Raw genomic sequence first — 55596 nt, 5'->3', positions numbered from 1 at the left:
CATCGAGGACGCGATGAGCTCGGCGGCGACGAGGAAGAGCCACGCCTGAGCGAGCGCCAGGCGCAGCCCGGCGACCACCGACGGCGTCACCGCCGGCAGCTGCACCCGCGTCAGCAGGCGCACACCGGCGTCCTCGTCCTCGGCGTCAACCGCGCCACCCGGCTGCTCACCTACCTCGTCGGCGCGGACAAGGAGTACACCGCGACCGTCCGGCTCGGTCAGGCGACCATCACCGACGACGCCGAGGGGGACGTCACCGACGCGCCCGGCGCTGCCGCCGTCGACCCCGACGCCCTTGCCGCGGCCGTCGCCGCCCTGCGCGGGCCGATCGAGCAGGTCCCCAGCTCCGTCAGCGCCATCAAGGTCGACGGCAAGCGCTCCTACGCCCGCGTCCGCGGCGGGGAGGAGGTCGAGCTCGCGGCCCGCCCCGTCACCATCCACCGCCTCGACGTGCTCGCGCAGCGGACGACGACGGCGCAGGACGGCACCGCCGTCACCGACCTCGACGTCGTCGTCGGGTGCTCCTCGGGCACCTACGTCCGGGCCCTCGCCCGCGACCTCGGTGCCGCCCTCGCGACCGGCGGCCACCTCACCGCGCTGCGACGCACCTACGTCGGCCCCTTCGCCCTCGACGGCGCAGCCGACCTCGACACCCTCGGCGCCGCGCACGCGGAGGGCCGGCCCGTGCAGCTGCTCTCCATGACCGAGGCGTGCCGCGCGGCCTTCGACCTGCGCGAGCTCTCCGACAGTGAGACCACCGCCGTGCGCTACGGCCAGCGGGTCGACGCCACCGGCCGGACCGGCCCGGTCGCGGCGCTGGCCCCGGACGGACACGTCGTCGCCCTCCTCGAGGACCGCGGCGCCCAGGCGCGCCCGGTGCTCGTCCTCGACCCCGCCTGAGCCGCGCTCACCCGCAGCCTCTCCGCGCGGGGACGGCCTGGCTGTGCCACCCTGCCCGGACAGCGTGACACGACGGGAGGGGGAGCGGTGCTCCAGGTGCTGTGGGGACTGGGCGGCATGGTCGTCGTCCTGGTGATCGCATGGCTGCTGTCGGTCGACCGACGGCGGATCAGCTACCGCACCGTGTCCCTCGCCCTGCTCGTCCAGGTCGTCTTCGGCGTGCTCGTGCTCTACGTCCCGGCGGGCCAGCGCGTGCTCGAGTCGGTGACGTCCGGCGTCCAGTCGGTCATCAACTCCTCCGCGGAGGGCATCGCCTTCCTCTTCGGCCCGATCCTGCCCGACGAGGGCTCGGTCTTCGCCTTCCAGGTGCTGCCCGTCATCGTCTTCTTCGCCGCCCTCACCGCGGTGCTGTACCACGTGGGCCTCCTCCAGCTCGTCACGCGCTGGATCGGTGGAGGGCTCGCGAAGCTGCTGGGCACGACCGGGCCGGAGTCGATGAACGCCGCCGCCAACATCTTCGTCGGCCAGACCGAGGCGCCGCTCGTCATTCGGCCCTACATCAAGGACATGACGCCATCGGAGATCTTCGCCGTCATGGCCGGCGGCCTCACCACGGTCGCCGGCTCGGTCCTCGTCGGCTACTCGCTGCTCGGCGCCAACCTCGAGTACCTCATCGCCGCGAGCTTCATGGCAGCCCCCGCGGGCCTCCTCATGGCGAAGATGCTCGTCCCCGCAGGCGCCCTCGCGGACATCGGCCCCAACGCCGAGACGGCCACCGTCCCGGACGCGCCCGTCGTCGACACCGACGACGACGGCGGCACCTCCCGCCGCGGCGGCTCGCGGCTGGCAGCGGCCTTCCGTCGCGGCTCCCGCCGGGGCGGCACCCACGAGGGCCGCGACGAGCTCGTCCGCCGGGCGCGCGGCGAGGGCGCCCCGGAGGAGGACGAGGAGGAGCCACCGGTCAACGTCATCGACGCCGCCGCCCGCGGCGCGTCCGACGGCCTCACCCTCGCGCTCAACGTCGGCGCGATGCTCCTCGCGTTCATCTCCCTCATCGCGCTGGCCAACATCGTCGTCGGCGGCATCGGCGGGTGGTTCGGCAACGACGACCTCAGCGTCGAGGAGATCCTCGGCTACGTCTTCTCCCCGATCATGGCGGCCGTCGGCGTCCCGCTCCACGAGGCGGTCGACGCCGGCAGCTTTCTCGGCCAGAAGGTCATCCTCAACGAGTTCGTCGCCTTCTCCGACTTCGCGCCCAGGGCCGAGGACTTCAGCGAGAAGTCCCAGGCCGTCATCACCTTCGCGCTCACCGGCTTCGCGAACCTCGGCTCCCTCGCCATCCTCCTCGGCGGGCTGGGCGGCATCGCCCCCACCCAGCGCAGCGTCATCGCCACCCTCGGCCTGCGGGCGGTGCTCGCGGGCACGCTCGGCAACCTCCTGTCGGCGGCCATCGCCGGGATCCTCATCGGCTGAGCCGGGGTAGTCTCGGCTGCGGCCCGCAGCCAGCGACCGCCCACGACAGAAGGAGCCCCAGCGTGCAGGTGTGGCACGGCATCGAGCAGATCCCCGACGGTCTGAGCGGCAGTGTCGTCACCATCGGCAACTTCGACGGCGTCCACCGCGGGCACCGGGCCGTCCTCACGGCCACCGCGGAGCGGGCCCGCTCGCTCGGGGTCCCCGCCGTCGCCCTCACCTTCGACCCGCACCCCGCGCAGGTCCACCGGCCCGGCACGACGCCGCCGCTCCTCACCGGGCTCACCGACAGGCTCGCCCTCCTCGCCGAGGTCGGCATCGACGCCACGCTCGTCCTCCACTACACCCTCGACCTCGCCGCGCTCACCCCCGAGGAGTTCGTCACCGGGTACCTGCGTGACGCGCTGCGGGCCCGCGCCGTCGTCGTCGGCCACGACGCGCGCTTCGGCCGCGGCAACTCCGGTGACCAGCACACGATGGCGGCGCTGGGGCAGGAGCACGGCTTCGCCGTCGACGTCGTCGCGGACGTCGGAGCCGACCGGCGCTGGTCCTCCAGCTGGGCCCGCGAGCTCGTCGAGTCCGGTGACGTGGCCGCGGCCGAGACCATCCTCGGCCGCCCCCACCGGATGCGCGGCGTCGTCGTGCGCGGCCAGGCCCGCGGGCGTGACCTCGGGTTCCCGACGGCGAACCTCGCCCCGTCCGCGACCGGCACCATCCCGGCCGACGGCGTCTACGCCGGCTGGCTGCGCCGGCACGCGGGCGCGGGGGAGCGGCTGCCCGCCGCGATCTCCGTCGGCACCAACCCGACCTTCGGGGACATCGCCGAGCGCATCGTCGAGGCCCACGTCATCGGGCGCAGCGACCTGCACCTGTACGACGAGGAGGTCGTCGTCGAGTTCGTCGAGCGGCTCCGCGCGACCGTGCGCTACGAGGGCGTCGAGGCGCTCGTCGCGCAGATGCGCTTGGACGTCGCCGACGCGCTCGCCGTGCTGGGCGAGTCGGCCGTCTGATAGCATCATCTCTTGCCGTCAGATCGGCCGCGGATGCGTCATGCCCGGGTGGACATGCCCCGGTGCTCCGCGCAACAACCCCAAGGAGAACCTGTGCCCCTCGCTGCAGACGTCAAGCAGTCCATCATCGCCGAGTACGCCACCCACGAGGGCGACACCGGTTCGCCGGAGGTCCAGATCGCGATGCTCAGCCGTCGCATCCTCGACCTCACCGAGCACCTCAAGACGCACAAGCACGACCACCACAGCCGTCGTGGTCTGCTGCTGCTCGTCGGTCAGCGCCGCAACCTGCTCAAGTACCTGCAGCGTGTCGACATCGAGCGGTACCGCACCCTGATCGGGCGCCTCGGACTGCGTCGCTGACACTCGCGCCGGCTCGGACCCGTACGGGTCCGGGCCGGCCTTGCAATGTCCGCCGGTGACGGCGGACGACAACTCAACACACCACCACCGCGCCGGACGTACCGAGCCGGTTTTCGGTAGTGGCCCCCGGAAGACCGGTTCGCCGGTGGTCCGTGGGCCTCGATCGAAGGCCGCCGGGCGCCGCGCGACGACCACGAAGGAGGGCGCCCCATGGAGGGACCCGAGATCACGTCCGCCGAAGCCGTCATTGACAACGGCAAGTTCGGCACCCGCACCGTCCGCTTCGAGACCGGCCGCCTGGCCCGTCAGGCCGCCGGCTCCGCCGTCGCGTACCTCGACGAGGACACGATGCTGCTGTCGGCCACCACGTTCGGCAAGAACCCGAAGGACCACTTCGACTTCTTCCCGCTGACCGTGGACGTCGAGGAGCGCCAGTACGCCGCCGGCAAGATCCCCGGCTCGTTCTTCCGCCGCGAGGGCCGTCCCTCGACCGAGGCGATCCTCGCCTGCCGGCTCATCGACCGCCCGCTGCGCCCGTCCTTCGCCAAGGGCCTGCGCAACGAGGTCCAGGTCGTCGAGACCGTCCTCGCGATCCACCCCGACGACTCCTACGACGTCCTGGCGATCAACGCCGCGTCGATGTCGACCCAGATCTCCGGTCTGCCCTTCTCCGGGCCGATCGGCGGCACCCGCATCGCCCTCATCGACGACCAGTGGGTCGCCTTCCCGCGCTACTCCGAGCTCGAGCGGGCCGTCTTCTCGATGGTTGTCGCCGGCCGCGTCGTCACCGACGCGCAGGGCACCGAGGACGTCGCGGTCATGATGGTCGAGGCCGAGGCCACCGACAACGCCTGGACGCTCATCAAGGAGCAGGGCGCCACCGCCCCGACCGAGGAGGTCGTGGCCCAGGGCCTAGAGGCCGCCAAGCCGTTCATCCTCGCGCTGTGCCACGCGCAGAGCGAGCTCGCGGCGAACACCTCCAAGCCGACCACCGAGCTGCCCCGCTTCCTCGACTACTCCACCGAGGAGTACGAGGCCGTCGTCGCCCACGCCGGCACGGACCTCTCCGAGGCCATCGCCATCGCGGGCAAGCACGAGCGCGAGGGCCGTCTCGACGAGGTCAAGAAGGCCACCCTCGAGGCGCTCGCCGGGCAGTTCCCCGACGCCGAGAAGAACCTCTCCGCCGCCTTCCGCGCCGCCACCAAGCACTTCGTGCGCCGCCGCGTCCTCACCGACGGCGTGCGCATGGACGGTCGCGGCCTGCGCGACATCCGCACCCTGTCCGCCGAGGTCGACGTGCTCCCGCGCGTCCACGGCTCGGCGATCTTCGAGCGCGGCGAGACGCAGATCATGGGCGTGACCACGCTCAACATGCTGCGCATGGAGCAGCAGCTCGACACGCTCTCCCCGCAGACGCGCAAGCGCTACATGCACAACTACAACTTCCCGCCCTACTCCACCGGTGAGACCGGTCGCGTGGGCTCGCCCAAGCGTCGCGAGATCGGGCACGGCGCCCTCGCCGAGCGCGCCCTCATGCCCGTCCTGCCCTCCCGCGAGGAGTTCCCCTACGCGATCCGGCAGGTCTCCGAGGCCCTGGGCTCCAACGGCTCCACCTCGATGGGCTCGGTCTGCGCCTCGACCCTGTCCCTGTACAACGCCGGTGTGCCGCTGCGCGCCCCCGTGGCCGGTATCGCCATGGGCCTCATGACCGACGAGGTCGACGGTGAGACCCGCTACGCGGCGCTCACCGACATCCTCGGGGCCGAGGACGCCTTCGGCGACATGGACTTCAAGGTCGCCGGTACCCGCGAGTTCGTCACGGCCATCCAGCTGGACACCAAGCTCGACGGCATCCCGTCCTCCGTGCTCACCGGTGCCCTGTCGCAGGCCCGCGACGCGCGTCTGCACATCCTCGACGTTATGACCGAGGTCATCGACGCCCCCGACGAGATGGCCCCGACGGCGCCCCGCGTCATCACGGTCAAGGTCCCCGTCGACAAGATCGGTGAGGTCATCGGCCCGAAGGGCAAGATGATCAACCAGATCCAGGAGGACACCGGCGCGGACATCTCCATCGAGGACGACGGCACCGTCTACATCGGCGCGACCGACGGCCCCTCGGCCGAGGCCGCCCGCCAGGCGGTCAACGCCATCGCCAACCCGCAGATGCCCGAGATCGGCGAGCGCTTCGTCGGGACCGTCGTCAAGACGACGACCTTCGGCGCCTTCGTCTCCCTGTCCCCGGGCAAGGACGGCCTGCTGCACATCTCGCAGATCCGCCGGCTCGTCGGTGGCAAGCGCGTGGAGAACGTCGAGGACGTCCTCGGGGTGGGCCAGCAGGTCCAGGTCGAGCTCGCCGAGATCGACGCCCGCGGCAAGCTGTCCCTGCACGCCGTCGTCGACGACGAGGAGGGTGAGGCGGCCGAGACCGCAGCGCCCGAGGCCGCCGAGGCGACCGAGGCGACCGAGTCCGGCGAGGAGCAGGGCGAGCGCGAGGAGCGTCCGCGCCGCGAGGCCGGCCGTCGTCGCGAGCGTCGTACCCGTACCCGTGAGGACGGCGACAGCGCTGGTGCCTGAGGCACTTCCCCTGGGCCCGGCCGGTGAGCCGGGCACCGAGATCTCGCTGGAGCAGGACGGCAGCGTCATCCGACGCTCCGTCCTGCCCGGCGGGATCCGCGTGCTGAGCGAGGCCATGCCGGCCCAGCGCTCAGCCACGATCGGGGCCTGGGTGGCCGTCGGCTCGCGTGACGAGACCGACGGCCACCACGGCTCCACCCACTTCCTCGAGCACCTGCTCTTCAAGGGCACCCCTCGCCGGGACGCGATGGACATCGCCGTGGCCTTCGACGCCGTCGGCGGGGAGGCCAACGCCGCCACCGGCAAGGAGCACACCTGCTACTACGCGCGGGTGCTCGACGCCGACCTGCCGATGGCGGTCGACGTCATCACCGACATGGTGACCTCCGCCCTCCTCGACGCCGAGGAGTTCGAGACCGAGCGCGGCGTGATCCTCGAGGAGCTCGCGATGGCGGGGGACGACCCCGTCGACGTCGCGCACGAGCAGTTCGCGACGGCGGTCCTCGGCCCGCACCCCCTCGGACGCCCGATCGGTGGCACGCCGGCCACCATCCGCGGCGTCCCGCGCGAGGCCGTGCTCGAGCACTACCGGCGCACCTACGTGCCCAGCGAGCTCGTCGTCACCGCGGCAGGCGCCGTCGACCACGACGAGCTGTGCCGCCAGGTCCTCGAGGCCGTCCGCGCGGGCGGCTGGGAGCTCGACCCCGCCGGCGTGCCCGCCGCACGCCGCTCCGCCGGCGACGACGCCCTGCCCACCGAGGGCCGCACCCTCACGCTGCACCGCCCCACCGAGCAGGCCAACGTCATCCTCGGCTGCCAGGGCCTGCCCGCAGGCGACGACCGCCGCTGGGCGCTGTCGGTCCTCATGACCGCCCTCGGCGGCGGCATGAGCTCACGCCTCTTCCAGGAGATCCGCGAGCGGCGTGGCCTGGCCTACTCGACCTACGCCTTCGCCTCCTCCTACGCCGAGGCCGGCACCGTGGGCCTGTACGCCGGCTGCGCGCCGGAGAACACCGCGCAGGTCGTCGAGCTGCTCGGTGAGGAGCTCGACCGCATCGCGGCGGCCCCGCTGCCCGCCGACGAGCTCGAGCGGGCCATCGGCCAGCTGAGCGGCAACCTCGTCCTGGGCCTGGAGGACACCGGCTCACGCATGTCCCGGCTCGGGCGCGCGGAGATCGTCCACGGCGAGCTCACCACCGTCGCCGAGACGCTCGAGCGGGTCTCAGCCGTCACGGCCGAGCAGGTGCAGGCGCTGGCGGTCGAGCTGGCCGCCAAGCCCCGCTCGCTCGTCGTCGTCGGCCCCTTCGAGGACGACCTCGCCGGCCAGCTCCTCGCCAGCTCCGCCGCCGACAGCTGAGTTGTTCCCGGCCCCCAGTTCGCGCCGACAGCTGAGTTGTTCCTGACACCTGGGTTCGTGCCGACAGCTGAGTTGTTCCGGCATCCCCTGCCGCCGACAGCTGAGTTGTTCCTCGCGTTCCACGCCGTACGGCGCGTACCTGCGCTGTGAGCGGCACGAGCACTCAGTAACAACTGCGCTCTCGGCGCGGGTGGGGGTAACAACTCAGCGCTCGGCGGGGTGGGGTAACTACTCAGCGCTCGGCGGGGGTGGGGGTAACTACTCAGCGCTCGGTGGGGGTGGGGGTAACAACTCAGCGTTCGGCGGGTGGGCGGTACTGAGGGGCGGGGACCGCGCGGCTTATGCTCGCGGGCATGAGTGATCCCCTCAAGGTGGCCGTCCTCGGGGCCGACGGGCGCATGGGCGCCACCGTCTGCGACGCCGTCGAGAACGCACCCGACCTGCAGCTCGTCGCCCGTCTCGAGAAGGACGACGACGTCGCCTCCCTCGCCCGGCGGGCGGACGTCGCCGTGGACTTCACCGTCCCCTCCGTCACCGAGGCCAACGTCCACGCGCTCCTCGACGCCGGGGTCCACGCCGTCGTCGGCACGACCGGCTGGGACGACGCGGCCCTGGCCCGGGTGGAGGAGCACCTCGCCCGCACCGACGGGCTCGGCGTGGTCATCGCCCCGAACTTCGCCCTGTCCGCCGTGCTCGCCATGCAGTTCGCCGCCACCGCGGCCCGCTACTTCGAGTCCGCCGAGGTCGTCGAGCTCCACCACCCGAACAAGGTCGACGCACCGTCGGGGACGGCGCTGGCCACCGCCCGCGGCATCGCCGCCGCGCGCCGCGACGCCGGCCTGGGCGCGATGCCCGACGCGACCGAGACCCAGCTCGACGGCGCCCGCGGCGCGGTCGTCGACGGCGTCCACGTCCACGCCGTCCGCCTGCGCGGCCTGGTCGCCCACGAGGAGGTCGTCCTCGGCAACCCGGGGGAGCAGCTGACGATCCGCACCGACTCCTTCGACCGGGTGAGCTTCATGCCCGGCGTCCTCCTCGCCGTCCGCGAGGTCGGCGGCCGTCCGGGGCTCACCGTGGGCTTGGAGCACCTGCTCGACCTGGGCTAAGAGTCGGCGCGGGGCTCCCGAGAGGCGCCCCGTGGCCCGCCGTACCAGGATGGCGGGCGTGATTCGTCTCGCGGACAGGTACGAGCTGCGGCACGTCGTCGGGCGTGGCGGGATGGGCCGCGTCTGGGCGGCGCGCGACGTCCACTCCGGCCGGGACGTCGCCGTCAAGACGGCCGAGGCGCCGGCCGAGGATACCGCCGGGCTACGGCGGGAGGCCGCCCTCGCGGCGTCGGTCGACCACCCGGGGGTCGTGGACGTCCACGACGCGGGCCACGACGGCGCCACCGCCTACCTCGTGATGGACCTGCTCGAGGGCCCCGACCTCGCCGCCGTGCTCGACGACGGACCGGTGGCGCCTGCGGAGGCGATGCGTATCGCGCACGGCGTCGCGGACGCCCTGGCCGCCGTGCACGGCGCGGGCGTCGTGCACGCCGACGTCAAGCCTGCGAACGTCGTCCTCACCGACGACGCCGTCGTCCTCGTCGACTTCGGTCTTGCCGCCGCCTCCCAGGACGACGGCGCCGGGCCCGTGACGTTCGGGACTGCGCCGTACATGGCCCCGGAGCAGGTGGCGTCGGCGCCCGCGACCACCGCGAGCGACGTCTACGCCCTGGGCTGCCTCCTCACCGCGACGCTTGCCGGCCGACCGCCGTTCACCGCGGACACCCCGACGGAGGTGCTGCACCACCACGTGCGGGCGACGGCACCGCGGCTGCGCGAGCTCCTGCCCGGAGTCCCCGCGTGCCTCGACGAGCTGGTCGCGACGATGCTCGACAAGGACCCCGCCGGCCGTTGCACGGCAGCGGAGGCGCGCGACGTCCTCGCCGGGCTGCGGGAGGACGTCCCGCTGCCGCCCCGCCCCCTGCGGCCGGTGGGGGACCTCACGGCGCGGCTGGACCCGGACGCCACCCGCCCGATCCTCGAGGTTCTCGACCTGCCTGCCGCGGCCTGAGCCCTCCCTGCGTCACCCGTCGCCGAGGGCGGCGATCGCCGCGACCGTCATGTCCCACAGGCGGTCGCGGTTCAGCCCCACAGCGACGGAGGTGGTGAGCGGCCGGCCGAGGTCGCCGTCGAAGTCGGTGACCGTCATGCCGGTGGTCCACCGCCCCGCGGTCTCGACCGTGACGAAGGCGTCCCGGTAGGTCATGACGCCGGGCTCGAGCGCGGCGGCCACCGCGCACAGGTCGTGGACGGCCGGCGCGGGGAAGCCGCGCCCCGCGTACGCCGCGGCGAAGAACTCGAGCAGCTCGTCGACGAAGGCCGCGAGCGGGGTGTCGAGCGCACGGACCCGGCCGCGGAAGGCGTGGTCGGCGAGGGCCTGGTGGGTGAGGTCCAGGCCCACCATCGTCACCGGCCACGACGCGGCGAAGACGGCGGCGGCCGCCTCGGGGTCGGCGAGGATGTTGAACTCGGCCGCCGGGGTGCGGTTGCCCCGCGTGTAGCTGCCGCCCATGAGCACCACCCGCTTGACGAGCCCGGCCAGCCGCGGCTCGAGCGCGAGGGCCAGGGCGATGTTGGTGAGCGGGCCGGTGGGCACGAGCGTCACCGTGCCCGGCTCGTGCGCCAGGACGGTCTCGACGATGAGCTCGGCGGCGCGCCGCTCGTCCAGGCCGACCGTCGGGGTGGGCAGCACTGGCCCGTCCAGCCCACTCTCACCGTGGTAGTCGGGGGCGACGATGGGCTCGCGCGCCAGCGGGGCCGCGGCGCCGCGTGCGACCGGCACGTCGATCCCGGCGATCGTGCACACGGCGCGGGCGTTGTGGGTGACCTTGTCGATGGTCTGGTTCCCGGCGACGGTCGTGATCGCCAGCAGCTCGCAGCGAGGGTCGCCGGCGGCGAGGAGGATCGCCAGGGCGTCGTCGTGGCCGGGGTCGCAGTCGAGGATGATCTTCTCGGTCATGGACCGAGTGTGCCCCCTTCACCCCCGGACGCGGGTCACCACAGGAACGTCATGCACCCCACCGCGAAGACGAGGAGGCCGCCGAACAGGACCAGCGTGAGGAAGGCGCTCTCCAGCTCGCTCGGGGCACTGTCCTCCTGCTCGTCCGGTACCGGATCACCCGGCTCGAGGTGGGACGTGGGTTCCGTGCTCATGCCATCACCTCCCAACGCTGGATCTCGGTGGTGGCGGCGATCGCCAGGATGGCGAAGACGACGCCCATGAAGGCCGTGTACATCCAGCGGCTGCGGTGATCGGACACCCAGAACCGGCGCACGGCGATGACCCCGTTGACCACGGCGACGACGCACAGGGCGAGCCCGATCGGGGCGGCGACCCAGCCGGCCAGGCTGAGCACCGGCACGAGGACGGGGACGAGGAGGTAGGTGATGAGGCAGCGCACGCCCGACACGACCACCGAGACACGGAAGGCCCGGTGCGCGCCCCTGCCCGACTCCCTGTTGACGCCGCTGACTCTCAGGAGTCGCCGCATGAACCGGTCGGGGGCACGGCTGGAGCGGAAGGCGGGGGCCACCGCTGCCGGAGCGAGGGCCGGTGCGGACGCGGGCGAGGTGCTCATGACGCCCCCGTCTCCGTGCCGTGCCGCCGGTAGTGGAACCACAGCCGCCGTCCGCCGAGGAACGCCACCGCCAGACCCAGCCCGCCGAGCACGAACCCGGTGAACAGGCCCAGGTACTGGGGGCTCAGCTCGGTCCCAGTTCCCGACGTGCCCAGCACGGATCCCAGGAGGAAGCCGAAGAGGGGCGCGAAGGTGGCGGCGCACAGGCCGAGCACCAGCCTCCAGAACCCCGGCGGTGTGGGCACCAGCCGGACCGGCCGGCCGGGCGGTGCGGAGTCGTGGGTGGTCTCACTCATCGTGATTCCCCTTCTGCGTGGTCGTCGACGACGCTCAGCCCTCGCGTGTCGGCTCTCGGTGCGGGCCGTCCGGTGGCGCCGGCCGCCTCGGCGGCAGGGGCTGTCTTCCCCAGCGCGTTGACGAGCGGCCCGATGATGTCCATCGGCAACGGGAAGACGACGGTGGAGTTCTGGTCGGCGCCGAGCTCGAGCAGCGTCTGCAGGTAGCGCAGCTGGAGCGAGGCAGGTGCCTCGCTGAGGGTCAGCGCGGCGTCGCGCAGCTCCTGGGACGCCTCCAGCTCACCGTGGGCGCTGATCACCTTGGCGCGGCGTTCCCGCTCTGCCTCCGCCTGCCGGGCCATGGCGCGCTGCATCATCTCCGGGATCTCGACGTCCTTGATCTCGACGACGGAGACGTCCACGCCCCAGGGCACGGCCTGGCGGGCGATGGACTGCTGGAGGTCGTCGTTGAGGTCCGCCCGGTGGGCAAGGAGGGTGTCGAGGTCGGCGCGACCGACCACCGAGCGCAGGGTGGTCTGGGCGAACTGGGAGGTCGCGACCGCGTGGTTCTCCACCGCCATCACCGACTTCACGGGGTCGGTGACCTTGAACATGACGACGGCGTTGACGCGGGCGGTGACGTTGTCCCGGGTGATGACCTCCTGCGGTGGGATGGTCAGCGTGACGACGCGCAGGTCGACGGGCACGAGCGTGTCCAGCAGCGGGACGCGGATGACGATGCCCGGACCCAGGGCACCGCGCAGCCGCCCCAGGCGGAACGCGACGACGCGCTGGTACTCGCGCACGACCCGCAGGCAGGAGACCGCGAGCACGAGGACGACGACGACGGCGACGATGGCGAGGATCAGTGCGCTAGGCATGCTTCTCAGGCTCCCTGCGGTCGGAGGCGTAGCTGGTGCGACGGCGGGCCACGGCGGCGGCCGCGGCGCTGCGCTCGGCAAGGTTCTCGTCCAGCGTCCTGAGGATGACGCCCTCCGGGACGGCCGGGGTACGGCGCAGGTGGGACCACAGCGGCACCGACCCCAGCGCGATCCCGGACGTTACGGCTAGGAGGAGGAGCTGAGCGGTCCAGTCCTCGAGGGTGAACGTCGTGGCCAGCGGCCATGCCGCCGCGAGCACGGTGACGGCGCAGGCGATGCCCCGGTGGAACCGCGCCGACTCCGATGCCGGCCATACGTCAATCATCCGTCTCATCTCTCGCCCGTCGTCGGAACTGGTACAGCTGTCCTTGACCGGGCAGGCGTTGCAGATCGTGGGACTGCCGCGGTAACGCATCACCCGGTTGTCGGGGTCGAAGGACTGCGGCCACAGCCACTGGTCCTGGGGGCACTGCCAGGCGTCGTGGTCCTCGTGGTAGGTGAATCCGGGCGTCTGCTGCTTCTCGTGGGCGGCCTGCGCTCGCCGGGCGAACTGGTCGATGCCGTAGGCGACGAGCAGCAGCACGATCCCGTAACCCGCGGCGACCCAGGTCATCGGCTCGGTCACGGTGCGTCCCTCCCTTCGCCGTCGGGCCTGCGGTCCGAGGCGTAGGGGCTGCGCGGGGTGTCCGGCACCGGGGCGGTGGTAGCCACTCCCGTGCGGTCCGCGCGGGCCTCCTCGTGCTCCTCGACGAACAGGGTCTCCGGCTCCATCCGGGTGACGGTGGGCCGGACCCCGTACCGGACCCCCAGCCAGCAGATCCACACGAAGGGCAGGATGCCGCCGAGGATGAACAGGACGTCCCCGGGCATCCGCAGCCACTCCAGGACCACGTTGCCGGGCTGGGCGATGTACCCCAGGGTCCGTGCCTCGTAGTAGCCGACGTTGACGGAGTTCCACAGCTGCATGACGCCGAGCGGCAGGAGCGTGGCGAAGACCATCCAGGCGAGCCCGATGTTGAGGGACCAGAACGAGAGCTTGGCCAGCCTGTCGGGCCACCTGTCGGGCGGGATGATGTAGCGCAGGGCGAACAGTGCCAGTCCGATCGCCAGCATCCCGTAGACGCCCATCATCGAGCCGTGCGCATGGTTGGCCGTGAGCGCGGTGCCGATCTGGTAGTAGGAGACGATCGGCAGGTTGACGAGGAAGCCGAAGACGCCCGCACCGAGGAAGTTCCAGAAGCCGACGGCGACCAGGAACATGACCGCCCAGCGGTGGGGGAACGGGGCGCTGCTGCGCGACTCCTGCCGGGACCCGAGCTGGAGGAAGGTCCAGGCCTCGATCGTGAGGAACGTCAGCGGGATGACCTCCAGGGCGGAGAAGAATGCGCCCAGGGCCATGTGCTCGACGGGCGTGCCCGAGAAGTACAGGTGGTGCATCGTGCCGATGACCCCGCCCATCGAGTACAGGATGACGTCGAGGAAGATGACCTGGATGGCGATCTTGCGCCTCACCACGCCGAGCATGACGAAGACGTAGGCCACCATCACCGTGGTGAACAGCTCGAGGAAGTCCTCCACCCACAGGTGCACCACCCAGAACCGCCAGAACTCCGCCACCGTCAGGTGCGTGTCGGTGGTCGCGAGCAGCCCCACCGCGTAGAACGCGGGGATGGCCAGTCCGGCGTAGAGGAACAGCCACGGCATGTTGAACTTCGACTCGGTCCGCAGCCGGGAGCGGATGGCGCGGTAGATGATGAGGATCCACAGGAACAGGCCGATCACCAGCAGGATCTGCCAGAACCGCGGCAGGTCCAGGTACTCCCACTGCTGGTCGAAGAAGATCGACCCCCGCGCCCACTCAGGGCCGAAGATGCTGACGGCCGTCCCGGCGAGCATCCCCACGACGACGATCGTCAGCGCCCCGAGGAGGCCGTAGGCCAGCCAGTGCTGCCGCTTCGGCTCCCGGCCCGAGATGATGGGGGCGAGGAAGATCGCGGCGGCGAGGAAGGCGGCGGCCGTCCACAGCAGCGACAGCTGGACGTGCCAGGTGCGGGAGAGGTTGAAGGGGAGCAGCTGGGCCAGGTCGAGGCCGAAGAAGCCGCTGAGCTCCACGCGGTAGTGCTCGACGGCGGCCCCGAGGGTCGACTGGACGAGGAAGAGCAGCGAGATCACGAGGAAGAACGACGCCGTGGCCTTCTGCGCCGGGGTGATCCCCACCGCCCCGGGCTGGAGGAAGCGCAGCGACGTGGACTCGCTTCCCTTCCAGCCGATGTTCCTGCTCCACCGGCCGTAGATCGCGAAGAGGATGCCCAGGCCGGCGAGCAGCGCCACGAGTGAGATCCCGGACCACACGAGGATGTCCGCGGTGGGCTGGTTGTCCACGCGCGGTTCCGGCGGCCAGTTGTTCGTGTAGGAGTAGTCGTGGCCCGGCCGCTCGGCGGCACTCGCCCAGGCGGTCCAGGCGAAGAACGCCGTCAGCGCGTGGATCTCCTCGGGGTCCGTGATCGTGCTCGGCAGCAGGCCGTGCTCGGTGGTGTCCACGCCGAAGAAGTCCGCGTAGTGCTCACGGATGTCCTCGAACGCCGCGACCTGCTCGTCGGTGAGGACGACCTCGCCGGTCGCCGGGTCGTAACGGTTGGTGCGCAGCAGCTGCGACGTGGCGGCCTCGGGATCCTGCACGCCCTGCTGCTCCAGGGACGCCAGGATGTGCTCGCTGCTCAGGCGCAGGTACTCCGCCGTGTAGTCAGGCCCGAGGTAGGCGCCGTGCCCGACGATCGAGCCGTACTGCTGCAGACCTCGTCGCAGGAAGATCTGCTGCCCCTCGGTGACCTCCTCCTCGGTGAAGACGACCTCGCCGGCACTGCTCACCGCCTGCTCGGGAAGGGGCATGGAGTCCGAGTAGGTGCGGAACGCGAGGATTCCCATGACGAAGAACCCGAATACCAGCACGAGTGCGACGCCCTGCACCCAACCCCGGGATATGGCCAGCTCCGAGGTGGTGTCCTGCTGCGCGCTGTGACCGTCGATGCTCACGTCTGATCCCCCGATCGGCGGGGACGTGCACCAGACCTCCCGGGGCACATCCCATGGAGCTACTGCGGGCAGTGCCGACTACGCAGGCGGCTCTGTTGGCGCCGACTATGCCGTCTCCAGGCACGCTTTGTCGACCCATTGCGGCGAAAGAATCCGACATGGCGTGCCGCCGGCTCTGACAATTCGGGTAAAACGGACGGGAGGAAGAGGAGAAATCAGATCTGGGCGAACCAGCAGCTCTCGACGACGTCCCCCGCACCGGTCGTGAGGACGCGGCGCGGCCCGGCCGGCGCGAAGCCCGCCGAGGAGAGGAAGCGGGTGCGAGCGTCGTCCTCCTGGCCCGCCCACATGACGAGCGACGTCGCGCCCGCCTCGCCGGCGAGGTCGACGCACGCGGCGAGCAGCCGGGAGCCGTGCCCCTCGCGCGTGTGGGAGGCCTCGACCTCCAGCGCCAGCACCTCCACCGGCGCCTCGCCGGCGGACTCGGGCAGCTCCACGCCCTCGGCCGGGGCGAAGGCGAGGAAGCCGACGACCTCGACGCCCGCGCAGGCGGTGAGGACGCGGTGACGCTGGCTGGGCGGGGTGCTGACGGCCGCCTGCCACTGGGCGGTCACAGCAGAGGTGTCGACCGCGCCGAGCTCCTCCTCGGTGATGATCCCGCGCCCGCGCCACGCCGCCAGCTGCAGCCGGGTGACGAGAGGGGCGTCCTCGGGCACGGCCGGGCGCACCGAGAGGTCCGCCGTCGGGGGGTGGTCGTGACCCGCGTGCGGGTCGTCGTCGGGCAGGGCACCGGCTGCCAGGGCACCGAGCAGGTCGTCCGCGTCGTGCGGCGTGCTGTCCATCCTCACCCCAGCAGGCTACCGGCGCGGGCGGTCACGGTGCGGACCGCCGCGGTCCCCGACCCTCGCGGACGGTACCGTCGTCCCCATGAACGCCGCCGCACCCTCGCGCACCTTCGGCTCGGTGTCGGTCGCCATGGTGACCCCCTTCCACGCCGACGGCACGGTCGACGTGCCCACCGCGCAGCAGCTTGCCGTCGACCTCGTCGACGCCGGCTGTGACAGCCTCGTCGTCAACGGCACGACCGGGGAGTCCTCGACCACCCACCAGCCCGAGAAGGACGCGCTCGTGCGCGGCATCGTCGAGGCCGTGGGGGAGCGCGCCATGGTCATCGCCGGCGCCGGGTCCAACGACACCGCCCACGCCGTGCGCATCGCCAAGAGCGCCGAGCGCACCGGCGCCCACGGGCTGCTCGTCGTCACCCCGTACTACAACCGGCCCTCCCAGGAGGGTGTCTACACCCACATCCGCACCATCGCCGACGCGACGGGTCTGCCGGTCATGCTCTACGACATCCCCGGGCGGACCGGCGTCGCGATCGGCGACGAGATCCTCGACCGGCTCGCCGAGCACCCCCTGATCCTCGCGGTCAAGGACGCGACCGGGGACGTGCCCCACGGCTTCGAGCGCATGGCCCGCACCGGCCTGGAGTACTACTCAGGTGACGACGGACTGAACTTCGCCTGGCTCGCGCACGGCGCCTCCGGCGTCGTCAGCGTCGTCGGGCACCTCGCGGCCGGCGCCTACGCGGAGATGGTCGCCGAGGTCGACGACGGCGACCTCGTCGCCGCCCGCGCCGTCGCCAACCGCACACGCGGCCTGGTCAATGCCATCATGGGAGGTGGCCAGGGCGCCGTCATGGTCAAGGAGGCACTTCACCTCCAGGGCCGACTGCCCAGCCCGGCCGTGCGGCTGCCGCTCGTGCGCGCCGCGGAGAACGAGATCGTGGCACTGGAACAGGTGCTGCGCCAGGAAGGACTTCTGTGAGCCACACCCACCCCGACCTCACGCCGCCCGGGCCGCTCGCGGCCGGTGCGCTGCGTATCGTCGCCCTCGGCGGCCTGGGCGAGGTCGGCCGCAACATGGCCGTCCTCGAGTACGAGGGCCGCCTGCTCATCATCGACTGCGGCGTGCTCTTCCCCGAGGACCACCAGCCCGGCGTCGACCTCATCCTCCCGGACTTCGACTACATCGCCGACCGGATGGGCGACATCGAGGCGATCGTCCTCACCCACGGCCACGAGGACCACATCGGCGCCGTGCCCTACCTCCTGCGCCTGCGCCAGGACATCCCGCTCATCGGCTCCCGGCTCACCCTCGCGTTCATCGAGGCCAAGCTCAAGGAGCACCGCATCACCCCCCGCACCCGCGCGGTGAAGGAGGGGCAGGTCGAGCGCTTCGGGCCTTTCGAGACCGAGTTCGTCGCCGTCAACCACTCCATCCCTGACGCGCTGGCCGTCATGGTGCGCACCGGGGCCGGCAACGTGCTCCACACCGGCGACTTCAAGATGGACCAGCTGCCGCTGGACGGCCGGATCACCGACCTGCGCGCCTTCGCCCGCCTCGGCGAGGAGGGCGTGGACCTGTTCATGACCGACTCGACCAACGCCGAGGTCCCCGGCTTCACCACCGCCGAGGCGGAGATCGGCCCGGTCCTGGACGCCGTCTTCGCCGACGCCACCCAGAAGATCGTCGTCGCCTCCTTCGCCTCGCACGTGCACCGGGTGCAGCAGGTGCTCGACGCCGCCTACGCCCACCGCCGCAAGGTCGCCTTCGTCGGGCGCTCGATGGTGCGCAACATGAAGATCGCCTCGGACCTCGGCTACCTCCACGTCCCGGAGGACACCGTCGTCGACGTCAAGCAGGTCGACGACCTGCGCGACGACGAGCTCGTCCTCATGGCGACCGGCTCCCAGGGCGAGCCGATGGCGGCGCTGAGCCGCATCGCCAACCGCGACCACCGCGTCTCGGTCGGGCCCGGGGACACGGTGATCTTCGCCTCCTCCCTCATCCCGGGCAACGAGAACTCGGTCTACCGGGTCATCAACGGGCTCACCCGTCTCGGCGCGAAGGTCGTCCACCAGGCCAACGCCCGGGTGCACGTCTCCGGCCACGCCAGCGCCGGTGAGCTCCTCTACTGCTACAACATCGTCAAGCCGCGCAACGTCATGCCGGTGCACGGGGAGATCCGCCACCTCGTGGCCAACGGGGCGCTCGCCGTCAAGACCGGTGTCCCCGCGGAGCGCGTGGTGCTCGCCGAGGACGGCGTCGTCGTCGACCTCATCGACGGGAAGGCCCGGATCGTCGGCGCCGTCCCGAGCCGGTACGTCTACGTCGACGGCTCGTCCGTCGGGGAGATCACCGAGGCCGAGCTCAAGGACCGTCGGATCCTCGGCGAGGAGGGCTTCATCTCGATCTTCGCCGCCGTGGACTCCGCGACCGGCGCCGTCGTCGCCGGCCCGCACATCCAGGCCCGCGGCATGGCCGAGGACGAGTCCGTCTTCGACGGCATCCTCCCCAAGCTCGCCGAGGAGCTCACCAGCGCGGCACGCGGCGGGGCGACCGACACGCGCCAGCTGCAGCAGGTGATGCGCCGGGTCGTGGGCCGCTGGGCGTCCAGCAGGCTGCGCCGCCGTCCGATGATCATCCCGGTGGTCGTCGAGGCATAGCGGGTCTGGGCCACAAAACGGGCCCCCCTCGCGTGTCCACCGGGCGCTCGGCAGGCCGGGTGTGGTTCAGTGGACCCGCAGGTGCGTCTGTGACGCACCGCTTGGAGGACACACATGGCGACCCGTACGACTTCCCCCGCACGGTCCGCCCGGCCCGCCAGGCCGAGCGCGAGCTCGGCCGCGCGCTCCGGAGGACGGTCGAGCCGTGCCCCCAGCCCGTCACGCCCGCCGTGGCCGGTCCGGGCGGTGCGCGGGCTGTGGTTGGGGATCGCCCACGTCATCGGAGGGACGCTGCGTCGTATGGGAAGTGGTGCCCGCGGGCTGGACCCGGCACTCCGCAAGGACGGGGTGGCCCTGCTGCTCCTCGCGCTCGCGATCGTCGTCGCGGCGCGTGAGTGGTTCGGCCTGTCCGGCGCGGCCGGGACCGTCGTCCACGCCATCACCGCGGGGAGCGTCGGCGTGCTCGCCGTCCTGCTCCCCGTGCCCCTCGTCGTCCTCGCCGTGCGCCTCATGCGCCACCCCGAGCGGGGCCATGACAACGGCCGGGTGAGCATCGGCGTCGCGATCGCCGTCGTCGCCGTCACCGGCATCATCCACATCGCCAAGGGCGTGCCGAGCGCCACGCAGGAGTTCGCGGCCGTGCAGGACGCCGGCGGCGTCGTCGGCTGGCTCGTCGGGACCCCGCTCACCGTGCTGCTCAGCGAGTGGGTCGCCATCCCGGTGCTCGTGCTGCTCGCCTTCTTCTCCCTCCTCATCATCACCGCCACCCCGGTGGCCGCGATCCCGCGCAAGTTGCGGGCGCTCACCGGCCGCAAGGAGCACGACGACGTCGCCCCCTCCCAGCAGGAGGAGGAGGTCGCCGCCGCCCGCCCGCCCAGGCCGCGCCGTCGTCGGGCACCCAAGGCTGAGACGGAGGTCGTCCCCGGGGAGTACGCGGCCGACGAGCCGTACGCGTCCGCCGCCGAGATCGCCGCCGCGGCGGAGGAGACGACCGTCCTGCCCGAGCAGGGACGCAAGCGCGGCTCGCGCCGGAAGGCCGCGGCTCCCGAGCCGGAGGAGGCGCCCGAGGAGGAGCTCCTCGCCCCGCCGACCGAGCCGCTGCCCGCCCGCGCCGAGCAGCTCGAGCTCGCGCCGGACATCGTCTACCAGCTGCCCACCGACGACGTCCTGGTCAAGGGCGCCCCGCACAAGCTGCGCTCGGCCGCCAACGACCGTGTCGTCGAGGCGCTGAGCAACGTGCTCGAGCAGTTCGAGATCAACGCCAAGGTCACCGGCTTCTCCCGCGGCCCGACGGTCACCCGCTACGAGGTCGAGCTCGGGTCCGGCACGAAGGTCGAGCGGGTCACGGCGCTGAGCAAGAACATCGCCTACGCCGTCGCCAGCGCCGACGTCCGAATCCTCTCCCCGATCCCGGGCAAGTCGGCGATCGGCATCGAGATCCCCAACGCGGACCGCGAGACCGTCTCCCTGGGTGACGTCCTGCGGTCCTCTGTCGCCCGCCGCAGCGAGCACCCCCTCGTCATCGGCGTGGGCAAGGACGTCGAGGGCGGCTACGTCGTCGCGAACCTCGCCAAGATGCCGCACCTGCTCGTCGCCGGCGCGACCGGCGCCGGAAAGTCGAGCTTCGTCAACTCGATGATCACCTCGATCATGATGCGCGCGACCCCGGAGGAGGTGCGCATGGTGCTCGTCGACCCCAAGCGGGTGGAGCTGACGATCTACGAGGGCATCCCGCACCTCATCACCCCGATCATCACGAACCCCAAGAAGGCCGCCGAGGCGCTGGAGTGGGTCGTGCGGGAGATGGACGCGCGCTACGACGACCTCGCCGCCTTCGGCTACAAGCACATCGACGACTTCAACGCCGGCGTGCGCGCCGGCAAGGTCAAGCCGCTGCCCGGCAGCGAGCGCAAGATCTCGACCTACCCCTACCTCCTCGTCGTCGTCGACGAGCTCGCCGACCTCATGATGGTCGCCCCGCGCGACGTCGAGGCCTCGGTCCAGCGCATCACGCAGCTCGCCCGCGCCGCCGGCATCCACCTCGTGCTCGCCACGCAGCGCCCGAGCGTCGACGTCGTCACCGGACTCATCAAGGCCAACGTGCCGTCCCGGCTCGCCTTCGCCACGTCGTCCGTCACCGACTCCCGCGTCGTGCTCGACCAGCCCGGCGCCGAGAAGCTCATCGGCCAGGGCGACGCCCTGTTCCTGCCGATGGGCGCGCCCAAGCCGATGCGTGTCCAGGGCGCCTGGGTCACGGAGTCGGAGATCCACGCCGTCGTCGAGCACGTCAAGACCCAGCTGCAGCCGAGCTACCGCGAGGACGTCGTCGTCGCGGCCGCGAAGAAGCAGGTGGACGAGGACATCGGCGACGACCTCGACCTCCTGCTCCAGGCGGCCGAGCTCATCGTCAGCTCCCAGTTCGGCTCGACGTCGATGCTCCAGCGCAAGCTGCGGGTCGGCTTCGCCAAGGCCGGCCGGCTCATGGACCTCCTTGAGTCACGGGAGATCGTCGGCCCGTCCGAGGGCTCCAAGGCCCGCGACGTGCTCGTCCAGCCGGACGACCTGCCCGGCACGCTGGCGATGCTCCGTGGGGAGACGCCAGCGCCCTCGGGGGACGACGTCCCCTACGACGTCGCCGCCGAGGTGGACGACACGACGGTGCTGCCCATGGGGGACGCGGAGGTCGTCGAGGACTACTACGACGACGACGCCCCTTCCGACGAGGACGCCTGGAACCTCACCACCCGCTGACCCAGCCCTCACGCGGGAGCTGAGATGTCACGGCTCCCGCGCGCCGCGCCCAGCCATCTCGCGCCGAGCGCCCAACCCCTCTCGCGCCGAGCGCTGAGTTGTTACGCCCATCGCAGCGCCTCGGCCCCCTTCGCGCCGCGCGCCGGACACCGCCCCACCTCGTAGCGCCCCGGCGCCCCCTTCGCGCCGAGCGCTGAGTTGTTACCGCTCGCCCTCGCCGAGGATCGCGATGCGCCGGGTCGACACTGCACTGTCAGGTAACAACTCAGCGCTCGGCGACAGGGTGTGTGTCGGGGCGGGGCCAGCCGGTCAGTCCTTTGGGCGGGGGATGACCGTTGGCGGGGACCGGTCGGCTCGGGGGTCGGTGCGCTCGGGGGCGACGTCGCCGACGACGTCGAGGACCTGCTGGTAGCGGCTGGTGATCTGCTGCTCGGAGAGGGCCAGCCCCTCGGGGCGCTCACCGGCGACGAGGTCGGACAGGACGTGCAGCCGCTGCGCTCCCACGCGGTCCACCGTGACTGCCGTCCACTCCACCGACTCCACCCGCGCCGGCTCGCCGTCGGGCTTGACGACGTGCGCGAGGGCGAGCAGGCCGGTGGCCGTCTGCGGCACGCAGCACAGCTCGTCCTGGTTGGAGATGAAGTTGCCCAGCCCGTAGGCCACCCACATCCCCTGGCCGTCGGGCCCACCCGGCAGCCGGTCGATGGGCTGGGGGACGTGCGCGTGGTGACCGAGGACGAGATCGACCTGGCCCGAGTCGGCGAGGGTCTCGGCGAGGCTCGCCTGGTCGGGGTGCACGGCCCCGCTGTACTCGCTGCAGCAGTGGATGCTGGCGACGACGAGGTCCGCCCCCTCCTCCCGGGCCTCCGTCGCCATCCGCACGAGCCGGTCCGCGTCGATGAGCTCGACCGCCCACGGGCTGTCGGCGGGCACCGGGATGCCGTTGGTGCCGTAGGTCGCGGCGAGCTGCGCCACCCGGATGGTCTGCCCCTCGCGCTCCAGCTCGTACCACTGCGCGCTGTCCGCCTCCGCCTGACTCCGGGCGGTGCCCACGTGCCCCAAACCCGCGTCGTCGAAGACGTCGAGGGTGTGGGTGAGGCCGTCCAGCCCGCGGTCGAGGCTGTGGTTGGTGCCAGTCGAGCATCCGTCCCAGCCGAGGCGGACGAGGTCCGCGGCCAGCTCCTCGGGGGCGCCGAACATGGGGTACCCGCTCGGCGCGGTGCCCGACGGCGCGATGGGGACCTCCGCGTTGCACAGCGCGAGGTCCGCGCCGCGGGTGTACTCCGCGCTGGCCTCGAGCATGGGGACGAAGTCGTAGCCGTCGCCGGTCCGCGCCGTCTCGATGACCGTCGTGTGGGGCAGCACGTCGCCACCGCCGAGGATGGTGAAGCGCGCGTCGGGACGTGGCTCCGGCGTCGGGCTCGGGGTCTGCGACGGTGTGGCGGTCGGCTCACTGGTCGCCGACGCCGACGCCGTCGCCGTCGGGGACGGAGCGGCGGTCGGCTGCTCCTGCCAGGGCCGCCAGAGCGCGACGGCGGCGAGGAGGGCCACGAGGAGGACGACGCCGAGCGCCACCCAGGGCGCGGTCCGTGGGCGGGCGGGGAGGGCGTGGCGTCCCATGGCGCCGAGAGTACTGCGCGGTGGCGGGTACCTCGTCCTGGTGGCCCGTACCCTGGACCCCATGTCGACGGAGAGCTCCCCGCACGTCCCGCTGTGGAACCTGGCGAACGTGCTGACGATGGTGCGCGTGGCACTCGTGCCCGTGTTCGCCGTCCTCATGCTCGGCGACTCCACCGCCTCGCGGGTCGCGGCCACCGTCGTCTTCCTCGCCGCCGCGGCCACCGACAAGCTCGACGGTCACATCGCCCGCAGCCGCGGCCTGGTGACGAACTTCGGCAAGATCGCCGACCCGATCGCCGACAAGGCCCTCGTCATCGCGGCACTCCTGCTGCTGTGGGCCGAGGGGACGATCCCGTGGTGGGTGCCCGTCGTCATCATCGTCCGCGAGCTCGGCATCACCGCGCTGCGCTTCGTCATGGTGCGCCGCGCCGTCATGGCCGCCTCCAACGGCGGCAAGCTCAAGACCGTCCTGCAGATCGTCTTCATCACCGCCTACCTCATCCCGTGGGAGTCCCTGCTGCCGCAGGCGGCGGCCGACGTCCTGCTCGTGTGCGCGTGGTGGGTCATGCTCCTCGCCGTCCTCGTCACGGTCGTCACGGGCCTGGACTACGTCGTGCGGGCCGTGCGGATCGCCCAGGCCCCGGCCGCCGAGCGCCGGTGACCGCCGCCGCCGTCGTCGAGCGGCTGCGACGCGCGGGGCTCACCATCGCGACGGGGGAGTCGCTCACCGGTGGGCTGGTCAGCGCCGCGCTCATCGACGTCCCGGGCGCCTCGCGGGCGGTGCTCGGCGGGGTGGTCACCTACGCAACGAGCCTCAAGGCGCAGGTCCTCGGCGTCGAGCAGGCGGTCCTGGACGACGGCGGGCCGGTCCAGGCGGAGGTCGCCCGGCAGCTCGCCCTGGGTGCTGCCCGCCTCCTCGGCGCGGACTGCGGGATCGGCACCACGGGCGTGGCCGGGCCGGGACCGGCCGACGGCGCTGCCGCGGGCACCGTGTTCGTCGCCGCCAGCCTCGCCGGCACCGTCCGGGTGCGCCGCCTCGCCGTCGCCGGCACCCGGCCGCTCGTGCGCCGCGCGGCGGTCGGTGCGGGGATCGCCGTCCTCCTCGGGCTCCTGGAGGACCGGGAACAAACTGCGGCGGCCGCCCGTTGACCAGGGTGATGACGACGAACAGTGTTCCGGGCCGCACCGCGGTGCGACCGACACGCCGCCCTGTGGGACGGCGACCCACCCGACCCGCACCCTCGCCCGCGTCAGGGTACGGTAAGACAACTTTCGGTGAGCGACAGGAGGTGACCCCGGTGATCGTCCTACGACGTGAGATCGGTGATGTGCTCCGGACGGTGCGTCAGCACCAGGGCCGGACGTTGCGTGAGGTCTCCTCCGCGGCCCGTGTGTCCCTCGGCTACCTCAGCGAGGTGGAGCGTGGCCAGAAGGAGGCGTCCTCCGAGCTGCTCGCCTCCATCTGTACCGCTCTCAACATCCCGATGTCCTTCGTCCTGCGCAAGGTCAGTGACCGGATCGCGGTGGCCGAGGGCGTCCACGTCCCCGACACCGTGCCGGAGGAGCTCGTCTCCTCCCTCCGCGAGGAGCTGGCCGGCGTCGCCTGACGCAGCCTCACCCACGCCCCCGACGGCTCTCGAGCCGCCGGGGGCGTGGTCGTTCCCGGCTAGGCGGGCTGGCAGTGAGGGCAGAAGAACGCGGGCCGCTCCATGCCGGGCGGGCCGACGGTGATCTCGACGATCGGCGTCCCGCAGCGACGGCACGGGCGCCCTCGCCGACCGTGGACGTGGCTGCCGCGCCCCGGTCCCGTCTCCCCGGTGGCCGTGGGCAGCGGGGCGTCGGCGGAGCGCAGCATGAGGTGGCGCGCGGTGGCGCACACCGGCTCGGTGACGTCCCGGGCGGGCCGCAGCGGGTGGACGTGGTGGGCCCAGAGGGACTCGGCGAGGTAGAGCGTGCCGATGCCGGCGACGACGGTCTGGTCGAGCAGGACGGCGCCGATCGGGCGCTCGCCCTGGGCTCGGACCCGCTCGCCGCAGTGCTCGAGGTCGACGTCGTCGGCGAGGAGGTCCGGGCCGAGGTGCCCGACGACGAGGTGCTCGTCCCGGGTCCGGACGAGGTCGACCATGCCGAGCAGCCGGCCGATGCACGTCCACCGCTCGGTGCCGAGCACGGCCCGCACGCGGTGGGCGCGGTCGGCCCCGCGCTCCTCACCGGCGCGGGTGATCCACCAGCTGCCGTCCATGCGCAGGTGGGTGTGCAGGGTGCGGCCGTCGTCGAGACGGGTGAGCAGGTGCTTGCCCACCGGATGATTGCCGAGGACGACGGCGCCCGTGAGGTCCGTGTCGCCCAGCCGCCCCCAGCGCAGCTCGCCGCGGACGAGCCGCTGACCGGCCAGCGCGGCGTCCATCCGGCGGGCCACGCGCAGGACGATGTCACCCTCGGGCACGGGTGGCTCCCTCCGCCGCCCGGCGTGCCGGCCCGTCCTCCCGCAGCCGCAGCCCGCGCGGGGTGGCGAAGAAGCCGGCCACCTCGAGGGCCTCGCGCGCCGGTCCGCCGGCGCCGAGCGCGGGCTCGCCGTCCACCCGCTGGAGGGTGAGCCGGCCGAGCGTCCCGCGCGCCGCCGTGGCGGCGAGCTCCTGCGCCGCAGCGGTCAGCCGGGCGGCGTCGGTGGTGAACGAGAGCAGCGTGCGGCCGCCGCGCTCGACGTACAGGCAGAGCTCCCCGCCGACGAGCACGACGACGGCGCCCGCGGCCCGGCGCGCACGCCCGCCCTCCATGGCAGCTTCGGGCCAGGGGAGGGCCGCGCCGTAGGGGTTGGCCGGGTCCGTCGCGGCGAGGAGGAGGGCGGTGGCATCCTCGCGGCGGACGGCGTCGCGCAGGAGGTCGACGCACTCGGGCAGGGCGAACTGGGCGGCGCCCAGGCCCTCGACGAGGTAGCCGCGGCGGACCTTGCCGGCGTCCTCGAGCCGGGTGAGGACGGGGTAGGCGGTGCCGAAGCCGCCGGGGAGGTCCTCGAGGCCCGCGGCACCGCGGGTGAGGACGCCGTGCCGCTCGAGCAGGGCGGCCACCTGGGCGAGCACCGCCGTCGCCGTGTCCCCGTCGCGCGGCACGAGCGACCAGCGCCCGGCCGCCGCGGGGGGCTGCGGGTTGCCCGGACGGGTGCCGGCCGCCGCCATGAGGGAGCGACGGCGGGACAGGGCCCCGCCCGCCCGTGGCGGCCGCCGTGCCGAGTGGTGGGCCGGCCGGCCACCGGAGAGTCGGGCGCGGACCGGGCCGAGGGAGTCGTTGGTGACGTGCCCGCCCCACACGAGCTCCCACAGCGCGTCGAGCACCCGTTCCGTGCTCACGAGGATGTCCTCCTCGCGGCACGCGGCGAGGAGGTCGCGGAAGAACCGCCCGCCCCCGGCCAGCGCCTCGAGGACGGTTCGCTGGAGCGGGTCGTCCGGGACCTCCTGCGGCGGGGGCAGGAGCTCGGGGCTGTCGGCGGGCGCGAGGACGAGGTAGCCGTCCACGCCCGGCAGCGCGCCGGCGCCGCACCACACGACCTCCCCGGCGGTGGTGAGCTCGTCGAGCAGGGCGGTGCGGTACCCGCTCACGCGGGCGGGCAGGACGAGGGACTCGAGCGCCGAAGCGGGGACCCGGGCGCCGGCGAGCTGGTCGACGACCGAGCTCAGCGCCGCGGTGCCCGAGCCGGCCCGGCCTACTTGCTGCCACCTGGGCAGGAAGGCGCCCAGCGTGGCCGCGGGCACGGCCTCGACCTCGCTGCGGAGCACGGCGAGGCTGCGCCGGCGCACCCGTCGCAGGACCTCGGAGTCGCAGTACTCGTCGGCCGACTCCGAACCGGGGCGCAGCCGCCCGGTGACGAGCGCGGCCGCCGAGGTGAGCCGCCGCAGGACGGGCGCCAGCGCTGCCGTGCCCAGGCCCAGGTAGGCGGCGGCCTCGTCGGCCCGGAAGGGGCCGTGGGTGCGGGCGTAGCGGCGCGCGAGGTCTCCGAGCGGGTCGGCGACCGGCTCGAGGACCTCCTCGGGCAGGCCCACGGGCAGGGCGACACCGAGGGCGTCACGCAGCCGGCCGGCGTCCTCGAGCACCGCCCAGCGGGTGCCGCCGGCGACGGTGACCCGGATGACGCGCCGTGCCGCCTCCAGCTCCTCGAGCCAGCCCTCGGCCGCGGTGGGCGGGTCGCAGCGGGTGGCGAGGTCCGCCGTCGTCACGGGCCCCAGGCGGCGGACGAGGTCGGCGACCGCCTCGACGTCCTGCGCGGGGTAGCGGCGCAGCGCGACCTCGGCCTCGATCTCGGCCAGGGCGGTGGCGTCGAGGAGGTCGGCGAGCTCGGTGGCGCCCGGGCCGATGAGCTCGGCGAGGAGGCGCGGGTCCAGGGTGAGGGCGGCGGCGCGGCGCTCGGCCGCGGGGGCGTCGCCGTCGTAGAGGAACTGGCCGACGTAGCCCATGAGGAGACTCCGCGCGAAGGGCGACGGCGTGGGCGTGGCGACCTCGACCACGCGCAGCTCGCGGCGGGCGACCTGCCCCATGAGCTCGGCGAGGGCAGGGGTGTCGAAGTCGTCCTGGAGGCACTCGCGGACGGCCTCGAGGACGATGGGGAAGTCGGGGTGGTCGACGGCCACGCCGAGCAGCTGCGCCGCCCGGTGACGTTGCTGCCACAGCGGCTGGCGGCGGTCGGGACGGCGGCGGGGCAGCAGCAGCGCCCGGGCAGCGGCCTCGCGGAAGCGCGAGGCGAAGTGCGCGGACCCGGCCAGCGCGTCGACGACCTGCCCGGTGAGCTCGTCGGGGTCGAGGAGGAGGTCCTCGGCGCTGACGGGCAGCTCACCGCCCTCGGAGCCGATGTCGGGCAGGCGCATGACGATGCCGTCGTCCGCGGGCATCGCGGCGACGTCCATTCCGAGCTGCTCCCGCAGCCGGGCGGCCAGGACCAGGGCCCACGGCGTGTGGACCCGGGAGCCGAAGGGGGAGTGGATGACCAGGCGCCAGTCACCGAGCTCGTCGCGGAAGCGCTCGAGCACGATCGTGCGGTCGTCGCTGAGGTGGGCGTGCTCGCGCTGCTCGTGGAGGTAGCCGAGGAGGTTGTCCCGGGCCCACTCGTCCAGCCCCTGCTCCGCGAGGCGCTCGTGGGCCTGCTCGAGCGGCAGGGCCGCGGTGGTGCGGACGAAGGCGCCCAGCGCCCGGCCGAGCTCGACGGGCCGGCCGGGGGAGTCGCCCTTCCAGAAGGGCAGGCGTCCGGGCTGCCCCGGTGCCGGGGAGACGAGGACGCGGTCGGGGGTGATGTCCTCGATGCGCCACGTGCTCGAGCCGAGGGTGAAGGTGTCCCCGACCCGTGACTCGAAGACCATCTCCTCGTCGAGCTCGCCCACCCGGCGCCCGCCGCGCCCGGCGGAGGTGACGCCGTCGCCGCCGTCGGCGCGCACGGAGGCGGCGAGGAAGACCCCGTAGAGGCCGCGGTCCGGGATGGTGCCGCCGCTCGTCGTCGCCAGGCGGACCGCGCCCGGCCGCGCGGTGAGGGTGCCGGCGGCGCGGTCCCACACGAGGCGGGGCCGCAGCTCGGCGAAGTCCTCGCTGGGGTAGCGGCCGGAGAGCATGTCGAGGACGGCGTGGAGGGAGGCGTCGCCCAGGGACTCGAAGGGGGCGCTGCGCCGGATGAGTGCGGCGAGCTCGTCCACCGACCAGTCCTCGACGGCGAGCATCGCGACGATCTGCTGGGCGAGGACGTCGAGCGGGTTGGCCACCACCTGGAGCGACTCGATGGCCCCCTCCTGCGCGCGCACGGAGGTGACGGAGGCGGCGAGGAGGTCCCCGCGGTGGGTGGGCAGGACGACCCCGCGGGACAGCGCGCCGACCTGGTGGCCGGCGCGCCCGATGCGCTGGAGGGCGGAGGCGACCGACGGCGGGGACCCGACCTGGACGACGAGGTCGACGGCGCCCATGTCGATGCCCAGCTCCAGGGTGGAGGTGGCGATGACCGCCGGCAGGGTTCCCGACTTCAGCGCGGACTCGATCCGGGTCCGCTCCTCGCGGCTCATCGAGCCGTGGTGGGCGCGGGCGAGCTCGCCGTCGGCGGCCGGTGAGGCCGTCCCGGACTGGCCGGGCACCTGGGCCGCCCACCCCGAGCCCGGCGAGGACGACGACGGCGGTGGCGCTGCGGCGTCGTCGGCGGGTCGGTTGCGCTCGGCCCAGACCTCGTTGACCCGCGCCGCGAGCCGCTCGGCGCCGCGGCGGGAGTTGGCGAAGACGATGGTCGAGCGGTGGGAGGTGATGAGGTCGACGAGCCGCTCCTCCACGTGCGGCCAGATGGAGGCGCGGTGCTGGGCGGGCAGCCGGCCCGCGGCGCTGCCGGACAGGTCCTCCTCACCGGACGCGGACTCGCGGCCGGGGGCCTCGGGCAGGTCCGAGAGGTCGGGCACGGGGACGACGACGTCGACCTGGAGCTCCTTGGCGATGTCCGGGCGCACGACGCGCACCGGGCGCCCGCCGTCCTCCGGGGTGCGCGTGCCGCCGAGGAAGCGGGCGACGGCCTCGACGGGACGGACCGTGGCCGAGAGGCCGACCCGCTGGGCGGGGCGGGGGAGCAGGGCGTCGAGCCGCTCGAGGGAGACGGCCAGGTGTGCCCCGCGCTTGGTGCCGGCGACGGCGTGGACCTCGTCGAGGATGACCGTCTCCACCCCGCGCAGCCCCTCACGGGCGGCGGAGGTGAGGACGAGGTAGAGCGACTCGGGGGTGGTGATGAGGATGTCGGGCGGCCGGGTGGCCAGGGCGCGCCGCTCGGCGGGCGGGGTGTCACCGGTGCGGACGCCGACCGTCACGTCCCGGACGGGTGTGCCCGCCGCGGCCGCCGCCCGGGTGATGCCGACGAGCGGGGAGCGGAGGTTGCGCTCGACGTCCGCGGCCAGTGCCTTGAGCGGGGAGACGTACAGGACCCGGGCCCGCCGCTCGGGCGCCGGGTCCTCACCGGTGAGCAGCCGGTCCACCGACCAGAGGAAGGCGGACAGCGTCTTGCCCGACCCGGTGGGCGCGACGACGAGGGCGTGGTCCCCGGCACGCACCGCCTCCCAGGCCCCCGTCTGCGCGGCGGTGGGCGCGGCGAAGGCCCCGGCGAACCACGCGCGCGTGGGAGCGGAGAACCCGGCCAGCGCGTCGTCCACCATGTCGTCATTGTGCAGGGCAGGTGTGACATGCACGCGTCGGTGCCGCTGCGGGAGCGGTGGGCGCCGCGGGCGTGGCACGCTGGTGCGGTGAAGCACTCGGAGTTCCGGCAGGCGCTGGAGGAGACCTTCGGCCCGGCCTACGGTCGCACCCTGGCCACCGAGCTCGTCCTCGTGCCGCTCGGCAACCGCACGCCGGAGCAGGCGATCGCGGACGGGGTGGCGCCGCGCGAGGTGTGGGACGCGGTGTGCGTGGAGATGGAGCTGGACGAGCGCGTGCGGTGGCGCCACCGCGGCACCCTGGACCCCCGGCGGCGCTGAGAATCTGCGCGCGTGTCGGAGGGGCGGTCGAACGCCCGTTCGGTTTACGCTTGTCCCCAGGGAAGGACGAGCCGCGGAACTCCACAGCCGGTGGGGCCCGCGTCCCGGATGTCAGTGGTCGGACATAGCCTCCCCACAGGTAGCCGTCCGGAGAGGGCGGGCCCTGACAGACCAGCCCCGTCCCGCACGGCCGCGCCCCGCCGGCCACGACACAAGGAGACCCACATGGCCGCTCCCGTAGCAGACCGCAGCAAGGCCCTGGAGGCCGCGCTCAGCCAGATCGACCGCCAGTTCGGCAAGGGCTCGATCATGCGGCTGGGGGACGACACCCGTCCGCCCGTCGCCGTCATCCCCACCGGGTCGGTGGCCCTGGACGTCGCCCTCGGTATCGGCGGGCTGCCCCGCGGCCGCGTCGTCGAGATCTACGGCCCGGAGTCCTCGGGCAAGACGACCGTCGCGCTCCACGCCGTGGCCAACGCGCAGAAGGCCGGCGGGATCGCCGCCTTCATCGACGCCGAGCACGCGCTGGACCCCGAGTACGCGAAGAAGCTCGGCGTCGACACCGACGCCCTCCTCGTCTCCCAGCCGGACACCGGCGAGCAGGCGCTGGAGATCATGGACATGCTCATCCGGTCCGGCGCGCTGGACATCGTCGTCATCGACTCCGTCGCGGCGCTCGTGCCCAAGGCCGAGATCGAGGGCGAGATGGGCGACTCCCACGTCGGCCTCCAGGCCCGCCTCATGTCCCAGGCGCTGCGCAAGATCACCGGTGCGCTGTCCGCGTCGGGCACCACGGCGATCTTCATCAACCAGCTGCGCGAGAAGATCGGCGTGTTCTTCGGCTCCCCGGAGACCACCACCGGTGGCAAGGCGCTGAAGTTCTACGCCTCCATCCGCATCGACGTCCGCCGGATCGAGACCCTCAAGGAGGGCACCGTCCCGGTGGGCAACCGCACGCGGGCCAAGATCGTCAAGAACAAGATGGCCCCGCCCTTCAAGCAGGCGGAGTTCGACATCGTCTACGGCCACGGCATCTCGCGCGAGGGTGGCCTCATCGACCTCGGCGTCGAGCACGGCATCGTCCGCAAGTCCGGCGCCTGGTTCACCTACGAGGGCGACCAGCTCGGCCAGGGCAAGGAGAACTCCCGCCGCTTCCTCAAGGACAACCCCGAGCTCGCCGAGGAGATCGAGAAGAAGATCCTCGACAAGCTCGGTATCGGGGTCAAGGCGGAGGACACCGACGCCGAGGCGAAGGTCGACTTCTGAGCCTCTCGTCCCGTCCCGGTGGTCGGAGGCCCGCGCAGGAGCCTCCGACCACCGGCGCTGCCGCGGAGGACGTCGAACCTCCCGGTGAGGAGGTCGCCCGCGCGATCCTCCTGCGCCAGCTCGCGGCCGCACCGCGCAGCCGTGCGCAGCTCGCGGAGAAGCTCGCCGCCAAGGACGTCCCCGACGAGATCGCGGAGCAGCTCCTCGACCGCTTCGAGGAGGTCGGCCTCGTCGACGACGCCGCCTACGCCGAGATGCTCGTGCGCACCCGCCACGGGGAGCGCGGCCTCGCCCGGCGGGCGCTGGCCCACGAGCTGCGTCTCAAGGGCGTGAGCCCCGAGGTCGCCGAGCAGGCCCTCGAGCAGATCGACGACGACGACGAGCTCGCGGCCGCGCGTGACCTCGCCCTCCGCAAGGCGCGCGCGAGCCGCGGCCTGGACCACGACAAGCGCCGCCGCCGGCTCGCGGGGATGCTCGCCCGCAAGGGCTACTCACCCGGTGTGGCGATGCGCGCCGTCGACGAAGCACTGGCCGCCGACGGCGACGAGACGGACGGCGACCCCCTCGACGCGCTGTAGCAACCCCAGGTCCGCACCGCGTGCCGGCCCGGGCGACTCAGCGCGCCGCCACCCGGGACCCCGGCTTCACGACCTTCTGCCCCCGCTGGCGCAGACGCCTCTCGACGACGATCGCCACCCGGGTGAGCGTGAAGTTCAGGGTGAGGTAGATCGCCAGCGTCGCGACGAAGAACGGCAGCCGGCTCTCGTTGCCGAAGAAGTTGTAGTTGAGCTGGGACGCCCGGAGCAGCTCGTGGTAGGCGATGATGAAGCCGATCGACGTGTCCTTGAGCAGCACCACCAGCTGGGCGATGAGGCTCGGCAGCATGACCCGCACCGCCTGCGGGAGCATGATGATGAAGAAGTTCTGGAACCACGACAGGCCGATCGCCAAGCCTGCCTCTCCCTGGCCCTTGGCGAGGGAGGACAGTCCGGCGCGAAGGATCTCGGCGACGATGGCGGCGTTGTAGATCACCAGCCCGAACACCACCGAGGCGAACGGGCTGAAGCCGAACACGAAGTACCCGAACATCATGAGGACGAGAACCGGCAGCCCGCGGAAGAGCTCGATGAGGCCGGTGGCCGGGGTGCGGACCGCCCGGCGCGGCGTGGTGCGGAGGATGACGAGGACGAGCGCGAGCACACCGGCCAACGGCATGGCGAGCGCTGCCGCCTTGAGCGTGCCCTGGATGAGCCCACCCCACAGCAGCGAGTCCCACCACACGTTCTGGACGGACTGGCCGCGCGGCGGGTCGACGAGCACGAGCCAGCGGTCGTTGAAGATGTCGTTGCGGTACATCGCGTACAGGCCCCACGCGAGGACCGCGGCGATGACGAGCCCGGCGAGGGCGGAGAGCAGGCGCTGGCGCCGGCGGGTGACCGGGCCGGGGGCGTCGTACAGGACGGTGCTGACGTCACTCATCGTGCGAACGCCACCTTTCGCTCGACCCGGTTGGCAAGGGTGCCCGCAGGCACCGTGATGAGCAGGTAGAAGACCGCGATACCGCTGAACACCCACAGTGCGCTGCCGGGGTTCGCGAGGGACACCGTGCGGGCGGCGGACACGAGCTCGGGCGAGGCGAAGCCCGCGGCGATCGAGGTGTTCTTCACCATGGCGATGAGGACGTTGATGAGCGGCGGCACGACGGTGCGCAGCGCCTGCGGCAGCACGACGAGCTGCAGCGACTGGCCGCCGGTGAGGCCGATGGCCCGGGCGGCCTCAGCCTGCCCGATCCCCACGCTGTTGATGCCCGAGCGGACTGCCTCGCACACGAAGGCCGAGGTGTACACGGAGAGGGCGACGATCGCCTGGGTGCGCCCGATCGGGATGAGGATGTCCATCGTCAGCAGCACGCCGGCGACGAAGATGAAGATCAGGGTCAGCGGTGTGTTGCGCATGACCTCGACCCACGCGGTGGACACCCAGCGCAGCGTCGAGAGGGGGGACACGCGCATCGCGGCGAGCAGGACTCCCGCCACCAGCGAGATGACACCGCTGACCGCGGCGATGTACAGGGTGGTGAGGAAGCCGTTCCAGAAAGCCGGCAGGTTGTCGAGGACGACGTTCATCAAGGTTCCCGATCAGCGTGGGTGCGGTCCGGGGCGCCGCAGCGCCCCGGACCGCGGGAGTGTCGGCTCAGTACCGGTCGACCGCCGGCGGCTCGGGCGTGTCGAGCACCGCACCGGCGGTGTTCTCCCAGGCCTCCGCCCAGCGGCCGTCCTCGTAGGCGGCCTCGAGGGTGTCGTTGACGAAGGTCCGGAAGTCGTCGTCGTCCTTGGCCAGGCCGATGCCGTACGGCTCCTCGGTGAACTGGTCGCCGACGAGCTTGAAGTCGTCGGGCTGCTCGTTGACGTAGCCGGCGAGGATGACGTTGTCGGTGGTGACCGCGTCGACCTGGCCGCTGCTCAGCGGGTCGAGGCAGTCGGTGTAGGCGCCGTAGGTGACGAGCTCGGCGTCGGGGTAGTTGTCGCGGATGTTCTGCGCCGGCGTCGAGCCGTCCGCCGAGCACACGGTCTTGCCGGCGAGGTCGTCCGGGCCGTTGATGTCGGTGTTGTCCGCCGTCACCATGAGCGACTGGCCGGCGACGTAGTACGGGCCGGCGAAGTCGATGAGCTCCTTGCGCTCGTCGTTGATCGTGTAGGTCGCGACGACGAGGTCGACCGACCCGTTCTGGATGAGCGTCTCGCGCTGGGCGGACTGCGCCTCGACGAACTCGGCCTCCACGCCGAGCTCGTCGGCGATGAGCTGGCCGATCTCGACGTCGAAGCCGACGGGGACGCCGTCGGGGCCCTGGAGGCCGAAGAGCGGCTGGTCGAACTTCGTGCCGATGGTGATCGTCCCCTCCTCGACGATCCGTGCCATGGTGCTGCCCTCGGGGAAGTCGGCCGGGTCGGCGCTCTCGCCGTTCCCGTTCCCGCCGTCGTCTCCGCAGGCTGTCAGCGCCAGCAGCGCTGCGGCTGCGATCGCGATCACTCGGGTCTTCTGCATGCTGTTCTCCTTCGAAGTGCGGACAGTGCGGAGGGTCAGTGGGTGAGGATCTTGCCGAGGAAGTCCTTGGCACGCTCCGTCTCGGCGTGGGTGAAGAACTCCTCGGGGGTCTTCTCCTCGACGATCTCGCCCGCGTCCATGAAGACGACGCGGTCGCCGGCCTTGCGGGCGAAGCCCATCTCGTGGGTGACGACGACCATCGTCATGCCGTCCCGCGCCAGGGAGGTCATGACGTCGAGGACCTCGTTGATCATCTCGGGGTCCAGGGCCGAGGTCGGCTCGTCGAAGAGCATGACCTTGGGCTGCATGGCCAGCGACCGGGCAATCGCCACGCGCTGCTGCTGGCCCCCCGAGAGCTGGGCGGGGAGCTTGCCCGCCTGGTTCGCGACCCCCACCCGCTCGAGGAGGTCCATCGCGAGGTCCTTGGCCTCCTTCGTCCTCAGGCCCTTGACCTTGATCGGCCCGAGGGTGACGTTGTCGAGGACCGTCTTGTGCGCGAAGAGGTTGAAGGACTGGAAGACCATCCCGACGTCGGCACGCAGCCGGGCCAGCGCCTTGCCCTCCTCGGGCAGCGGGGTGCCGTCCACGACGATCTCGCCGGAGCTGATCGTCTCCAGGCGGTTGACCGTGCGGCACAGCGTGGACTTGCCCGATCCCGAGGGGCCGATGACGACGACGACCTCGCCGCGGTGGACGGTGAGGTCGATGTCCTTGAGCACGTGGAGCTCACCGAAGTACTTGTTGACCCCGCGCATCTCGACAAGCGGCTCGGTGGTCGGAGGCGGCATGGAGTGCGTGCCCGGCTGAGTCATAGTGGCAAACCTAACCACACTTGTGATGACGGTCATGTAAATCGAGGTCACGGTCGGGACACGGCACGGCCCAACTACACTTGGCCGACGATGACTGCCACCGCCAGCGCGCCCCGCACCTATGTCGTGCGCACCATGGGCTGCCAGATGAACGTCCACGACTCCGAGCGCCTCGCCGGCATGCTCGAGGGAGCCGGGTACGTGCCCGCGGAGGCGGGTCCCGGTGAGGCGCTGGGCACCGGGGCGGACGTCGTCGTCATCAACACGTGCTCGGTCCGCGAGAACGCGGCCAGCCGTCTCTTCGGCAACCTCGGCCAGCTCGCCTCGGTCAAGCGCTCCCGGCCCGGCATGCAGATCGCCGTCGGCGGCTGCCTCGCCCAGCAGATGCGCGACGGGATCGTCGACAAGGCCCCGTGGGTGGACGTCGTCTTCGGCACCCACAACCTCGACGTCCTGCCCACCCTCCTCGAGCGCGCCCGCCACAATGCCGAGGCGCAGGTGGAGATCGAGGAGTCGCTCAAGGTCTTCCCCTCGACGCTGCCTACCAAGCGCGAGTCGGCCTACGCCGGCTGGGTGTCGATCTCGGTCGGCTGCAACAACACGTGCACCTTCTGCATCGTGCCTCACCTGCGCGGCAAGGAGCGCGACCGCCGCCCGGGCGACGTGCTCGCCGAGGTCGAGGCGGTCGTCGCCCAGGGCGCCATCGAGGTCACCCTGCTCGGGCAGAACGTCAACTCCTACGGCGTGGGCTTCGGGGACCGCGGCGCCTTCGCCAAGCTGCTGCGCGCGTGCGGGCAGGTCGAGGGCCTGGAGCGGGTGCGCTTCACCTCCCCGCACCCCGCCGCCTTCACCGACGACGTCATCGAGGCGATGGCGCAGACGCCCACGGTCATGCCGCAGCTGCACATGCCGCTGCAGTCGGGCTCCGACCGCGTCCTGCGCGCGATGCGGCGCTCCTACCGCTCGGCGAAGTTCCTCGGCATCCTTGACCGCGTCCGCGCCGCCATCCCCGACGCCGCGATCAGCACCGACATCATCGTCGGCTTCCCGGGGGAGACCGAGGAGGACTTCCAGGCCACGCTCGACGTCGTCGAGGCCTCCCGCTTCGCCAGCGCCTTCACCTTCCAGTACTCCCCGCGACCCGGCACCCCCGCCGCCGACCTGCCCGAGCAGGTCCCGGCCGACGTCGTCGCCGAGCGCTACCAGCGCCTCGTCGCCCTCCAGGAGCGGATCGGCACGCAGGAGAACGAGCGGCAGGTCGGGCGCACCGTCGAGGTGCTCGTCGCCGACGGCGGCGGTCGCAAGGACGGCGCGACGGCCCGGATCAGCGGCCGCGCCGCCGACAACCGGCTCGTCCACGTCGCGCTTCCCGACGGCGTCACGGACCTCCCACGTCCCGGCGACATGGTTACCGCGACCGTCACCCACGGCGCTCCGCACCACCTCGTCGCCGACTCCCCGGCGCTCGGCGGCACCTACGCCCTGCGCCGCACGCGCGCCGGCGACGCGTGGGAGCGCGCCCAGCGCGGCGACCACGACCACGGCGCGCCCGCCGCGGCCGCGGGTGGTGCCGTCACCCTCGGCATGCCGACCCTGCGCGCCCGCTGACGCCACCGTCCCCGGTTCCCCCGCACCCTGACACCGCCCCCCGCCGACAGCCGGATTTCTCGCCGCGCCGCGGGGCCGGGGTCCTCTCCCGTGCGGAGAGCCGGATCTCTCGGCGGCATCGGCGGCGGAGGAGTCCGGCTGTCGGCGTGAGGGGGCGGTGGCGCGTAGCCTGGCGCCGTGTCTCTCCCGTCCTCGCCGTCGTCGGGTCCACCGCGACGGGCAAGTCCGACCTCGCGCTCGACGTCGTCGAGCTCCTCGGCGGCCCCGCTGCCGCCGAGGTGGTCAACGCGGACGCGATGCAGCTCTACCGAGGCATGGACGTCGGCACCGCGAAGCTGCCCCTCGCCGAGCGCCGCGGCGTCGTCCACCACCAGCTCGACGTCCTCGACGTCACCGAGGAGGCGAACGTCGCGGCCTACCAGCGTGAGGCGCGCGCCGACCTCGCCGCCGTCGCCGGCCGTGGGCGCCGCGGGGTCCTCGTCGGCGGCTCCGGCCTGTACGTGCGCGCGGTCCTCGACGAGCTCGAGTTCCCCGGCACCGACCCCGAGGTGCGCGGCCGCCTCGAGGCCCGCGTCGAGGAGGAGGGCCCCGGGATGCTGTACCGGGAGCTGGCCGAGCGCGACCCCACGGCCGCCGAGCGGATCCCGCCGGCCAACACCCGGCGCATCGTGCGCGCCCTGGAGGTCATCGAGCTGACCGGCCGGCCCTACTCCGCGACGATGCCCGAGCACCGCTACCACCTGCCTGCCGTCCAGGTGGCCATCGACGTCCCGCGCGAGGAGCTCCTCACCCGCATCTCCGCGCGTGCCCGGGCGATGCTCGACGGCGGCCTCCTCGAGGAGACCCGCGAGCTCCTCGGCGTAGGGCTGGGCCGGGGCCGGACCGCGTCGCGTGCCGTCGGCTACGCCCAGGCGGTCGCCGTCCTCGAGGGCCGGCTCAGCGTCGAGGACGCGCACGAGGCGATCTCGATCGCCACCCGCCAGCTCGCCCGCCGCCAGCAGCAGTGGTTCCGCCGCGACCCGCGCGTCCACTGGCTCCCGCCGTCGCCGGACCTGGCGGAGCGGGTCGCCGCCCTCCTCCCGTAGCCCTCGGGCATATGCGGGAAAGGTGCGGCCTGCGGCGCCGGAGGACTGCAGATATCGGACATATGCGGGAGGGGGGGGAGCGGAGCGGGTCGCCGCCCTCCTCCCGTAGGCTCGCACGCATGTCGCTGCTGGCCTCGCTCCGGGGTGTCCCGCTCACCAAGGGGCACGCCACGGAGAACGACTTCGTCCTCCTCACCGACCCCGACGCCCGCCTCGACGTCGACGCCGCCGCGGTCGCCGCCGTGTGCGACCGGCGCGCCGGCATCGGCGCCGACGGTCTCGTCCGCGCCGTCCGCTCGGCCGCCCTGGGCACCCCCGAGGCCCGCGCCGCCGCAGCGCAGGGCGCGGAGTGGTTCATGGACTACCGCAACGCGGACGGCTCGGTCGCGGAGATGTGCGGCAACGCCGCCCGCCTCCTCGCCACCTACCTCGTCGACGAGGGCCTCATCGCTCCCGCCGACGGCGAGCCGGTGCTCATCGGCACCCGCGGCGGCGTGCGCAGCGTCACCCGCGCCGGCACCGGCTGGACCGTCGACATGGGCCCGTGGCAGCTGCCCGGTGGCGGTGGCGCCGTCACCCGCGGCTTCGACGTCGCCGTCCAGGTCCGCGGCCTCGAGGGCACCCGTGCCGGGCTGCGCGTCACCATGCCCAACCCGCACGCCGTCGTCGCCCTGCCCGACGAGGACGAGCTGGCGGCGGCGGACCTCGTCCCGCTCGTCGCCGTCGACCCCGAGCCCGCCGAGGGCACGAACGTCGAGATCGTCGTCCCCCTCGGGGAGACGACGACGGACGGCGAGCCCACCGGCACCGTGCGCATGCGCGTGCAGGAGCGGGGCGCGGGGGAGACCCGCTCGTGCGGCACCGGGGCCTGCGCCGTCGCCGTCGCGCTGCACGCGTGGGGCGGGGCGAGCGCGCCCCGGCTGTGGCGGGTCCCCCTGCCGGGCGGGGGGGTGGTCGTGCGGCTCACCCACGACGGCCGCGCCCTCCTCACGGGACCCGCGACGCTCGTCGGTCGCGTCACGCTGCGCTAGGCGCGGCGCACGTCGAGCACGCGGAAGCCCTTGGAGCTCGACAGGCGCTCGGTAGGCATGCCGAGCTCGGTCTCGACCCAGCGCTGCAGGGAGTCGGCCCCGAGGTTCTTGCTCACGACCAGCCGGGCCCGTCCCTCCGGCGCCAGCCGCCCCAGCCACGTGCGCAGCAGCTCGTGCAGCGCCTCCTTGCCGATGCGGATGGGCGGGTTGGACCACAGCTCGTCGATCCCGTCCACGACGAGGCCGGCGGCCTCCTCGGGGGCGGCGACGACGACGTTGCCCAGCCCGAGCGCGGCGGCGTTCCGGGCGGTGAGGTCCCGGGCCCGCTCGTTGACGTCGACGGCGACGACCCTCGCCCCCGGGGACGCGGCCGCCATCGCAAGCGTCACCGGCCCCCAGCCGCAGCCGAGGTCGACGAGCGTCCCGGCGGGGACGGGGTCGGGCACGGCGTCGAGGAGCACGCGGGTGCCGAGGTCGAGACGGTCGCCGGAGAAGACGCCCGGCGCGGTGCGGACCTGGACCGGTCGCCCGCGCAGGACGACGTCGATGGTGCGGGTCTCCCCGGGGGAGGCCGGCTGCGCGGTGAAGTAGTGCTCGCTCACTCACCGAAACCTACCCCGCTCCTGGGGATAACTGGTCGCCGGACAGGGGCTGTCGTGGGATCCTGAGGGTGGTGGACGACGACTGGGAGACCATGGCAGATCACGACGACGACGCGGTGCAGGAGCGCGACCCCGCACGGGACGTCGTGGCCAGGGTGCTCGCCCGGGCAGGGACGGCGCTCCAGGCCGACGACGCCGGGGGCCACGAGCTCGACGGCGACCAGCTGGACCGCGAGGAGCGCTCCGCGCTGCGCCGCGTGGGCGGGCTGTCCACCGAGCTCGAGGACGTCACCGAGGTCGAGTACCGCCAGCTGCGCCTCGAGCGGGTCGTCCTCATCGGACTGTGGTCCGGCCCGCAGGCCGAGCTCGCCGAGGTCTCGCTGCGCGAGCTCGCGGCGCTCGCGGAGACCGCGGGCTCCGTCGTGCTGGACGCCGTGCTCCAGCGCCGCGCCACCCCCGATCCCGCCACCTTCTTCGGCTCGGGGAAGGCCGCCGAGCTCGCCGAGCTCGTCGCCGAGGTGGGCGCCGACACCGTCGTTGCCGACTCCGAGCTCAGCCCCTCCCAGCGCCGTGCGCTGGAGGACGTCGTCAAGGTCAAGGTCATCGACCGGACGGCCCTCATCCTCGACATCTTCGCCCAGCACGCGAAGTCGCGGGAGGGTAAGGCCCAGGTTGAGCTCGCCCAGCTCGAGTACCTGCTCCCGCGCCTGCGCGGCTGGGGCGAGTCGATGTCCCGGCAGGCCGGTGGCCGCGTCGCCGGCGGCGCCGGGATCGGCTCCCGCGGCCCCGGTGAGACGAAGATCGAGCTGGACCGCCGCCGCATCCGTACCCGCATGGCCCGCCTGCGCCGCCAGATCGCCGCGATGGCCCCGTCCCGGGAGACCAAGCGCTCCTCGCGGCACCGCGCACAGGTCCCCGCCGTCGCCATCGCCGGCTACACCAACGCCGGCAAGTCCTCCCTCCTCAACCGGCTCACCGGCGCGGGGGTGCTCGTCGAGAACGCGCTCTTCGCCACCCTGGACCCCACGGTGCGTCGGGCCGAGGCCCCGGACGGGCGCGTCTACACCCTCGCCGACACCGTCGGCTTCGTGCGCTCCCTGCCCCACGAGCTCGTCGAGGCCTTCCGCTCGACCCTCGAGGAGGTGGCCGACGCCGACCTCATCCTCCACGTCGTCGACGCCGCGCACCCCGACCCCGAGGGCCAGGTCAAGGCGGTCCACGACGTCCTCGCCGACATCCCGGGTACCGAGGACATCCCGGAGCTCGTCGTCCTCAACAAGGCCGACCTCGCCGACCCCGGCACCGTCGCGGCGCTGCGCACCCGCTACCCGGGCGCCGTCGCCGTGTCGGCGCGCACCGGTGAGGGCATCGAGGAGCTGCGCGAGCGCATCGCCGAGCTGCTCCCGCGCCCCTCCGTGCGCGTGGACGTCCTCGTGCCCTACTCGCGCGGCGACCTCGTCTCGCGGGCGCACGAGACCGGTGAGGTGCTGGCGGAGGAGCACACCGGTGACGGCACGCAGCTGACCGCGCTCGTCGACCCGACCCTCGCGGCTGACCTCACCGCCGCCGCGTCGGCGTGAGCGGCACGCCCGAGCTGCTCGCCGCCGCGGTCCGGCGCCTGGGCGGCAAGGAGCGCGCGGGCCAGCTCGAGATGGCCGAGGAGGTCACCCGCACCCTCGAGGAGCCGCGCGCCCTGCTCGTGCAGGCGGGCACCGGCACCGGGAAGTCCCTCGGCTACCTCGTGCCCGTCCTCGACCACGCCGTGCGCCACCACCAGCGCGCCGTCGTCTCCACCGCCACCCTCGCCCTCCAGCGCCAGGTGCTCACCCACGACGTCCCGCTCGTCGCCGACGTCGTCGCCGCCTCGGGCGCGCCCCGCCCGCAGGTGGCCCTCCTCAAGGGCTGGCACAACTACGTGTGCAAGCACAAGGTCGCCGGCGGCTACCCCACCGAGGACGAGCCCGGTCTCTTCGCCGTCGACGCCGCCACCGCCGACGCCGCGAGCAGCACCTCCCGCGGGCCGCTCGCCGAGCAGGTCGTGCGGCTGCGCGAGTGGGCCGAGGAGACGGACACCGGCGACCGCGACGACCTCGACCCCGGCGTCGGGGACCGTGCCTGGCGCCAGGTCTCGGTGACCAAGCTCGAGTGCCTCGGCTCGAGCTGCCCCATGCTCGAGGAGTGCTTCCCCGAGGCCGCCCGGCGCGCGGCGCACGAGGCGGACGTCGTCGTCACCAACCACGCGATGCTCGGCATCGCGGCGGCGGGCTCCCCCCGGGTGCTGCCCGAGCACGACGTCCTCGTCGTCGACGAGGCCCACGAGCTGGCCGAGCGGGTGACGGCGCAGTCCACCCTCGAGCTGTCCACCGCCGTCGTCGACCGCACCGCCCGGCTGGCGCGCAAGCACGCCGGCGTGGCCGTCGAGGCCCTCGACGCCGCTGGCCGCGCGCTCGGCGCCTGGCTCGAGACGGCGCCCAGCGGGCGGCTGCGCTCGGTGCCCGCCGAGCTGCTCGACGCCGTCACGCTCCTCGAGGCCGGCAGCCGCGAGGCCATCAGCGCGATGCGCGGGGAGAGCGAGGCCGAGGCCGGCGGGCGCCTCATGGCGCGCTCGGCCATGGTCGTCCTCCACGAGATCGCCGAGCGCCTCCTCGGCGACGGCGTCGCCCAGCGCCGCGAGGTCCTGTGGTGCGAGCGTGGACGCACCGGCTTCGAGGCCGCGCGCCTGCACCTCGCGCCCCTCGACGTTGCCCGCCCCATCGCCACCGAGCTGCTCGCCGGCAAGGCCGCCGTCCTCACCTCCGCCACCCTGTCCCTCGGCGGCAGCTTCGCGCCGGTGGCCCGCACCCTCGGCGTCAGCCTCCTCGACCACCTCGAGCCCGACGACGACGCCCCGCGGCCGGCGCCCGGCCCGCGGTGGCACGGGGTCGACGTCGGCTCGCCCTTCGACTACGGCCGCCAGGGCATCCTCTACGTCGCCCGCCACCTGCCGGCGCCCGGCCGGGACGGGCCGGGGGAGGACGCCCAGCGCGAGCTCGTCGAGCTCGTCCGGGCCTCCGGCGGCGGTGCCCTCGGGCTGTTCTCCTCCCGGCGGGCCGCGGACGAGGCCGCCGAGCTCCTCCGCGCCGAGCTCGACACCCCGGTCCTGTGCCAGGGGGAGGACCAGCTGCCCTCGCTCGTGCGGCGCTTCGCCGCGGACGAGTCGGCCACGCTCGTGGGCACCCTGTCCCTGTGGCAGGGCGTGGACGTGCCCGGCCGCACCTGCCGGCTCGTCGTCATCGACCGCATCCCCTTCCCGCGGCCCGACGACCCCGTCCGCTCGGCCCGCTCGGAGGTCGTCGCCGCGGGCGGCGGCAACGGCTTCATGTCCGTCGCGGCGACGCACGCGGCGCTCCTCCTCGCCCAGGGCGCCGGACGCCTCATCCGCTCGACCGAGGACCGCGGCGTCGTCGCCGTCCTCGACTCGCGCCTCGCCACCGCCCGGTACGGCAGCTTCCTGCGCGGCTCGATGCCGCCGCTGTGGCCGACGACGGACGGCGAGGTGGCCCGTGCCGCCCTGCGGCGCCTGGCCGCGCAACCCGCACTGACCCCCTAGGCTCGGAGCCGTCGGCGACGGAAGGAAGTGCCATGGCACGCGCAGGAGCGAGCACGGTCGCGATCGTGGGGGCGGGAGCCGTCGGGGCGACCCTCGCCTACGCCCTCCTCATGCAGGGCGCGGCCCGGCGCGTGGTCCTCCACGACGTCAACCGCGCGAAGGTCGAGGCCGAGGCCCTCGACCTCGCCCACGGCATCCAGTTCATGCCGCACGCTCAGATCATCGGCTCCGACGACGTCGAGGCCTGCCGCGACGCCGACGTCGTCGTCATCACCGCCGGCGCCAAGCAGCGCCCGGGCCAGACGCGCCTGGACCTCGCGGCGAGCACGGTGGGGCTCATGCGGACGCTGGTCCCTCGCCTCACGGCCGTCGCTCCCGACGCGATCTTCCTCATGGTGACCAACCCCGTCGACATCGTCACCCAGGCCGCGCTCGCGATCTCCGGGCTCCCGCGCGAGCAGCTCTTCGGCTCCGGCACCGTGCTGGACACCTCGCGGCTGCGCTACCGCATCGCCCAGGAGACCGGAATCGCGGCCTCCAACATCCACGCCTACGTCGTCGGTGAGCACGGCGACTCCGAGCTCGTCCTGTGGAGCTCGGCGATGATCGGGGCGGTGCCGCTCCTCGACTGGAGCAGCACCCACGTCCCGCTCCTCGACGAGCCCTCCCGGGCGGCCATCGCCGAGGAGGTCGTCACCGCGGCCTACCGGATCATCGAGGGCAAGGGCGCGACGAACTACGCGGTCGCCCTCGCCGCCGTCGGAATCATCCAGGCCGTGCTCCGGGCCGAGAACCGGGTCCTGCCCGTCTCCACCCTGCTCACCGACTACGTGGGCATCTCCGACGTCTGCCTGTCGGTGCCCACCGTCGTCGGGGGCGACGGCGCCCAGGAGCGCCTGCTGCCGCCCATGACGCCGAGCGAGCAGGCGGGCCTGCGTGCCAGCGCCGAGCACATCCGCGCCGTGGCGCGCGAGCTCGGCTTCTAGAGGCTGCGCAGCACGGACACGACGCGGCCGAGAACCTGGGCCGCGTCCCCGTCGATGGGGGAGTAGGCCTCGTTCGCCGGCATGAGCCACACGTGGCCGTCGCGGCGCTGGAAGGTCTTGACCGTGGCCTCGTCGTCGAGCAGGGCCGCGACGATCTCCCCGTTCTCGGCGACCGGCTGGCGCCGGACGACGACCCAGTCGCCGTCGCAGATCGCGGCGTCGATCATCGAGTCGCCGCTCACCTTGAGGAGGAAGAGCTCACCGTCCCCGACGAGCTGGCGGGGGAGGGGGAAGACGTCCTCGACGGCCTGCTCCGCGAGGATCGGGCCGCCGGCCGCGATCCGTCCGACGACCGGCACGAAGGCGGGCGCCGGGGCGTCGCTCGCGTCCTCGGGGTTGCCGAGCTCGGGCCCGCGGACCTCGGTGCCCACGATCTCGATGGCGCGCGGACGGTTGGGGTCCCGGCGCAGGTAGCCCTTGCGCTCCAGGGCGGTCAGCTGGTGCTTGACCGAGGAGGGGCTGGCGAGCCCGACGATCGTGCCGATCTCCCGCATCGTCGGGGGGTAGCCGCGCTCGTCGACGCTGCGCCGGATCGTGTCGAGGACGAGCCGCTGGCGCTCGGTGAGCGCGCCGTCGAGCGGCTCCTGCTCCGGGAGCTCGTGCACCGTGGCGCCGCTGTCGCGCTCGTCCTGGCCTGGGTTCACGGCACGTGCTCCTCGAATGTCAGTGGTCGGTGATGGGCTCGTCCTCGACAGCGTAGAAGGCTCTCGGGCCGAGATCAAACATCTGTTCGACGGCGTGTCGACAGTGTCGGTCCCGAGTAGTACGCTGTCGCACAGACGTTCGACGTACAGACGTTCGAAGGAGGAGACGATGAGTGCACTAGCGATTCCCGCGGTCCCGGTCCGAGAGGTGCCCGGGCGGCGCCGGGGGCACCTCCAGCTCGTCGGCCCCGGCTACGTGGCCCCTGCCCCGCAGCGCGCCGAGCCCGCGCGGCCCGCGCCGGCCGCGCGCCCGGCGGTGCGCCTCACCGCCCGCGGCCGGCTCGTCCGGTCCCTGCTCCTGCTCACCGTCGCCCTCACCGCTGCCGTCACCGGTGGCAGCTGGCTCGGCAGCCTCACCGCGGACGCGCAGGGCTACCAGGGCCCCGTGGAGCGCGTGAGCGTCTCCACGGGGGACACCCTGTGGGCGATCGCCGCGGCCACGGCGCCCGAGGGCACGGACGTGCGCGAGGCGGTCGACGAGATCCTCCAGCTCAACGGTCTCGCCTCGGGCGACCTCGTCGTGGGCCAGCAGCTCGTCGTCCCGGCGGGCTGAGCCTGAGCAACCTTGCACCTCGCGCCGCGGCGCCCGTACCGTGCTCCCAGCGGTGCCACGCAGTGGCCTGCCCAAGCAGCGAGGAGCTCACGTGCACTGTCCGTTCTGCCGGAACGCGGACTCGCGGGTCATCGACTCGCGGACGGCGGACGACGGTTCTGCGATCCGTCGGCGTCGCGAGTGCACGGCCTGCCACCGCCGCTTCACGACCATCGAGACCTCGAGCCTCTCGGTCGTCAAGCGCTCCGGCGTCGTCGAGCCCTTCAGCCGCGAGAAGGTCGTCGCCGGTGTCCGGAAGGCCTGCCAGGGTCGCCCCGTCTCCGACGACGACCTCGCGCTCCTCGCCCAGCAGGTCGAGGAGACGGTGCGGGCAGCCGGGGCGGCGCAGATCAACGCCCACGACGTCGGGCTGGCGATCCTCGGGCCGCTGCGCGAGCTCGACGAGGTCGCCTACCTCCGCTTCGCCAGCGTGTACTCCGCCTTCACGTCCCTGGAGGACTTTGAGACGGCGATCGCGGCACTGCGCGCGGAGCGCCCGATCGACCCGGTCACCGAGGGTGGCTCCGCTACTGTGGGGCCCAGCGAGCCTGGCTCGCACTGACCACCGGTGACGGTGGCGGAGGGGAAGCCGCCACCGTCACCGGTCCTCTCAGCGCTTGGCCCAGATGTTGATGCCGGCGTCCACGGCGTGCCCGTCGATGCGCTCCAGCTCCTCGTCGCTGAGGTCGAGGTTGTCCAGCGCCGCGAGCGAGTCGTCGAGCTGGGCCACGCTCGAGGCCCCGACGAGCGCCGTCGTCACGCGCGGGTCGCGCAGCACCCAGGCGAGGGCGAGCTGGGCCAGGGTCTGGCCCCGCTCCTTCGCGATCCCCGACAGCGCGCGGATGTGCGTGAGCGTCTGCTCGGTGAGGAAGTCCTCGCTCAGCGACCCGCCACGGGCGGCGCGGGAGTCCGCCGGGACGCCGTCGAGGTACTTCTCGGTGAGCATCCCCTGCGCGAGCGGGGAGAAGACGACGTTGCCCATGCCCGCCTCCTCGGTGACGTCGAGGACCGAGGGGCTGCCCTCCTCGACCCACCGGTTGAGCATCGAGTAGGAGGGCTGGTGGACGAGCAGGGTCAGCCCGATCTCCTCGGCGACGGCCACCGCCTCGGCGGCGCGCTCGGCGGTGTAGGAGGAGATGCCCGCGTACAGCGCCCGGCCGGAGTCGACGGCCGTCTTGAGCGCACCCATCGTCTCGCGCAGCGGCGTGCTCGGGTCGTCACGGTGGGAGTAGAAGATGTCGACGTAGTCGAGCCCGAGGCGGCGCAGCGAGGCGTCGAGGGAGGACAGGAGGTACTTGCGCGAGCCCCACTCGCCGTAGGGACCCGGCCACATGCGGTAGCCGGCCTTGGTCGAGATGACGAGCTCGTCGCGGTAGGGCGCGAGGTCCTCGGCGAGGAGCCGTCCGAAGAAGGACTCGGCCGCGCCGGGCGGCGGGCCGTAGTTGTTGGCGAGGTCGATGTGCGTGACGCCGCGGTCGACGGCGTGCAGGACGATCTCGCGCTGGGTGTCCTCAGCGTGGCTGTGGCCGAAGTTCTGCCACAGGCCCAGCGCGATGGCCGGCAGGTCGAGACCGCTGCGCCCGCAGCGGCGGTAGGTCATCGAGTCGTATCGGTCGGACGCTGGCTGGTAGGTCATGGCCACACGGTAGTGCGGCGAGGCCGTCACCGACCGGCGAGGAGCACCCGCAGCCGGATCGTGTCGGGGACCTCGTCCAGCGCCACGCGAGCCTCGTCGGGCAGCTCCCCACCGATGTCGGTGACGACGTAGCCGAGGTCGCCGCGCGTGCCGAGGATCTGCCCCTCGATGTTCGCGCCGCTCTCGGCGAAGGCCTGGTTGACCAGGGCGAGGGCGCCGGGGGTGTTGCGGTGGAGGTAGGTGACCCGGTAGCGGGCCGTCGTGGCGCGGTCCAGGGCGAGGGGCGGGACGTTGACGCTCATCGTCGTCGTGCCGTCCAGGAGGTAGGAGACGAGCTTGTTCGAGACGAACGCGCCGATGCCCTCCTGCGCCTCCTCCGTCGAGCCGCCCACGTGCGGGGTGAGGATGACGTTGGGCAGGCCGCGCAGCTCGGAGTCGAAGGGGTCGCCGTTGCGCTTGGGCTCCTCGGGGAAGACGTCGACGGCGGCACCGGCGATCGCACCGGCCAGCACCCGCTCGCGCAGGGCGGCGTAGTCGACGAGGAAGCCCCGCGAGAGGTTGAGGAAGATCGCCCCGGGCCGCATCCGCTCGAACTGCGCGCGCCCGAACATGCCGGCGTTGCCCGCCCGGCCGTCGACGTGGAGGGTGACGACGTCGGCGATCTCGAGGAGCTCCTCGAGGCTGCCCATCCGCCGGGCGTTGCCCAGCGCGAGCTTCTCGGCGGTGTCGTAGAAGACGACGCGCATGCCGAGCGCCTCGGCGAGGACGGAGAGCTGGGTGCCGATGTTGCCGTAGCCGACGATCCCGAGGGTGCGGCCGCGCACCTCGTGCGAGCCGGCCGCCGACTTGTCCCAGCGCCCCTCGTGCAGCGCGCTGTCCTGGACCGTGAGGCGCCGGTTGAGCGCGATGATCTCCCCGAGCGTGAGCTCGACGACGGAGCGCGTGTTGGAGAAGGGGGCGTTGAACACCGCCACCCCGCGGTGGGCCGCGGTGGCGACGTCGACCTGGTTGGTGCCGATGCAGAAGGCGCCGATCGTCAGCAGGTCCGGGGCGGCCTCGAGGACACGTCGCGTGACGGTCGTCTTCGAGCGGATCCCGAGCACCTGGACGCCGTCGAGGGCGGCGATGAGCTCGTCCTCGTCCATGGCGCCGGTGTGGCGCACCACCTCCAGCCCGGCGTTCTCGAGGGCTGCATCGGCGTTCTCGTGGGGGTTCTCCAGTAGCAGTGCGCGCACCTGCCCATGGTGACGCACCGGCGCACGATCGGGGAAACCGATCCGCCCAGCGGACGTCAGTCGGCCAGCCCCGGGGGCAGCTCGCCGCGGTGCAGGACGTGCAGCAGGCGCGTGGGACGGGTCATCGCGACGTAGAGGTCGCCCGGCCCGCCCGCGGCGATCTCCTGCGGCTCCACGAGGACGACGACGTCGAACTCCAGCCCCTTGGCGGTGACGGCGTCCAGGACGACGACGGGCGCGGCGAGCACGTCCCCGCCCGGGGCCTCGAGCGCGGACCCGAGCAGGGGGGCGAGGAGCTCCCGCACGGCCGCCACCCGGCCGGGGCCGGTGACGACCGCGAGGCGTCCCTGGCCCATCGCCGCGTGCTCCGCGACGACGACGTCGGCCACCTCGCGGTCACCGGCCACCCGCGTCGTGCGCAGCGAGCCGGGGACCGAGCGCGCCGAGCGCGCCGGCGCGGCCTGGGCGCCGCCCGCCGCGCGCAGCACCCGGACGGCGGCGCTCATGACCTCCGACGGCGTGCGGTAGTTGATCGTCAGGGCCGCGGTCCGCACGTGCTCGCTGGCCGCGGTGCCCAGCAGCTCGGTCCAGCTGCGCGCGGGCTGGTGGCCCGAGCGCTGGTCGAGGTCGCCGACGAGCGTCATCGACCGGCTGGGGTTGCGGCGCAGCAGCGCCCGCCAGGCCATGGGGGACAGCTCCTGCGCCTCGTCGACGACGATGTGCCCGTAGGTCCACTCGCGGTCGGACGCCGCCCGCTCGGCGAGGCTCCGCCGGGCCTCCGGCGCCGCGAAGCGCGAGGCGAGGGTCTGGGCGTCGACCATCCCGCCCCCGATGCCGTCCTCGCGGATCGCGTGCTCGGCGTAGGCGACGTCGGCCGCCCGCTCGGCGGCCCGCGCGAGCCGGGCGCGCTCCTCGTCCGGGTTCTCCAGGCGCCCCAGGAGGACGGCGAGCTCGTCGAGCAGCGGCAGGTCCGCCGGTGTCCACGGGGCGTTCGCGGGGCGGCGGAGCAGGCGACGGTCCGCCGGGCTCAGGCCGCGCCCGTGCCGCGCGAGGAAGGCGGGGTCGGAGTACAGGCGGCGCAGCAGCTGCTCGGCCGTGGTGGGCATCCACCGGAGGTTGATCTCGCGGCGCGCGTCGCGCGACTCGCGCAGCGACTGGAGCAGCCAGCCCTGCTCGGACTCCAGGTCCAGGCCCTTCTCCCCGGCCCAGCGCCGCGTGAGCGCGTCGAGCACGGCGGTCGCGTACGTGCGGCGGGCCACGTTGTGCGGCCGGGAGCTGCGGCGGGCCCGCTCCTGCGCGGCGCGCACGTCCTCGGGCTCCAGGCGCACCTGCTCGCCGTCGACGTCGAGCAGCACCGGCTGCTCCAGGCGCCGGGGCAGCCCGCGCACGGCGTGGCGCAGCACCTGCGCCATGACGGCCCGGCCCTTGACCTCGGCCACCGCCTCCGGCTCCGTGCCGGTGGCCGGGACGTCGGCGAGGAGGTCACCGAGCGTCGTCGCGACGACGCCGCTCTCGCCGAGCGAGGGGAGCACCTGCTCGATGTAGCGCAGGAAGACGCGGCTGGGTCCGACGATGAGGACGCCCGAGCGCTCGAGGCGCTCACGGTGCGTGTAGAGCAGGTAGGCGGCGCGGTGGAGCGCGACCGCCGTCTTCCCGGTGCCCGGGCCACCCTCGACGACGAGCACGCCCTCGGACTCGGCGCGGATGATCTCGTCCTGCTCGGACTGGATGGTCGCGACGATGTCGCCCATCCGGCCCTCACGGGCGGCGGCCATCGCCGCGAAGAGGGCGCCCTCACCGGTGAGGCCCTCCACGTCGGCCTCGGTGTCGAGCAGCTCGTCCTCGACCCCGGTGACCTGCCGCCCCCGGGTCATGAGGTGGCGCCGGCGCACGACGTCGCCGCGCCGCGCCGCCGTCGCCTGGTAGAAGGGCCGCGCCGCCGGGGCACGCCAGTCGATGAGCAGCGACTCCTGGTCCTCGTCGGCGATCCCGATGCGCCCGATGTAGCGGCGCGCGGCGTCGGTGAGGTCGAGGCGGCCGAAGACCAGCCGGTTCTCCACCTGCTCCAGGCGTGACAGCGTGTCCTCGTAGTGGACCGCGAAGGCGTCCCGCTCCGAGCGGTTCTGTGGCGTGCCGCTCGCCCCCTGCCGCCGGACCTCCTCCAGGCGCTGCCGGTAGCGGCGCCGGAGGTCGTCCAGGCGCCCGTAGACGTGGTCGACGAACTCCTGGTCCGCCTGCCACGTCGTCTCTGCCTCGTTCGGCTGCACCGCGTCCCCGCTTCCGTCTCGACCGGCAGACCATTATGGACGACGGCGCGCGTGCCGTGCGTCCAAGGCCCTCCTCGCCGCTGCGTACGATGGCGCCACCGACCGGAAGGACGACAGTGACCGACAGCGAGGCCTCGGCAGCCCTGCACCTGCTTCTCGTGGAGGACGACGACGGCGACGCCGTGCTCGTCGAGGAGCTGCTCCACGACGCCGGCATCGACACCGACGTCACGCGGGCCTGGAGCCTGGAGGCGGCGCTGGACGCCCTCGTCATGCCGGTCGACTGCATCCTCCTCGACCTCGGCCTGCCCGACGCCTCCGGCCTGGACGCGCTGCTCCAGCTGCGCAGCGCCTCGAGTGCCGCCGTCGTCGTGCTCACCGGCCTCGACGACGCCGACCGCGGCCTGGAGGCCGTCGGCGCCGGCGCGGACGACTACCTCGTCAAGGGCACGGTGGGCGGTGAGGCCCTCGGTCGCGCGGTCCGCTACGCCGTCGAGCGCCGCCGTGGTGACCACGAGAAGCGCAACCAGGAGGAGCAGCGTGCCCACGTCGAGGCCGTCTCGAGCCTCGCCTCCGCGCTGCGCCCGGCGCCCCGCCTGGCCGGCGCGCCGGTCCGGGTGCTCGTCCGGAGCAACGACGGCGGGCCGCTCTCCCCCCACCTGTGCGACGTCGTCGAGCGTCCCGACGGGACCGTGCTCAGCGTCACGGGGACCGTCGCCGGGAGCGGACCGGCCGCGGCGGCGCTCGCGGTGAGCGTGCGCGCCGCCTTCCGGGCGCTCGCGCTCAGCGAGCTGCCCGTCCCCGAGGTCCTCACCGTCCTGGACCGCCTCGCGGCGGCCCACGAGGGCTCGGTGAGCGCCGTTGTCGTCGAGCTCGCTCCCGGCAGCCGCGAGGCGGTGTGCCACCTCGCCGGCCACCACGCCCCCCTGCTCCTGTCCGCGGACGCCGGCCCGCTCGCCACGGCCGGTGACCGCGGCGCGCCGCTCGGTGCGGGGCCCGGTGTGCGCCCGGTCGTCCGCACTCACCTGCGCGCGCAGGACCGGCTGCTCGTGCTCCACACGGCCGTGCTCGACCAGGCGGCCAACGCGGCACCCGAGGGTTCCTCGCTCGCCGCGGTCCTCGAGGCCGCCTCCCGCGGCACCGGTGACGACGCCGCGCTCGCGGACACCGTCGAGCGGGCCGTGCGCGCCTACGGGCCGGACGGGCAGGTCGAGCTCACGCTGCTCAGCTGGACCCTCGCGTGAGGCCCACCCGGGTCGCGTGGACCCTGCGCAACCGGCTGCGCACCGCGATCGTCGTCGCCGGGATCTCGCTCGGGCTCGTCCTCATGGTGGGGATCGCGGCGTTCAGCCAGCTCTCCCGCTACCAGGACGAGGTGACGGGCGTTGTCTTCAACGCCGTCGTCGAGCTCGAGGAGCTGCAGGCCGACCTCATCGACGCCGAGGCCGCCGTGCGCGCCTACGCACTGAGCGGCGACGAGGTGCTCCTCGAGCCCTACACCGACCTCGCCTACGGCCGGCCGGACCGGGTGCGCGCCGGTCTCGTCGAGATCCTGCCCCGGGTGCCCGAGCTCGACGGGCACTTCGACACGCTCGCCGCCGCCACCGACGACTGGCGCGCCGGCTACGCCAAGCCCCTCATCGACGCCACCGGCTCACCCGACGTCGAGGTCGAGCTGGGGGAGTGGCAGGAGCCCGGTGACGTGCTCTTCGGTGAGGTGCGCCAGTCGCTGCGCGCGGCCCTGGACGACCTCATCGACTACCGGTCCGAGGGGGCCGCGGCCATGGCCCTGTGGCAGCGGGTGCTGCTCGGCTCCGTCATGGCGCTCGCGGTGCTCGGCCTCGTCACCGGCGTGCTCCTGTGGCGCTACCTGCGCCGCTGGGTGACCGACCCGCTCGACGACCTCGCCGAGGGCAGCCGAGCCGTCGCGGAGGGCGAGCTGGAGCGGCCGGTGGCCGTCTCCGGGCCCGACGAGGTCGTCGCCCTCGCCCGCGACGTCGACCTCATGCGCCGCCACCTCGTCACCCAGATCGCGACGACGGAGCGTGCGAGGGTCGAGCTCGAGGCGTCCAACCGCGACCTCGAGCAGTTCGCCTACGTCGCCTCCCACGACCTGCAGGAGCCGCTGCGCAAGGTGGCGTCCTTCACCCAGCTGCTCGAACGGCGCTACGGCGACCAGCTCGACGAGCGCGGGCACCAGTACATCGCCTTCGCCTCCGACGGCGCCCGCCGCATGCAGCGTCTCATCCAGGACCTCCTCGCCTTCTCGCGGCTCGGGCGCGGCGACGCCGAGCCGACGCAGGTGGACGTGGGCGACTGCCTCACCGAGGCCCTGGACAACCTCTCGGAGCTGCTCGAGGAGACCGGCGCGCAGGTCACCTCCGACCCGCTGCCCGAGGTCCTCGGCCACGCGGGGCTCCTCACCCAGCTCCTGCAGAACCTCGTCGGCAACGCCGTGAAGTTCCGCCGCCCGGACGAGACCCCCCGCGTGCACATCGGCGTCCAGCGGGTGGGCTCGGAGTGGCTCTTCCTCTGCAGCGACAACGGCATCGGGATCGAGCCGCGCCACGCCGAGCGCGTCTTCGCCATCTTCCAGCGGCTCCACGCCAAGGACGCCTACAGCGGCACGGGCATCGGCCTGGCGATGTGCAAGCGCATCGTCGAGCACCACGGGGGCCGGATCTGGGTGGAGCACCAGGACCCGAGCAAGGGCACGACCGTCCGGTGGACGGTCCCCGCGTCCGCGCACCGGGGGCTGTCGACCGTCGAGGCGCGCACGGGGACGGGCGACGAGCGTGCCATCATGGCCCCGGGTGCCGCCGGCGACCCGCAGACGAGTGAGGTGGACCGATGACCGACATGATCGAGGTGCTGCTGGTCGAGGACGACCCCGGGGACGTCCTCATGACCGAGGAGGCCTTCGCGGACTACAAGGTCGCCAACCAGCTGACCGTCGTCGCCGACGGTGAGTCCGCCATGGCCTACCTGCGCAAGGAGGGGGAGTACGCCGACGCGCCGACGCCGGACCTCGTGCTCCTCGACCTCAACCTCCCGCGGATGGACGGCCGCGAGGTGCTCGGCGAGCTCAAGGCCGATCCCGAGCTGCGTCGCATCCCCGTCGTCGTCCTCACGACCTCCGACGCGGAGGAGGACATCCTGCGCAGCTACAACCTCCACGCGAACGCCTACGTCACCAAGCCGGTGGACTTCGAGCGCTTCATCGAGGTCGTCCGCAAGATCGACGACTTCTTCGTCTCGGTCGTGCGGCTGCCCGGTCGCTGAGCCGCCGGGAATGCGGGCAGCCGCCCGCGCGTTCCACCCGTTGACCGAAGCTTGAGGAGGGAGAACGCTGGTGGAGCTGTACGACGTGCACCCCGAGGCAGGGGACGTCCGCGCGCGAGTGCTCGTCAACGCGCTGACCGGAGCCATGGACGCGGGGCACGCGGCCGCGCTCGCCGCGCGCCACCTCACCGCCACCCTCGAGCACCAGCGCCTGCTCACCTTCCGCGCCGACGAGCTCATCGACTACCGGGCGCACCGCCCGCCGATGACCTTCGAGAACTGGCGCTGGACGGACTACGAGGAGCCCTACGTCGTCCTCGACCTCCTGCGTGACGACGAGGGCACCGAGCTGCTCCTCCTCCACGGCACCGAGCCGGACCTGCGGTGGCACGGCTTCGTCGACGCCGTCATCGACGTCGTCGAGCGCCACGGCGTGCAGCGCACGATCAGCATCCACGGGGTGCCGATGGGCGTGCCGCACACCCGGCCCACGACCGTGACCGCCCACGCGAGCGAGCCGGGCCTCATCTCGGCCCAGCCTGAGATCATCGGCACCGTCCAGGTGCCGGGGAGCGTCACCGGGCTGCTCGAGTACCGGCTCGGCCAGGCCGGCCACCAGGCCGTCGGCTTCTCAGCCAACGTGCCGCACTACCTCGCGCAGAGCCACTTCCACCAGGCCGCCGCCGAGCTCGTCCGCCAGACCGCCCGCTCCGGTGAGCTGGCCCTGCCGGTCGGGGACCTCGAGGAGGCGGCCACCGAGGCCGCGAACGAGATCGAGCGTCAGGTCTCCTCCTCGCCGGAGGTCACCGCGGTCGTCAAGGCCCTCGAGCAGCAGTACGACGCCTTCATGCGCGGCGTCAACCAGGAGACGAAGGCGACCCTCCTCGCGCAGCCCGTCGACCTCCCCACGGCCGACGAGATCGGCGCCGCCGTCGAGGCGTTCCTCGCCG

General features: G+C 73.2%; 49 protein-coding genes and 2 pseudogenes (1 of these 51 running past the window's edge). 30 read left to right on the top strand and 21 right to left on the bottom strand.

What is annotated here, in order from left to right; translation table 11 throughout:
- Nucleotides 1–126: pseudogene (locus ACWPXV_RS08455) on the bottom strand (ABC transporter permease); the annotation flags it as partial.
- Here ACWPXV_RS08455 and truB point away from each other — a divergent pair.
- The 8 genes from truB (at nt 100) to ACWPXV_RS08415 (ending at nt 9738) form a co-directional block, all read left to right on the top strand.
- Nucleotides 100–900 (top strand): tRNA pseudouridine(55) synthase TruB, encoded by an 801-nt coding sequence (truB, locus tag ACWPXV_RS08450; protein WP_454084827.1) that lies wholly within the window; start codon nt 100–102, stop codon nt 898–900. The pseudogene ACWPXV_RS08455 and the gene truB overlap by 27 nt on opposite strands.
- An 87-nt stretch (nt 901–987) precedes the next feature.
- Nucleotides 988–2373 (top strand): NupC/NupG family nucleoside CNT transporter, encoded by a 1386-nt coding sequence (locus ACWPXV_RS08445; protein WP_454084817.1) that lies wholly within the window; start codon nt 988–990, stop codon nt 2371–2373.
- 62 nt (nt 2374–2435) lie between these two features.
- On the top strand, nt 2436–3383 hold the full coding sequence (locus tag ACWPXV_RS08440) for a bifunctional riboflavin kinase/FAD synthetase (RefSeq protein WP_454084816.1): 948 nt from the start codon (nt 2436–2438) through the stop codon (nt 3381–3383).
- Between the two features lie 54 nt (nt 3384–3437).
- The gene (rpsO, locus tag ACWPXV_RS08435) at nt 3438–3746 is read left to right on the top strand and encodes a 30S ribosomal protein S15 (RefSeq protein WP_181424592.1); all 309 of its coding nucleotides are present in this window, start codon (nt 3438–3440) and stop codon (nt 3744–3746) included.
- 210 nt (nt 3747–3956) lie between these two features.
- Nucleotides 3957–6323, top strand: a complete 2367-nt coding sequence (locus ACWPXV_RS08430) for a polyribonucleotide nucleotidyltransferase (protein ID WP_454084815.1) — start codon at nt 3957–3959, stop codon at nt 6321–6323.
- Nucleotides 6316–7680: a M16 family metallopeptidase gene (locus tag ACWPXV_RS08425; RefSeq protein WP_454084814.1), complete on the top strand. Its 1365-nt coding sequence runs from the start codon at nt 6316–6318 to the stop codon at nt 7678–7680. Before ACWPXV_RS08430 ends, ACWPXV_RS08425 begins: the two co-directional genes overlap by 8 nt.
- 353 nt (nt 7681–8033) lie before the next feature.
- On the top strand, nt 8034–8786 hold the full coding sequence (gene dapB / locus ACWPXV_RS08420; RefSeq protein ID WP_454084813.1) for a 4-hydroxy-tetrahydrodipicolinate reductase: 753 nt from the start codon (nt 8034–8036) through the stop codon (nt 8784–8786).
- A 58-nt stretch (nt 8787–8844) separates the two neighbouring features.
- Complete coding sequence (locus ACWPXV_RS08415) at nt 8845–9738, top strand: serine/threonine-protein kinase (protein WP_454084812.1); 894 nt, start codon at nt 8845–8847, stop codon at nt 9736–9738.
- Nucleotides 9739–9750: 12 nt separating this feature from the next.
- Here the strand turns inward: ACWPXV_RS08415 and ACWPXV_RS08410 are convergent, their stop codons facing one another.
- The 8 genes from ACWPXV_RS08410 to ACWPXV_RS08375 all read right to left on the bottom strand — a co-directional run bounded on the left by ACWPXV_RS08410 (nt 9751) and on the right by ACWPXV_RS08375 (nt 16336).
- Complete coding sequence (locus tag ACWPXV_RS08410; protein WP_454084811.1) at nt 9751–10686, bottom strand: nucleoside hydrolase; 936 nt, start codon at nt 10684–10686, stop codon at nt 9751–9753.
- A 35-nt stretch (nt 10687–10721) separates the two neighbouring features.
- The gene (locus tag ACWPXV_RS08405; RefSeq protein WP_454084810.1) at nt 10722–10880 is read right to left on the bottom strand and encodes a hypothetical protein; all 159 of its coding nucleotides are present in this window, start codon (nt 10878–10880) and stop codon (nt 10722–10724) included.
- A complete protein-coding gene (locus ACWPXV_RS08400) occupies nt 10877–11305 on the bottom strand; it encodes a hypothetical protein (RefSeq protein WP_454084809.1) in 429 nt (142 codons plus the stop codon). The genes ACWPXV_RS08405 and ACWPXV_RS08400 overlap by 4 nt, the downstream gene beginning before the upstream one ends.
- Nucleotides 11302–11601: a hypothetical protein gene (locus ACWPXV_RS08395; RefSeq protein ID WP_454084808.1), complete on the bottom strand. Its 300-nt coding sequence runs from the start codon at nt 11599–11601 to the stop codon at nt 11302–11304. Before ACWPXV_RS08395 ends, ACWPXV_RS08400 begins: the two co-directional genes overlap by 4 nt.
- On the bottom strand, nt 11598–12461 hold the full coding sequence (locus ACWPXV_RS08390) for a slipin family protein (protein ID WP_454084807.1): 864 nt from the start codon (nt 12459–12461) through the stop codon (nt 11598–11600). Before ACWPXV_RS08390 ends, ACWPXV_RS08395 begins: the two co-directional genes overlap by 4 nt.
- Nucleotides 12454–13074: a hypothetical protein gene (locus ACWPXV_RS08385; RefSeq protein ID WP_454084826.1), complete on the bottom strand. Its 621-nt coding sequence runs from the start codon at nt 13072–13074 to the stop codon at nt 12454–12456. The genes ACWPXV_RS08390 and ACWPXV_RS08385 overlap by 8 nt, the downstream gene beginning before the upstream one ends.
- Before the next feature lie 8 nt (nt 13075–13082).
- Entirely contained in the window at nt 13083–15494 is a 2412-nt protein-coding gene (locus ACWPXV_RS08380) for a nitric-oxide reductase large subunit (protein WP_454084806.1), read from the bottom strand.
- A 215-nt stretch (nt 15495–15709) separates the two neighbouring features.
- Nucleotides 15710–16336 carry an N-acetyltransferase family protein gene (locus ACWPXV_RS08375; protein WP_454084825.1) on the bottom strand — a complete coding sequence of 209 codons (627 nt, stop codon included), beginning with the start codon at nt 16334–16336 and terminating at the stop codon, nt 15710–15712.
- A gap of 85 nt (nt 16337–16421) precedes the next feature.
- Between ACWPXV_RS08375 and dapA the strand changes: the two genes are divergently transcribed.
- The 3 genes from dapA to ACWPXV_RS08360 all read left to right on the top strand — a co-directional run bounded on the left by dapA (nt 16422) and on the right by ACWPXV_RS08360 (nt 21754).
- Nucleotides 16422–17321 carry a 4-hydroxy-tetrahydrodipicolinate synthase gene (gene dapA / locus ACWPXV_RS08370; RefSeq protein ID WP_454084805.1) on the top strand — a complete coding sequence of 300 codons (900 nt, stop codon included), beginning with the start codon at nt 16422–16424 and terminating at the stop codon, nt 17319–17321.
- Nucleotides 17318–19003 carry a ribonuclease J gene (locus ACWPXV_RS08365; protein ID WP_454084804.1) on the top strand — a complete coding sequence of 562 codons (1686 nt, stop codon included), beginning with the start codon at nt 17318–17320 and terminating at the stop codon, nt 19001–19003. The genes dapA and ACWPXV_RS08365 overlap by 4 nt, the downstream gene beginning before the upstream one ends.
- A 114-nt stretch (nt 19004–19117) precedes the next feature.
- Complete coding sequence (locus ACWPXV_RS08360) at nt 19118–21754, top strand: DNA translocase FtsK (protein WP_454084803.1); 2637 nt, start codon at nt 19118–19120, stop codon at nt 21752–21754.
- 309 nt (nt 21755–22063) lie between these two features.
- Here ACWPXV_RS08360 and ACWPXV_RS08355 read toward each other — a convergent pair whose 3' ends face one another.
- A complete protein-coding gene (locus ACWPXV_RS08355; protein ID WP_454084802.1) occupies nt 22064–23374 on the bottom strand; it encodes a CapA family protein in 1311 nt (436 codons plus the stop codon).
- Nucleotides 23375–23435: 61 nt separating this feature from the next.
- On the opposite strand from ACWPXV_RS08355, the gene pgsA reads away from it, so the two are divergent.
- From pgsA to ACWPXV_RS08340, 3 genes are all read left to right on the top strand, one after another.
- Nucleotides 23436–24035, top strand: coding sequence for a CDP-diacylglycerol--glycerol-3-phosphate 3-phosphatidyltransferase (pgsA, locus tag ACWPXV_RS08350; RefSeq protein WP_454084801.1), 600 nt, complete (start codon nt 23436–23438; stop codon nt 24033–24035).
- Nucleotides 24032–24523, top strand: coding sequence for a CinA family protein (locus tag ACWPXV_RS08345; RefSeq protein ID WP_454084800.1), 492 nt, complete (start codon nt 24032–24034; stop codon nt 24521–24523). Before pgsA ends, ACWPXV_RS08345 begins: the two co-directional genes overlap by 4 nt.
- A gap of 149 nt (nt 24524–24672) precedes the next feature.
- Nucleotides 24673–24981, top strand: a complete 309-nt coding sequence (locus ACWPXV_RS08340; RefSeq protein ID WP_110852306.1) for a helix-turn-helix domain-containing protein — start codon at nt 24673–24675, stop codon at nt 24979–24981.
- A 59-nt stretch (nt 24982–25040) separates the two neighbouring features.
- On the opposite strand, the gene ACWPXV_RS08335 is transcribed toward ACWPXV_RS08340, so the two are convergent.
- Together ACWPXV_RS08335 and ACWPXV_RS08330 are read right to left on the bottom strand one after the other, a co-directional pair.
- Nucleotides 25041–25820 (bottom strand): DNA-formamidopyrimidine glycosylase family protein, encoded by a 780-nt coding sequence (locus ACWPXV_RS08335; RefSeq protein ID WP_454084799.1) that lies wholly within the window; start codon nt 25818–25820, stop codon nt 25041–25043.
- Complete coding sequence (locus ACWPXV_RS08330; protein WP_454084798.1) at nt 25807–30528, bottom strand: DEAD/DEAH box helicase; 4722 nt, start codon at nt 30526–30528, stop codon at nt 25807–25809. The genes ACWPXV_RS08335 and ACWPXV_RS08330 overlap by 14 nt, the downstream gene beginning before the upstream one ends.
- A gap of 87 nt (nt 30529–30615) precedes the next feature.
- Here ACWPXV_RS08330 and ACWPXV_RS08325 point away from each other — a divergent pair, with 87 nt between their 5' ends.
- From ACWPXV_RS08325 to ACWPXV_RS08310, 4 genes and pseudogenes are all read left to right on the top strand, one after another.
- Entirely contained in the window at nt 30616–30846 is a 231-nt protein-coding gene (locus tag ACWPXV_RS08325) for a DUF3046 domain-containing protein (protein ID WP_454084797.1), read from the top strand.
- Nucleotides 30847–31071: 225 nt separating this feature from the next.
- Complete coding sequence (gene recA / locus ACWPXV_RS08320) at nt 31072–32112, top strand: recombinase RecA (RefSeq protein ID WP_454084796.1); 1041 nt, start codon at nt 31072–31074, stop codon at nt 32110–32112.
- Nucleotides 32109–32270, top strand: a pseudogene (locus ACWPXV_RS08315) (recombination regulator RecX); the annotation flags it as partial. The gene recA and the pseudogene ACWPXV_RS08315, both read left to right, overlap by 4 nt.
- 102 nt (nt 32271–32372) lie before the next feature.
- Nucleotides 32373–32690, top strand: a complete 318-nt coding sequence (locus ACWPXV_RS08310; RefSeq protein ID WP_454084795.1) for a regulatory protein RecX — start codon at nt 32373–32375, stop codon at nt 32688–32690.
- 37 nt (nt 32691–32727) lie between these two features.
- Here ACWPXV_RS08310 and ACWPXV_RS08305 read toward each other — a convergent pair whose 3' ends face one another.
- From ACWPXV_RS08305 to ACWPXV_RS08290, 4 genes are all read right to left on the bottom strand, one after another.
- A complete protein-coding gene (locus tag ACWPXV_RS08305; RefSeq protein WP_454084794.1) occupies nt 32728–33591 on the bottom strand; it encodes an amino acid ABC transporter permease in 864 nt (287 codons plus the stop codon).
- On the bottom strand, nt 33588–34238 hold the full coding sequence (locus ACWPXV_RS08300) for an amino acid ABC transporter permease (protein ID WP_454084793.1): 651 nt from the start codon (nt 34236–34238) through the stop codon (nt 33588–33590). The genes ACWPXV_RS08305 and ACWPXV_RS08300 overlap by 4 nt, the downstream gene beginning before the upstream one ends.
- A 67-nt stretch (nt 34239–34305) precedes the next feature.
- Entirely contained in the window at nt 34306–35157 is an 852-nt protein-coding gene (locus ACWPXV_RS08295; protein WP_251305038.1) for a glutamate ABC transporter substrate-binding protein, read from the bottom strand.
- A 35-nt stretch (nt 35158–35192) separates the two neighbouring features.
- On the bottom strand, nt 35193–35945 hold the full coding sequence (locus ACWPXV_RS08290; protein ID WP_251305118.1) for an amino acid ABC transporter ATP-binding protein: 753 nt from the start codon (nt 35943–35945) through the stop codon (nt 35193–35195).
- A gap of 114 nt (nt 35946–36059) precedes the next feature.
- Between ACWPXV_RS08290 and miaB the strand changes: the two genes are divergently transcribed.
- The 3 genes from miaB (at nt 36060) to dapF (ending at nt 39693) form a co-directional block, all read left to right on the top strand.
- Nucleotides 36060–37577, top strand: a complete 1518-nt coding sequence (gene miaB / locus ACWPXV_RS08285) for a tRNA (N6-isopentenyl adenosine(37)-C2)-methylthiotransferase MiaB (RefSeq protein WP_454084792.1) — start codon at nt 36060–36062, stop codon at nt 37575–37577.
- Nucleotides 37578–37723: 146 nt separating this feature from the next.
- Nucleotides 37724–38662 (top strand): tRNA (adenosine(37)-N6)-dimethylallyltransferase MiaA, encoded by a 939-nt coding sequence (gene miaA / locus ACWPXV_RS08280; RefSeq protein WP_454084791.1) that lies wholly within the window; start codon nt 37724–37726, stop codon nt 38660–38662.
- A 119-nt stretch (nt 38663–38781) separates the two neighbouring features.
- Complete coding sequence (dapF, locus tag ACWPXV_RS08275) at nt 38782–39693, top strand: diaminopimelate epimerase (protein ID WP_454084790.1); 912 nt, start codon at nt 38782–38784, stop codon at nt 39691–39693.
- Here the strand turns inward: dapF and ACWPXV_RS08270 are convergent.
- Nucleotides 39690–40295 (bottom strand): class I SAM-dependent methyltransferase, encoded by a 606-nt coding sequence (locus ACWPXV_RS08270; RefSeq protein ID WP_454084789.1) that lies wholly within the window; start codon nt 40293–40295, stop codon nt 39690–39692. The two genes, dapF and ACWPXV_RS08270, sit on opposite strands and share 4 nt — an antisense overlap.
- Before the next feature lie 92 nt (nt 40296–40387).
- On the opposite strand from ACWPXV_RS08270, the gene hflX reads away from it, so the two are divergent.
- From hflX to ACWPXV_RS08255, 3 genes are read left to right on the top strand one after another with little or no spacing between them, the layout of a single operon-like run.
- Nucleotides 40388–41875 carry a GTPase HflX gene (gene hflX / locus ACWPXV_RS08265; RefSeq protein ID WP_454084824.1) on the top strand — a complete coding sequence of 496 codons (1488 nt, stop codon included), beginning with the start codon at nt 40388–40390 and terminating at the stop codon, nt 41873–41875.
- Complete coding sequence (locus ACWPXV_RS08260) at nt 41872–43884, top strand: ATP-dependent DNA helicase (RefSeq protein WP_454084788.1); 2013 nt, start codon at nt 41872–41874, stop codon at nt 43882–43884. Before hflX ends, ACWPXV_RS08260 begins: the two co-directional genes overlap by 4 nt.
- Before the next feature lie 32 nt (nt 43885–43916).
- Nucleotides 43917–44870, top strand: a complete 954-nt coding sequence (locus ACWPXV_RS08255) for an L-lactate dehydrogenase (protein ID WP_454084787.1) — start codon at nt 43917–43919, stop codon at nt 44868–44870.
- On the opposite strand, the gene lexA is transcribed toward ACWPXV_RS08255, so the two are convergent.
- On the bottom strand, nt 44867–45652 hold the full coding sequence (gene lexA, locus ACWPXV_RS08250) for a transcriptional repressor LexA (RefSeq protein ID WP_454084786.1): 786 nt from the start codon (nt 45650–45652) through the stop codon (nt 44867–44869). The genes ACWPXV_RS08255 and lexA overlap by 4 nt on opposite strands.
- A gap of 91 nt (nt 45653–45743) precedes the next feature.
- On the opposite strand from lexA, the gene ACWPXV_RS08245 reads away from it, so the two are divergent.
- Nucleotides 45744–46187, top strand: a complete 444-nt coding sequence (locus ACWPXV_RS08245; protein ID WP_454084785.1) for a LysM peptidoglycan-binding domain-containing protein — start codon at nt 45744–45746, stop codon at nt 46185–46187.
- A 91-nt stretch (nt 46188–46278) separates the two neighbouring features.
- Nucleotides 46279–46788: a transcriptional regulator NrdR gene (gene nrdR / locus ACWPXV_RS08240; RefSeq protein WP_454084784.1), complete on the top strand. Its 510-nt coding sequence runs from the start codon at nt 46279–46281 to the stop codon at nt 46786–46788.
- 48 nt (nt 46789–46836) lie between these two features.
- Here nrdR and mgrA read toward each other — a convergent pair whose 3' ends face one another.
- The 3 genes from mgrA to ACWPXV_RS08225 are packed head-to-tail and all read right to left on the bottom strand — an operon-like array spanning nt 46837 to nt 51364.
- A complete protein-coding gene (mgrA, locus tag ACWPXV_RS08235) occupies nt 46837–47862 on the bottom strand; it encodes an L-glyceraldehyde 3-phosphate reductase (protein ID WP_454084783.1) in 1026 nt (341 codons plus the stop codon).
- Nucleotides 47863–47888: 26 nt separating this feature from the next.
- Entirely contained in the window at nt 47889–49097 is a 1209-nt protein-coding gene (gene serA / locus ACWPXV_RS08230) for a phosphoglycerate dehydrogenase (RefSeq protein ID WP_454084782.1), read from the bottom strand.
- A 56-nt stretch (nt 49098–49153) separates the two neighbouring features.
- Nucleotides 49154–51364: a HelD family protein gene (locus ACWPXV_RS08225; protein WP_454084781.1), complete on the bottom strand. Its 2211-nt coding sequence runs from the start codon at nt 51362–51364 to the stop codon at nt 49154–49156.
- A gap of 116 nt (nt 51365–51480) precedes the next feature.
- On the opposite strand from ACWPXV_RS08225, the gene ACWPXV_RS08220 reads away from it, so the two are divergent.
- The 4 genes from ACWPXV_RS08220 to ACWPXV_RS08205 form a co-directional block, all read left to right on the top strand.
- Entirely contained in the window at nt 51481–52608 is a 1128-nt protein-coding gene (locus tag ACWPXV_RS08220; RefSeq protein ID WP_454084780.1) for a SpoIIE family protein phosphatase, read from the top strand.
- Nucleotides 52605–54218 carry a sensor histidine kinase gene (locus tag ACWPXV_RS08215; RefSeq protein WP_454084779.1) on the top strand — a complete coding sequence of 538 codons (1614 nt, stop codon included), beginning with the start codon at nt 52605–52607 and terminating at the stop codon, nt 54216–54218. Before ACWPXV_RS08220 ends, ACWPXV_RS08215 begins: the two co-directional genes overlap by 4 nt.
- A complete protein-coding gene (locus tag ACWPXV_RS08210) occupies nt 54215–54646 on the top strand; it encodes a response regulator (protein WP_454084778.1) in 432 nt (143 codons plus the stop codon). Before ACWPXV_RS08215 ends, ACWPXV_RS08210 begins: the two co-directional genes overlap by 4 nt.
- 70 nt (nt 54647–54716) lie before the next feature.
- Nucleotides 54717–55596 carry the 5' portion of a PAC2 family protein gene (locus ACWPXV_RS08205; protein ID WP_454084777.1) on the top strand. The gene runs 71 nt beyond the window's last position, so 880 of the gene's 951 nt are visible here — the first part of the coding sequence; the start codon lies at nt 54717–54719; its stop codon lies beyond the right edge, outside the window.

This window comes from Georgenia sp. Marseille-Q6866 (assembly GCF_965111665.1).
Note: the sequence above shows the minus strand (reverse complement) of the source record. Positions and strands in the feature narration are given on the sequence as shown.

Coding starts and splice junctions, on each gene's coding strand:
- recA (WP_454084796.1), top strand. CDS start 31,072: ATGGCCGCTCCCGTAGCAGACCGCAGCAAGGCCCTGGAGGCCGCGCTC.
- ACWPXV_RS08305 (WP_454084794.1), bottom strand. CDS start 33,591: ATGAGTGACGTCAGCACCGTCCTGTACGACGCCCCCGGCCCGGTCACC.
- ACWPXV_RS08290 (WP_251305118.1), bottom strand. CDS start 35,945: ATGCCGCCTCCGACCACCGAGCCGCTTGTCGAGATGCGCGGGGTCAAC.
- ACWPXV_RS08395 (WP_454084808.1), bottom strand. CDS start 11,601: ATGAGTGAGACCACCCACGACTCCGCACCGCCCGGCCGGCCGGTCCGG.
- ACWPXV_RS08400 (WP_454084809.1), bottom strand. CDS start 11,305: ATGAGCACCTCGCCCGCGTCCGCACCGGCCCTCGCTCCGGCAGCGGTG.
- ACWPXV_RS08385 (WP_454084826.1), bottom strand. CDS start 13,074: ATGACCTGGGTCGCCGCGGGTTACGGGATCGTGCTGCTGCTCGTCGCC.
- dapA (WP_454084805.1), top strand. CDS start 16,422: ATGAACGCCGCCGCACCCTCGCGCACCTTCGGCTCGGTGTCGGTCGCC.
- ACWPXV_RS08330 (WP_454084798.1), bottom strand. CDS start 30,528: ATGGTGGACGACGCGCTGGCCGGGTTCTCCGCTCCCACGCGCGCGTGG.
- ACWPXV_RS08295 (WP_251305038.1), bottom strand. CDS start 35,157: ATGCAGAAGACCCGAGTGATCGCGATCGCAGCCGCAGCGCTGCTGGCG.
- ACWPXV_RS08410 (WP_454084811.1), bottom strand. CDS start 10,686: ATGACCGAGAAGATCATCCTCGACTGCGACCCCGGCCACGACGACGCC.
- ACWPXV_RS08405 (WP_454084810.1), bottom strand. CDS start 10,880: ATGAGCACGGAACCCACGTCCCACCTCGAGCCGGGTGATCCGGTACCG.
- ACWPXV_RS08355 (WP_454084802.1), bottom strand. CDS start 23,374: ATGGGACGCCACGCCCTCCCCGCCCGCCCACGGACCGCGCCCTGGGTG.
- ACWPXV_RS08375 (WP_454084825.1), bottom strand. CDS start 16,336: ATGGACAGCACGCCGCACGACGCGGACGACCTGCTCGGTGCCCTGGCA.
- dapB (WP_454084813.1), top strand. CDS start 8,034: ATGAGTGATCCCCTCAAGGTGGCCGTCCTCGGGGCCGACGGGCGCATG.
- ACWPXV_RS08390 (WP_454084807.1), bottom strand. CDS start 12,461: ATGCCTAGCGCACTGATCCTCGCCATCGTCGCCGTCGTCGTCGTCCTC.
- pgsA (WP_454084801.1), top strand. CDS start 23,436: ATGTCGACGGAGAGCTCCCCGCACGTCCCGCTGTGGAACCTGGCGAAC.
- ACWPXV_RS08210 (WP_454084778.1), top strand. CDS start 54,215: ATGACCGACATGATCGAGGTGCTGCTGGTCGAGGACGACCCCGGGGAC.
- hflX (WP_454084824.1), top strand. CDS start 40,388: ATGGCAGATCACGACGACGACGCGGTGCAGGAGCGCGACCCCGCACGG.
- dapF (WP_454084790.1), top strand. CDS start 38,782: ATGTCGCTGCTGGCCTCGCTCCGGGGTGTCCCGCTCACCAAGGGGCAC.
- ACWPXV_RS08245 (WP_454084785.1), top strand. CDS start 45,744: ATGAGTGCACTAGCGATTCCCGCGGTCCCGGTCCGAGAGGTGCCCGGG.
- ACWPXV_RS08430 (WP_454084815.1), top strand. CDS start 3,957: ATGGAGGGACCCGAGATCACGTCCGCCGAAGCCGTCATTGACAACGGC.
- miaB (WP_454084792.1), top strand. CDS start 36,060: ATGACTGCCACCGCCAGCGCGCCCCGCACCTATGTCGTGCGCACCATG.
- mgrA (WP_454084783.1), bottom strand. CDS start 47,862: ATGACCTACCAGCCAGCGTCCGACCGATACGACTCGATGACCTACCGC.
- ACWPXV_RS08255 (WP_454084787.1), top strand. CDS start 43,917: ATGGCACGCGCAGGAGCGAGCACGGTCGCGATCGTGGGGGCGGGAGCC.
- ACWPXV_RS08300 (WP_454084793.1), bottom strand. CDS start 34,238: ATGAACGTCGTCCTCGACAACCTGCCGGCTTTCTGGAACGGCTTCCTC.
- ACWPXV_RS08360 (WP_454084803.1), top strand. CDS start 19,118: ATGGCGACCCGTACGACTTCCCCCGCACGGTCCGCCCGGCCCGCCAGG.
- rpsO (WP_181424592.1), top strand. CDS start 3,438: ATGCCCCGGTGCTCCGCGCAACAACCCCAAGGAGAACCTGTGCCCCTC.